Consider the following 57671-nt stretch of genomic DNA (forward strand, 5'->3'; position numbering starts at 1 on the left):
GACCAGGCGGCGATCGAAATCGCGGAAGCGATGAACGGCTACAAAATCGTGGTCGTCAAAAGCACCGTCCCGGTCGGCACGAACGAGCGCCTGGCCAAGCTGATGCGGTCGCGCACAATCATGCGCTTCGACAGTATTTCGCTGCCGGAGTTTCTGCGCGAAGGCTCGGCGATTGAGGATACGCTTAAGCCCGACCGGATCATCGTCGGAGCGGAATGCGACAGCGCCGCCGACTTGATGATCCGGCTGCACGAGCCGCTGACCGAACAGATCGTCGTGACCGATATCCGCAGCGCGGAAATGATCAAATACGCGTCGAACGCGTTTCTCGCCACGAAAATTTCTTTCATCAACGAGATTGCCAACATCTGCGAGAAGGTCGGCGCGGACGTGACGAGAGTAGCGGAGGGCATGGGCTACGACAAGCGGATCGGGCCGTCGTTCCTGAAGGCGGGCATCGGCTACGGGGGCTCCTGTTTTCCGAAGGATACGCGCGCGCTGATCCAGATCGCCGGACACGTCGATTACGAGTTCAAGCTGCTCCGCTCCGTCGTGGAGGTCAATCAGGATCAGCGATTTAACGTCATTCGCAAGCTGGAGACGATCTTCGGCAGTGAGCTGCCGGGCAAGACGATCGGCGTGTGGGGGCTGGCGTTTAAGCCGAATACCGACGACGTGCGGGATTCCCCGGCACTGGAAATTATGCGGCATCTGGTCGATCGGGGCGTGAAGGCGAAAGCATACGATCCGATCGCGACGGCCAACTTTCGGGCGATGTTCGGAAAGGAGGGGGTTCAATGGTGTGATAAGGCGGAGGAAGCGGCGCAGGGAGCGGACGCTTTGATTGTGCTGACGGAATGGGACGAGTTTGCCGGCGTCGACTTGGCGCGGCTCCAGCGGGTGCTGAAGCAGCCCATTCTGATCGACGGGCGCAACCTGTTCAAGGAGGAGCACCTCGCCGGGACGGATTTCGCCTACTATTCCGTCGGCCGTCCCAGCTTGAGCAAGGGTGTGAAGGAACGAATGCCGGTTCTTCAATTTTAGTATGCGGCGCCCGGTGGCTGCGGCGCTCGGAAGAGGCTGTGCGTGGGGCGTTACTCGAAGAAATCGTGCATCGGCGCTCGAATGGGCGTGAAATGACGGGCGTTACTCGAAGAAATCGAGTATCGGCGCTCGAATGGGCGTGAAATGGAGGACGTTACTCGAAGAAATCGTGCATCGGCGCTCGAATGGGCGTGAAATGGCGGACGTTACTCGAAGAAATCGAGTATCGGCGCTCGAATGGGCGTGAAATGGCGGACGTTACTCGAAGAAATCGAGTAATGTCTCCCGGACATCGTCGGAAGAAGTGTGTTTCACTAATCATCCCAAGCAGAGGTGAAGGAAATGAAGCTTGGCAATAAGATCACGCTGTCGGCGCTTGCGGCTGCAATGGCTGTAACCTCGATAGGCGGGGGACCGCTCGGAGACAAAGGAGGGGAGGCCAGGATCGGTTGGCTGCAAACGGCGCATGCCGAGGAGTTGCCGGGAATAGATCCGCCAGGGACGGAACCGCCAGTGGTAGAACCGCCGGGTAACGAGCCGCCTGTAGTGGAACTTCCGGAGACAGAACCTCCAGTGGTAGAGCCGCCGGGGACGGAACCTCCGGTAGTAGAACCGCCAGTGATAGAACCACCGGAAACGGAGCCCCCGGTGATAGCACCGCCGGAAGCGGAGCTGCCGGAGATAGAGCCGCCGATTGTTGTGCCGCCGTATGACGATCAGGCGGAATGGGCAAGCTTGCTCGCTTCGGGCATTCTGGATCGCGTGAACGAGCTGTTCGCGGCGCTGGCTGCCGGCGATCCGGCGGACTTCCAGGATGTGCAAAATCTGCGCATCGAGCTCGCCGGACTGAGCGAGGTCGACTACGAGCCGTTGATCGCCCCGATCTGGAGCAAAATCAGCGGCAAGCTTCCCGAAGGGGTCGACGGCGAGGCGGCGAAAGCCAATCTGCTTAGATTTGCGAAAGCGATCGCCTCCGCCCGGTACGACCCCGAGCTGTCGGAATTCAAGGCCATCCGCAGAAATCCGGAATTCATCGCTCTGGTTCGGCTGATCGAATCGGCCGGCGGCGGGGTGAACGTGACGTTCAAGGATACGGTTGAGTTCGTGCTGGGAGACGGCGGCGCGCGCAAAGGCATCGAGGGCGCGCTCGTCGACATGCTCTCCGGTTTGTCGCCGGTGGAATTGGCGATGGTGCTGGCCAGTCAGGAAAAATTGACGGACGTCCTGATCCGGGCAACCGACAGCGTGCTCAGGGATACGGACAACTACAAAGTGAGCCAGTTGCTGAACAACCTTGGCATCACGGCGGGAGATATCGGGGCCGCCGTCCGGGGACTTCAGCTCAAGCTGCAGAAGGACGAGCCCGCCGTTCGCGCGCTGCTGATCGCTTATATTCGCACGGTCGCGGAAGCGAACGCGCAGATCAGCGAGGACGGCCGCGAGCATCGTTATGTTTTGACGGTACACGGAACGGAGATTCCGGCCTTCCTGCTTAGATGGGATAAGGCGTCGGGAGATCCGGAGGCAACCGTTACTCCTGAGGGCGTCGTTACGATTCCCGAAGGCGTCGAAAGCGCATCGGCGGTCATTCGAGCCAGTCTCGTTAACCCTCTTAACGGGGTAGCGAAAGTGGTTTTCGAACAGCAGATTACGCTGACGGCCAAAGAGACGGAAGGCGACCGCTTCCCGGTCGAAGCGTTCATCGCCCGAATGAGTCTCATTCGCGACGCGCTGCTTGCGGGAGATCCATCGGACGCGCGCGCCGTGCGCAACCTGCGCGACGAGCTCGCCGGTCTGAACGCAGCCGCTAACCAACGGCTAATCGATCCGCTCTGGCGGAGCATCGCGCCTCGTCTGCCGGCGGATGTCGATCAGGCTGCGCTGCGTCTTCAGCTCTTCGAAGCGGTGAGAGCCGTCGGCGCGATTCATTACGATGCCCAGGCTTCGGAGCTGCAAGCCGTACTCGCCGATCCGGAACATCGGGCGGCGCTGCAGACGCTCGCCGAGGCGGCGGGGATCAAGCGGCTGACGATGGACGATTACTTGATTTTCTGGTTCGGAGACGGAGAAAGCCGCGGAGGCGTCGAAGGAGAAATCCGCGCCATCGTGGCCGGAATGAGACCGTCGGAGCTGGGACGGCTGCTCGATAGTTCCGAAAGGCAGGCAGCGGTTCGCAATCAAGCAATCGCGGCGGTTCTGTCCAGAACCGAAGCCTATCCGTTAAGCACGGCGCTGTCCAATCTGGGCGTCCGGCCGGGAGATATCGGCTCCGTCATCGCCAACTTCCAGGGCAAGCTCCGCTACGATGAACTTGCCGCCACAGCGTGGAACGTTGCCACGATTCACGCCGAAGCTGTGCCAGTGGTGGAGGTTACGGCGAACGGTCGCCAGCATCAATACGGATTAACGTTCCTTGGCGTCGAGATTCCGTCCTCCGTCCTGAGATGGAGCAAGGTGTCCGGAAGCAGGGATGTCAGCGTGTCTTCCAACGGCAAAGTCACGATTCCGAAGAAGATCGCGGAGGCTACCGCGGTCATTCAAGCGGTATGGACCGATCGCAGCTTCCGCAGCGGGAAAGTTTTGTTCCGGCAGGAAGTGACGCTGGTGAACGAGGATTACGCGGAGTCCGTCGACGACATCGTCAAGGATTTGAAAGAGAAGCTGAACGACGCAGGCAGAAGGCTTGAAGCCGCGACGGGCGACGAGGAGAAGGTTCAGCTTCTGGTGGAAGTGATCCAGCTTAACAAGGATACCGTCACCCGCATTCAGGATGCGGAGGCTCCGAAACGGGAGAAGGACAAAGCGATCGCAGAAACGAAGAAGCTGACGCTGCGGATGACGACCCGCATCATTCAAAGTTTGTTGGACTTGTAAGCTAGGGCGTGTATGCAAACCCGCTCAGGGGCATCTATCACCGCCTTTTCGCCCCCTGCTGCGTCACTTTTGCTTGACGTACCCCCGGTACGCCTTCACAAAAGTTCCTTGCATGGAACGAAAATTCGGCAACATCTGCTATCCTCGGAGTATGCATACACGCCCTAGCACAGAGGCTGTCCCATTACGGGACAGCCCCTGTTTTCGGAATAGGGGAGGGATGGAAAAATGGGCAAGAAACGCGTGCGACGAAGAAGAAGGCGCGAATTTCCGAAGCCGGACGCCGCAATCGTCACGTTATCCTCGCTGGTAGTTCTTCTTCTGATTTTATGGGGCGGGCTGCATATGCGGGAAGCTTCCCAGAGCAAGCTTGCGGCAGCCGCCGCTGCTGAGGGGCAGGGAGAACCGGAATCGCAGACGGCGTGGCAGGAAGCTCTCGAATCGTCGTCGGAGCAGGAGAATGTCGAATCGCTGCCGCCGGAGACGGATGATACGTATCCGGCCGAGACGGAGAACTCGCATTTGCCCGAGGGCGACGAGCAGGCCTCAGCGCCGGACTCCAAGGGCGGCTCCGACGAGCAGCTTGGCCGAGACGAGACTGCGAAGGCGGGACGGGAGAGCGGCGCCAAGTCGAATCAAGAGACGGCTGCGAAGCCGGGAACGCCCGGCCGATCCGCAACCGGTTCCGACAAAGCCGGAATTCCGACCGAACCCGCATCGGGCAGCGCCAAAGCTTCCGATTCCTCAGAGCGCGCGCCTGCCGAATCCGAACCGCCGGCCTCGGCCTCCGCGCAGTCGCCCTCAGACGCATCCGAGTCCGCCGCCCGTCCAGATACGAAGGAGACGAACGTCGCAGGGACGAAGGAATCCGCGCAGCCCAATGAAGCTCCGACGATTCCGGCGGAAAGCGGCAAGCGCGATTACGATCAAGAAATCAAGACGATCCAAGCACAGTGCACGAGGGACATGAAAGCGGCATTAAGCGAGGCGGAATCCGGCTTGCAGCAAGTGGATAAGAGGGATCCTTTCGCGATTCAGGCGTGGCAGTCGAGCCTGACGAAAAATATGGCGGCCGCGGAATCCGATTGCGACGGTCAGTTCAACGAACTGATCCAAGACGCGGAGAACGATTCCGTATCGCCGGAAGCCATTGAAGAGTGGAGGAAATCTTTTAACGCCGCCAAAGAAGAGCTTAAGGCGGAGTCGAACGCCAAGGCGGCGCAATTACTCGGAGGGTGAATCGGTTTTGTTCGCCAGGGCGCGGTCGCGAAGCATTCGTTCGAGCAGGCTGCGAATGAGATCGAGATCGCTTTTCTCCAGTGGAACTCCGTCCCAATGAAGCTGTTCTACATTTAAATACTCTTTCGCGTTGTGGTTGAGCTCCGCAGGCGGGTCCGGATAATCGGTAAGGCCCAGGAGATAATCCGCGGACGTGCGCAGCACTCTCGACATCGTCTGTATGGATTCGATGGTGGGCTGCCGGTATCCGGATTCGTATCCCGCGTAAGTGCTCTTGGCGACTCCGACGCAATCGGCCACTTCCTGCATGGTCATTTTTCTCTTTTTCCGCAATTGCTTCAGTCGCTTCGGAAACATGCCCAGCCCCCCTTCCCAAGTCCCCGTTTCTTGTCGTATAGCGAAGGTTCACAAAGGACTTCGTTGTACTCTTCTCGGTTGCACCCATAATTATAGCATGTTTACCATATGCTTTCATCCGCTAGATTCCCTCCGGATCGAGGCGCCCGCGGCAGGCCGGCAGGCCGTCTGCCCGATTCGTATCCCTCATGCCTCTCGTTAACGGTTCCCGCAAGTTCCACCAATGCCCCCGATATGATAGTATGAAAACAAAAAGAAGCCCTCAGAGGGTGAAGTTACGATTGAGAGGTCGACCCATGCTGCCCAGATATTCAACCGTCAGACAATTCGGATCGGACGAGATCGTCATCAAGAAGTCCCGTTTCATCGGTTATGCCAAGCCGGCGGAGACCGAAGAGGAAGCGGTCGCTTTCATAGAAGAAATCAAGAAGAAGCACTGGGACGCCACGCACAATTGCTCGGCCTACCTGATCGGCGAGCGCGACCAGTTCCAGAAGGCGCTGGACGACGGAGAGCCGAGCGGAACGGCGGGCAAGCCGATTCTGGAAGTGATCAAAAACCGCGGCATGAAAAACGTCGTCGTCGTTGTGACCCGCTATTTCGGAGGCATTATGCTGGGAGCGGGCGGTTTGGTGAGGGCGTATACGGACGGGGCCGTCGTCGGCATCGACGCGGCGGACCCGATCGTCAAAGTGCTGCATCGGGAAGTCGTCGTCGACGTAGACTATACTTGGTACGGCAAGCTGGAGAACGAGCTGAGGGGCCGCGGCTTCAGGGTGGGCGAAGTTTCCTTTACGGATCGCGTAACGGTGCCTTGTTACCCCGAAGCCGGAGAGGCGGCGGAACGTTTTCAAGCCTGGATGACGGACCTGACGCAGGGGCAAGCCGTGATCGAAGCCGGGGAAGAACTGTACTTCGTCGAAGGGGAGTAGCTTCGCTACCCTTCGATCGTCTTCACGTAGAAGGTACGCTGGCGCGGTCCGTCGAATTCGCAGAAGTAGATGCCCTGCCAGCGTCCGAGCAGCAGATTTCCTCCTGTCACGATCACGGTCTGAGACGTTCCGGTCGTGATTGCTTTCAGATGGGAGGCCGTATTTCCTTCTGCATGGCGGTACTTCGGATGCTCCCACGGATACACCTCGTCGAGGCGCATCAGCACCTCCCGCTTGACGTCGGGATCGGCGTTCTCGTTAATGGCGATGCCGGCCGTCGTATGGGGGCAGTAGATATGAACGATTCCTTCCGCAATGCCGGCTCTAGCGACGGCTGAGGCCACCTGTCTCGTAATATCGATCATCTCGTCGCGCCGCGAAGTGGACAACGTTTCTTTGATCAACATAAACAATCCTCCCTTTTCCTCCAATTATACCATCCCAACAATGCAGTCCGGCAGCCGCTCTCTCACTTATAAGCGATTCGAATAGAAGGCATCAGATATTCTAATGAAATGGGCGATCATAACTGCGAATTTCGATTGACGGGAGAAGCCGTTATCTGGTAAAGTATCAATACCTACTAATTTAATAGGAATTATCTTATATACAGCTCTCAAAAGCTCGGGAGGTACACGTCAACGTGAGTTCCATGCTGCAGGGTCGCTGGTGGAGCTGGGGATTTCGCAGCACCGTCATGCTTTATTTCATTGTGCTCATTATTTTTCCGATTATCGGGATTTACGGGCAGTCTTTCTCGTCGGGATGGGCGGCGTTCGCCGATAACATTACGGAACCGCTCGCTTGGAAAGCCGTGCTGCTCACGGTCAAGCTGGCGCTGATCGCCACCGTCATCAACATGTTCATCGGAACGATGTCGGCGTGGGTGCTTATCCGCTACCGGTTTCCGGGACGCCGGCTCCTGAACAGCCTGGTGGATCTGCCCTTCGCTTTGCCGACGGCGGTGGCGGGATTGATGATCCTGCTGCTGCTCGGTCCTCGCAGCTCTGTCGGAGGACTGGCCGAGAAGCTTGGCTTTACGATTCTGTTCCATCAGCCGGCCATCGTGATCGCGATGGTATTCGTCACCTTCCCGTTCGTCATTCGCGCGGTTCAGCCTCTGCTCGAAGAGATGGACTCTTCGGAGGAGGAAGCGGCGTACACGCTCGGGGCGACGAAGGCGGCAACGTTCTGGAAGGTTATTCTTCCAAGCATGCTTCCCGGCATTCTGAGCGGAGCGATGCTGGCGTTCTCCAGAGGGCTTGCGGAGTTCGGGGCCGTCGTGCTCGTCGCCGGGAACATTCCGGGCAAGACGCTTATCGCTTCGGTATATATTTTCGGCGAGATCGAGAGCGACAACGCGATCGGGGCAACTGCGGTCAGCGTGCTGCTGCTGACGTTCTCCTTCCTGATTCTGTGGACGGTTAATTACGTCCAGATGAGGAGGAAGAACGGATGAGAAGGCTGTGGATCGGATTAACCGTCGCCGTGTTCAGCGTGCTGCTCATCATTCCCGTCATCCGGATCGCCATGGGCGCTTTCGACGAGGGCTGGGGCGGGTTCGCCAGAGGATTGGCCAGACCCGAGACGCTGCACGCGCTGTACATGACCGGACTGATCGTCGTCATCGTCACGATCGTCAATACGCTGTTCGGCGTTATGCTCTCCTTGTATCTGGTTCGGGCCACATGGCTTGGCAATAAAGTCAAACAATTGCTCAACAGCATTGTCGATCTGCCTTTCGCGGTGTCGCCGGTTATCGGCGGTTTGATGATCGTGCTGCTGCTCGGTCCCGAGACGGCGCTGGGCGCGCTGTTCAACAAGGCCGGGATCGACATCGTCTACGCCCTCCCCGGGATGATCATCGCGACGTTGTTCGTGACGTTCCCGCTTGTCGTGCGCGAAGTGATGCCGGTGCTGCAGGAAATCGGCAGCGCGCAGGAGGAAGCGGCGGCGACGCTCGGAGCAAGCGCCTGGACGACGTTCTGGCGCGTCACTTGGCCGTCGATCCGCTGGTGCGTCGTCTACGGCGTCGTGCTGACGGTCGCCAGAGCCATGGGAGAATTCGGAGCCGTGCTCGTCGTGTCGGGGAACATTCTGTTCAAGACGCAGACGGCGACCACGCTCGTGTATCAGGATGTCGAGAACTTTAATCTTACCGCGGCGAACTCCATCGCCTTGGTGCTGGCGGCAGGCTCCGTCACGCTGCTTCTGCTGATGGAATGGGCCAAATCGAGAAGGGAAGTGCATTAAGATGCATATCGAGGTTCGCGGATTAAACAAAAAATTCGGCGATTTCCAAGCGGTGGCGGATGTTGACTTCGAGATCGAGAAGGGCCAATTGATCGGTCTGCTCGGACCCAGCGGCGGCGGCAAAACTTCGATTCTGCGCATGCTCGCCGGTCTGGAGACGGTAGACGACGGCGATATTGTGTTCCATGGCAAGCGGGTGAACGACCTTCCTCCCCAAGAGAGAGGAATCGGCTTCGTCTTCCAGAACTATGCGCTGTTCAAGCATATGACGGTGGCGGAAAACATCGCGTTCGGCCTGGAAGTGAAAAAGTGGTCGAAACAGAAGATCAAGGAACGGGTGGCCGAGCTTGTCGACCTGACCGGACTGTCGGGCTTCGAGAAGCGTTATCCGCACCAGCTGTCCGGAGGCCAGCGTCAGCGCGTCGCTTTCGCCAGAGCGCTCGCTCCCGAGCCGCAGTTGCTGCTGCTCGACGAGCCGTTCGCCGCGATCGACGCGAAGATTCGCCACGAGCTGCGGTCCTGGCTGCGCGAGATGATCGATCGTCTCGGCATTACGTCGATCTTCGTCACGCACGATCAGGATGAAGCGATCGAAGTGGCGGATCAAATTATGATCATTAACAAAGGGCGCCTGGAGCAGAAGGGCACGCCTTGGGAAATCTATAAAAATCCGGAGTCCCCGTTCGTGGCGAGCTTTATCGGCGAGTCGACGATCATCGAAGACGTCTCGGCGCTGCGCGGCTTCGGCGGTTCGGGCGAGCTGCCCGGCACGAAGGCGCTCATCCGTCCGGAATACGTCGAGATCGGCAAGGAGCACGATTTCGAGCTGTTGTCGGCGACGGAGACGGGACGCGTTCGCCACATCCATTTCCGCGGAAGCGAATGGCTGGTGGAGGTCCAGATCGGAGCGGCGAAGCTCGTTACTTACCGTTCCTTGGAGAAAGAGATTTTGCAGCCGGGCGACGAGGTCCGGGTGCTGATTCACCGGGCTTATCTGTTCAACGATACGAACAGCTGGGTCATGGAGAACAAATTGAAAGAAGATCCTATGCCGGTTCACATTTAAGGCCGGACGGATGACGGATGGGAGCCTACGAAGGCACCGGGAGGTCGCGATGAAGAGGGAAAACCGTACGCGCGCAATCGGGCGTACCGCTTTGTATGGCGCACTTATTTTATCTATGCTGGCGTTTGTCCTGTCGGCTTGCGGAGCCGGTCGCGAAGAGCCGGGTTCTTCGAACGTTCCCGACGGAACGGGAGACGTCACGCTCGTGCTCGGCGCTTATTCGGTCGCGAAGGACGCGCTTCAGGAGATTATCCCGGCTTTCAAAGCCCATTGGAAGGAAACTACGGGACAGACAGTCGCTTTCCAGGAGTCGTACGAAGCTTCGGGCACGCAGACCCGTTCGATCATCGGAGGCTTCGATGCGGACGTGACGCTGCTCGCGCTCGAAGGGGACGTCGATAAGCTGGTGAGCGCCGGACTCGTGTCTCCGGAGTGGAAGAGCGATTCCACGAAGGGAATGATTACGCGCTCGATCGTCGTGCTCGGCACGAGGGCGGGCAATCCGCTCGGCATTCGGGATTTCGACGATTTGACGAAGCCGGGTGTGAAGGTGCTGTATCCGAATCCGAAAACGTCCGGAGGCGCTCAGTGGGACATCAACGCGATCTACGGGGCGGGACTCAAGAAGGCGGAACTGGAGACGGGGACGAAGGACGCGGCGGCAGCCAAGCAATTCCTGGTGGACGTTCACCGCAATATCGAATCGATGGACAAGAGCGGGCGAGCCTCGATGGCCGCCTTCGAATACGGGGTCGGAGACGTTATCATTACCTATGAGAACGAGCTGTTGGCACGGATCGCCAAAGGCGTGGAGTACGATATCGTCGTGCCGCCGAGCACGATTCTGATCGAGAATCCCGCCGCAGTCGTCGACCGCAATGCCGATCGCCACGGAGTGAGGAAAGTCGCCGACGCTTTCATCGAATTCCTCTATTCGGACGAAGCCCAGAAGCTGTTCGCCAAGCACGGCTTCAGGCCTGTGAACGAGGCGCTGGCCGCACAGATGGAGGACCGCTATCCGCAGCCGCCGGAGCTGTTCACGATCGATTACCTGGGCGGATGGGGCGAAGTCAGGAACACGCTGTACTCCAAGCGGGGGATCTGGTATCAGGTACTGGCCGGACAATGAGCGGACGGGTTGGTAAAAAACAGTTTTAGCGGGAAGGCTATACACCGTTGGGCTGTTTTTTTTGTTATAATTGTAGATTAGAACAGGAATTGCGCAGCCAATAGGGAGGACTATCATTTGCAGAAACCAACCACCATACGCACTATGCTCATGATTCTTTATTTTCAGCTCGTCATGCTGATATTAGGCATCGGGTCCACGGTTGTGAATTGGGATCAAGTGGATACGTCAAATCAGAACGCTCTGTCCTTTATGATTCAATACTACGGAATTACCCTTCTCACAGTTATCGGGATGATCTTCATGGTCAACAGAAAAAGAATGATTGTCACTCTGTTGCTTACCATGCTGCTGCTGTTGTCCTCCGTCCTCAGCTTCTTGCTGGGCAATCCTACGCAGATTCTGCTGACATTTGTCATTATTGTCTTGTTCCTGCTCAGGTCTACCCGGCAATATTTCCGCGGAACTTACGTGGCTCCGCCTTCGGCCAGGAACCGTACAACCGCCGCTGCGGCGCCGACCGATGGAGAAGAAGTCGAGAAAGCCGCATTGGCCGAGCCCGATGAAGCTCCCGCCGAGCCTCTCGTCAAGCTGAAGAAGGAACCGGAAGTGCATGTTCGCGAAGCGACTCCGGAGGATGCGGATACGGTATACTCCTTGATGAGGATGGCGTTCGAAGAATACCGCACGGCGATTCCGCCTTCAAGCGCCCTTGACGAAACGGAAGAATCGGTGCTGGAGGCGCTGCGCAGCGGCAGCGAATCGGCGGCGATCCTGTACGAGGAAGATACGGCTGTGGCGATGGTACGCTACAAGTATGACGGCGACGCCATCTATTTCTTCCGCCTGTCGGTAGCTCCTCATCGCCGCAGAAGAGGATACGCAAGGCAGTTGGTGAAATGGATCGAGACGCACGGCATCGCCAAAGGCAAGAAGATCAGCCGCTGCAAGGTGCGCCAATCGGTGCAGAACAATCTTGTGCTTTATCAAAATATGGGCTACGAGGTCGTCGACCAAGAGCTTGTCGTTCGCCCTGCGGGCACGGTTAAGGCATTTACGTTGGAGAAGAAGCTTTGGGAATAGAAGAAAGAGAATAGCGGGCTCGCCGGTCTTCGGACCGTGCGGGCTTTTGTTCCTATTCCTAACTTTGGAGGGCATATGCGGAATGTCGGGATATTCGCTCACGTCGACGCGGGTAAAACGACGACGACGGAGCAGATGCTGTATCGGAGCGGACGAATTCGCTCCTTGGGCAGCGTAGACGACGGGACGGCGCAGACGGATTGGCTGGAAGTCGAACGGACGAGAGGGATCTCAGTTCGTTCCGCCGTTACGAGATTCGAATGGAAGGGCGTTCGGATCAACTTGGTAGATACGCCCGGGCACGTCGACTTCCTGTCCGAGGTGGAGAGGTCGTTGCGGGTCATGGACGGGGCCGTTCTGATCGTATCGTCCGTAGAAGGCGTGCAGGCTCAGACAGAGGTTATCTGGCAGGCGCTTCGGGATTTGGGGATTCCTACGCTGCTGTATATGAACAAGCTGGATCGCACAGGAGCGGAACCCGAGCGTGTGCTGGGAGAGATTCACCGGCTGCTGTCCGCGAACGCGGTTCCGGTGCAGAGCTGCGGCGATGTCGAGGGAGCCTTCTCCGGACCGATCGAGCTGCTGCAAGTCGGAGAAGAGGCCAGAGCTGCTTGGTCGGAGCAGGCGCGCGCTGACCGAGAAAGATTGGCGGAGAAGATCGCGGAGCGGGACGATGCGCTGCTGGAAAGGTATTTCGAGCGGGGAAGCCTGGACGATTCCGAGCTGATTCCGGCGTTGCAGGACGGGGTTCGGCGCTGCGAGCTGTTTCCCGTCCTGTACGGGGCATCCAATCGCGGCATTGGCGTTGACGCGCTTATGGACGCGATCGTCGGACTGCTGCCCCCTCCGGAGGGCAATGAAGAGAAGCCGTTGTCCGGCGTCGTGTTTAAGCTGGACAAGGACCCGACGATGGGAAGGCTCGCCTACGTTCGCTTGTACGGGGGCGTCCTGCGCAACCGGGATACGGTACGCAATCATTCTTTGAATATCGAAGAGAAAGTGACGCAGATTCGCAAAATGGACGGGCAGCGCAGCGAGGACGTCGGTATTCTGAAGGCCGGGGATATTGCCGTTGTCTGCGGATGGAGCCGGGTGAGAATCGGCGATATTATCGGCGTGAGCGAAGGCGTGCCGGGGGTGCGGCGGTTGGCCGAACCTCTGCTAACCGTGCAGGCGCATTGGCGCAGCGAAGCGGAGTATCCCGCCGTCGTTGCCGCGTTGCAGGAACTGGCAGACGAAGATCCGTACCTCGACGTGCAGTGGCTGCAGGAAGACCGCGAGCTTCACCTGCGCGTCATGGGGCCGATTCAGGTTGAAGTGCTGGGGCAGATGCTGTTAAGCCGGTACGGGCTTGAAGTTAATTTCGGAGAGCCTTCGGTCATCTACAAGGAGACGCCGGCGCAGAAGGGAGAAGGCTTCGTCGCGTATACGATGCCGAAACCATGCTGGGCGATTCTCCGCTTCGTCATCGAGCCGGGAGAGCGGGGAAGCGGACTGGAGTACCGGTCGATCGTCCGTCCGGAGAGGCTGCTGGACAGCTATCAGAACGAGGTGGCCAGACGCGTGCCGGAGGCGCTTGAGCAAGGCTTGAAAGGCTGGCCGGTTACCGATTTGAAGGTGACGCTGATCGAGGGAGAGCACCATGTCTGGCATACGCATCCGCTCGACTTCGTCGTGGCGACGCCGATGGGCATAATGGACGGACTGGTGAATACGGGGACGATTCTGCTGGAGCCGATGCTGCGCTTCCGGCTGTCGACGCCGGAGGAGTTCGGCGGCAAGCTGATGAGCGAGCTGTCCGTCATGCGCGGGGAGTTCGACATGCCGGTCGTTCGCCAAGGCCGCATGGAGCTGGAAGGGAGGCTTCCTGTCGCCACTTCTCTGGATTTTCCGGCCCGTCTGGGGTCGATGACCAAAGGAAGAGGGACGCTGACGACCTACTTCGACGGCTATCAGGAATGTCCTCGCGACGTGAACGCGGAGAGGAGTAGACGCGGCGTTAATCCGCTTGACACGTCCAAGTATATTTTGGCGACCCGCAACGCTCTGTCGATCGGGTGATTCGGGCGACTAAGAGAAAAAGGCTGTTCCGAGCAGCAAGGCCGTAAAGATTGACGGCTTCGCTGCTCGGAACAGCCTTTTCGTTTTATGCGTTCAGTACGAATTTCTCGATAACATGCTTGACGCCGTCCTCGTTGTTGGACAGCGTGACGTAATCGGCGACTGCCTTGAGCGCCGGGACCGCGTTGGACATCGCGACGCCGAGACCGGCCGCTTCGACCATCTCGTGGTCGTTCATCGCGTCGCCCATGGCGATCGTCTCTTCGATCGGAATGCCGTAATGGGCGGCGAGGAAGCGCAGCGCATGCCCTTTGGTGCCTTCCGGGTGCAGGAACTCCAAGTAGTTCGGCTTGGACTTGGTCAGATGCACCTGCGACCCGAAACGGGCTTTCAACTCAGGCAGCAGCGCGTCCAGCTTCGCGGGCTCGTCGATGATGAGCAGCTTCGTCTGCTTCGGATGTTCGATAATGCGCTTAAAGTCCGTTTCTACAAAATAAGGGATCTTGGATTGCTTGACGTAGCCTTTGACCTTGTCGTTGTCTTCGGGTACGTACAGCTTGTCGTCGATGTAGCTCTGCAGGTGCAGGCCGTTGGCGAGGCAGTATTCGTACAGTTCGCTCGCGACTTCTACCGGAATGGAGCGCTCGTAGAGCACCTCTTCGTCCAGCAGATTTTTGATCAGCGAGCCTTGGTAGGTGATGATAGGAACGTTCAGTCCGACTTGGCGGGCGATTTTCTGCGCGGAATCGAACATGCGTCCCGTCGCGATGGTAATATGGACTCCCCGGGCGATCGCGTCGTTCATCGCTTGGCGCGTTCCTTCCGTCACCGTCAATTCGTCCGTTAACAGCGTGTCGTCAAGATCCATGGCTATGAGGCGGTATGGCATCTTTCTCTCCCTCTCTGTCTCGTTGGTATCGTCCCATTGTAACCCAAATCGGCTTAATCGAAAAGTCGATAGGCATGGTATAATGATGGGGACTATCGGAGATGAGAGGGGATTCGGCAATGAAACGTTTGCGTTGGGGAATACTCGGCTGCGCCGCGATCGCGGACCGCGCTGTCATACCGGCCATTCTGGCGTCGGAGACAGGGGAGCTCGTCGGCATTGCCAGCAGAAACGAGGAGAAAGCAAAGGCGAAGGCGGAGGAGTTCGGCATTCCGAAGCACTACGGAAGCTACGAGGCGCTGCTGGCGGACCCGGAGATCGATGCCGTGTACATCCCGCTTCCGAACCATCTTCACAAGGAGTGGACGATCGCGGCGGCGAAAGCCGGCAAACATATTCTGTGCGAGAAGCCTCTTGCGATGAATGCGGCGGAAGCGCAGGAGATGGTCGACGCGTGCAAGGAAGCGGGCGTGCATCTGGCCGAAGCCTTCATGTATCGGCACCATCCGCGTATCGCCAGGGTGAAGGAGATTATCGCCAGCGGGGAGATCGGCGCTCTGAGGGCGATTCGAGGAGTATTTACATACAATGGAGCCGCGAATAAAACGGATATTAGGCAAGTGAAGGAATGGGGAGGCGGCGGTCTGTACGACGTCGGCGTATATCCGCTCAGCGCGGCCCGTTGGATTGCGGGAGCCGAGCCGGAAGCGGCGACGGTTCACGCGCTGTTCTCGCCGGAGCACGACGATGTGGATATGATGGCCTCCGGTCTGGTAGAGTTCGAAGGCGGAGTGGCGCTGACGTTCGACTGCGGCATGTGGGCGACGTTCCGCAACGAGCTGGAGATCGTCGGCACGGAGGGCACGATCGTGCTGAAGCCGTCGTTCCTGCCGAACAAGGAGAACGACGTGATCGTCGTGCAAGCCGGCGGGGAAACCCGAACGGAAGGCCCTTACGGCGTGGACGCTTACGTGGCGCAATCCGATCAGTTCGCCCGCGTCGTCTGGGGAGAGGAAGCTCCTCTGTATCCGGCCCAGGACGCCGTCGCCAATATGAAGCTGATCGACGCTTGCCTGGAGTCCGCACGCACTCGCCGCCGGGTTGAACTGTAACGGGTTAGAAAGCAAACGGCCGCTACGCAAAGCTCCCCCTTCCGATCCTGGGATCGGGAGGGGGAGCTTGTGGTGTGCCGCGACGGCTCGTTACTCGGAAACAGGCGGAGTATAGGTGACTGTGTAGGTTGTTTTCGTCAGCTTTCCGTATTTGTTGCTGACGACGATGTTGAACGTATTTACGCCGGGAGTCAGCTTAACGTTCGTCATGCTGGAGCTGATCAACTGGTCGTTAACGTAAACTATCGGGCTCCGGTCGTTCTCGTCGCTGACGGTCCAGGTCAACGTAATCGTCTGGGAGGTCGTGGACTCCGGCGCGTATCCCAGGGTGAACTGAGGTGCCGCCGGATCGAAAGTGACATTAAAGCTTTGCTCCGAAGACTCGCTGTTGGAATTGACCGCTTTGATGTGGATCGAATTCGGCCCAGGGGTAAGCTTGATCGATGTGCTGTTGCCGGAGATCAACTGGTTGTTGACGTACACCTGTACCCGATTATAGTTCGGGTCGGTTACCGTCCAGTTCAGCGTCAGCGATTCCTTGCCCGTCGTTTCCGGGATTGGAGCGACCGTCAAGACCGGTCCGCTGTTTTCCATCCGAACCTCGAACGTTTTCTCCGTTATTTTGCCATGTTTGTTCATCGCTTTGACGGTAATGGTATTCGGTCCCGGTCTGAGCGATAATGTCATGCTGGTACTGCCGCCGGCAGCCTCTCCGTTGACGAATACTTTCGGCGAGTAGTCGTTTTTGTCGCTGACCGTCCAACTGATCTTGAGCGTGTCCCGGTTGGTCGTCTGGGGGACGTTATGCACTTCCAATACGGGGCCGCCCCCTTGGAAAACGACGGTTTTGACGACTTTAGCCCATTGACCGTAGCTGTTTTCTGCCACGACGATAACTTCATTGCTGCCATCCTTTAAGGAGATCCTGGCGGAGGTTGCGGAATAGTGCTGGAGCTCGCCGTTGACGGATACTTTCGGATTGGGATCGTTCTCGTCTTTGACTTTCCATCTCACTTCGATTTCCTGCTTGTCGGTGATTTCCGGAATGCCGCTGACCTCCAAGGCAGGGGCGCCTTTCGCGAAAGTCACCTTCTTCGTTACGGACTGGGTTTTGCCGCCCGGTATTCTCGCTGACACCGTGTAGGTGTAAGTTCCCTCTTCCTTCAGACGGAAACCGACGCGGAATTGCCCCTGAACGACTTCGGCCTGCTCGTTGTTGATGAACACCTGGGCTCCCTTGGTCACATCTCCCGTTATATAGAACGTCGGAGTGGAGACCGTCTCGGGCGCTTCGACGTTCAGAATAAGCGATTGATCGGCGTCGGCCGCCGCTCCCTTGATCGCCCGGTACAGCAGCGTCGTAGCTTCTGCGCGTGTAACGGGCTTGTCCGGAGCCAAGGAATTTTCTCCGTAGCCGGTAATCAGCTTCTTCTCGACAGCCAAGGCAAAGTAAGTTTTCATATTCGGAGAAACGCTTGCGGTGTCGTCGTACCACATCAGAATATTCTCGTTTTCCAGATCGTCGGGCTGATAACCGAGCGTCTTCACCAACGCTACCGCCACATCTTCGCGCGTGGCCGATCCAGTCGGATCGAAGAAGGCTTTGCCCGATGGCGGGTAATAGCCCGTCAAGTATTCCTTGGCGGCCTCGATGGCCACGAACGACCAGCGCGACGAGGAGACATCGACGAACGAAGGTTTCTGGTCCTCGGAGGGCAGTTCCAGATAGAACGCCCGGGTGATCAGTGTCGCGAATTCCTCGCGTGTCACTTCCTTGTTCGGTTTAAAGGTTTTGTCGGAATAACCCGCGACGATTCCCAACCGAGCCATGCTGTTGATTTCTTCCTTGGCCCAGTGCGTGCCGCTTACGTCCTGGAAGTCGGACGAGCTGTCCGCATAGGCCATGAACGGATATGCAAGTACGATGGCAAGCAAGAGACCTGAAGCGGCCCACAGCTTTTTGATCATAGTTCTACTCTCCTAATCGAAAATAAGAATAAAACTACTATAGCAGATGGCGTTTGGAGAAGACTGTCGAAGTTTGTCGAGGTGTGCGAGTTAGCGTTTGGCGTTCTGTTGAGGTCCGGGTTTTACAGCGCGGCTGGATCGCATTCATCAACGGACTTGCACAACAAATGGAACGGTAGTGAGTTTACCCTCGTACTGAAATTGGCCCCAAATCTTATAGATCCCCGCCTCGGGAAATACAGTGTGAAACATAACATTGCTTCCCGAGCTCATCTCTTCCGCAGCGTGCACGTGAACATACACGTCAGCCGAGCTATTCAGAATAACGCTATGCCCGGAAGCTCCCAGGTAGGTTTCGAGCCTTCCAACCGGCTGTAGAGTTTCGGCATCGGAGACTTGGAATAGGAGCATAACCATTTCTCCGGCAATGATGTTATCAAGGCCCGGGCTGGCGGTTAGAGAAATATGGAGATCGTCCATTCTTTGGCTGTATGAGTCATCGGGGAGCGTTTCTGCCTTTGGAGGCATTTCTCCAGCTACTGTGATCCATTGTCTATGGACGGTCATGTCCTGATGTTCAGGTATAAATTCGCTAATTAGAAGATACGGACCGGCATGGGGGAATGAAATTCGGACGGTAAAGACACCTTCCCCCACATATTCCGGATGGACATGCATGAACGTACCAAGATCCTTGCTTACCACGATCAGATGCATTAACTTTGTTCGATCTTCAACAAACTTCTGTACAGGTATGCCGGAAGAATCGATTACTAACAGTCTGATGTCGACCTCCCCTTGTTCGAAGGACTTTCCAGCGGATTCAGCTGCAATAACCCGATAACCTCTATCGGTTATATTTGTCATTTGATCCTGCTGGATCATGGCCAGCAGACCTCGTACAGGAGGACTCTTATCCACATTGTCCCACTTGGTTGCGGAGCAACCCGTCATCAGGGCCAAACCGAGTATGAACGCCGCCATCTTTAGAGTGTTTTTGAGAAAAATGTTCATTGGCTGCCTCGAGTAGGCGAGATAGCGAGGATGCTTAATGCGAGGGACAAAAGGGAAGCTTGAACAATGGAGCCCACCCATAATTCCGGAGCCCATCCAATCCCGCCTGACAATGCCATACTGAGAAAATAACTGCCCCACAGCGCCACGGGTACAGCTATCGCCAAAATTCGATAACCTCCCGTCGTGTTCCCTCCAAGTCGCAATTTTACATAGATTAAATCTGCAGCCAGTCCGCCTATAAGAGGGACGAGAATAGCCAAATACTGCTGGAATCCGTCCAGTACGCCCATAAGTACGCTTATAAAGGTAAAGAGAAAAGTAAATGAGCCAAAAGGAACCTGCCATCGCTTGAGCAGCAGGAATACCGGGAACATGAACAGCAAGGTGTTTAACAGAATGTAGGATAGACCGCGAATCTCCAAATCTTCGATGACCCGTATACCGAAGAATGGATCGGTTCGGCTTTTATACCAATCGATGACGGCCGGGGTCGCCAAGTTATAGCGAAACATCCATACATACATCAGGAAAAAACTAACGACCCCTACGGTCAGGGCAGCAGAGAGAAGAATCGGGAAAAAGTGGCGCCAACCGGGTTGATCGGGAGAGAGTGCCCAGCCATACCGAAAGGGGCTGCTAATAATCAATAGCGTTCCCAGCATTAGCACGAGATGGGACGGGCTAAGGAGAGCGTCCAAATCTTGCTCTATGCCAAAGATCAGGTGCCAGGTCATATCGGCAATTCCGCCAAAAAGAAAAACCGCAACGCCTATCAAGCCAAGTCCGTATCCTGTCGGGATTGCTTGATGCCAGGTTCCCCCATTCCGTCTCTTGTTCACATAGATCAGTCCGACGATCCATAATGCCGAAGCCAAAAATCCGCTGTAAAGAATGGCGTGCCATGGTGTGAAAAAAGTTTCGGGAACCCGATGATTGTGCGCATATCCATCAACGAAAATGCCGACCACCAACCATGTACCCATAAGCATGGTAAGCATATGAACGCTAGTCTTAACCTTCATCGAGTCCAATACTGACCCCTCCCTGGCAACGACACCTAACATCTGGTGAGCAATAATCGACTTATCTCACTGGATATTCGTTAAGTCGTCGAGTAGATTTGTATGGAGTGTATTGGCTGCGAGTTTACAAAAGGTTCGTAATAAGATTAGTCTTCTGCGGCGCAGGATCTGCGAGACGGCTTTGTTCTATTTTTCCACCGTGTCCAGCACGTCCTTAAGGATGGCCAGATTCGCATTGTAAGCGGAATTAATCCAATGTCCGGAGGCCACCTGGTAGACGCGATTTTGTTTGACGGCCGACAGATTGTTCCATAGAGGAAGCGAAGCGAGCAGTTCCCGCACCTGTTCGTCCGTCTGTCCTTCCGGCGTAATGACGAACAGCTTATCTGCGTCCAGTTCGGCCAATTTCTCTAAGCTTAATTGCGCGAAATTGTCCGGAACCGTCGTAGCGAGAGAATGCGGCCTCAGGCCAACTGCTCGAGAGGAAGGAAATGCGGGGTGACGATAATCAGATCGGGATCGTGGCCGAGAACGGCTTCCGGGGATAATCCGTTCATGAGATCGAGCTTCGGCAGATCCTTGAGCCAAGGCTCCAGATGGTCCTGCACGGTAGTACCCGCCGCGTATTTGGCTACGCTCCCGCGAAGGGAGCGACTTTAAGCAGATGGTGGAGGACAAGCTTAATCCGCCGTTTCAATCCACGCTCCCGCGAAGGGAGCGACTGTCAAAGACCGCGCCGTTCGCGCTTTTACGGATGTTTCAATCCACGCTCCCGCGAAGGGAGCGACCTCGAAAACAAGCTGCAAGAGGCCAAGGACACCGGTTTCAATCCACGCTCCCGCGAAGGGAGCGACAGCGAGCCTATTGAGCCCTTGCGTGGCAAGGGATTTGAGGCTCAAAAGTGCGAATCGGTATTTTTAGAGTAGAAAAGCAGGCTCAAAAATGACGTGAAAAGCCGGGAGCCCTTGTGCAGCAAGAGGTGCGAATCTCCCGGGAAAATCATGTGAGCTTGGGGTTCGCACCACATAGTTTCAGTATAATTCAGTGAGCGGTATTTTTCCAAAGCATAAAAGCTATCTATTCGTCATTCTTGAACAATTAACCCCACTATTGGTTTGCGATATGGCTTGAGTTATACTAATTGTAATGAAAAAAAGGCGGTGTGCAGAGTGAAGCGGATGCCAATCGGAGTGGATGATTTTAAAGCGATTCATGAGCGTAATTTGTACTATGTAGATAAGTCGATGCTCATCAAGGACATCCTCGATGATGGCGCCGAGGTTAATCTGATCGCACGCCCCCGAAGGTTCGGAAAAACGCTAAACCTATCCATGTTGCGCTATTTTTTTGAGAAAACGGAAGAGAACCATGGAGCGCTTTTTCAGGACTTGGAGATCTGGTATCAAGGAGAACGCTATCAGCGAGAGCAAGGTAAGTATCCGGTTATTGCACTAACGTTGAAAAGTTTAAAAATGAATACATGGAAAAGTAATTATTCCCGACTATGTACATTGTTGGCTACAGAGATAGAGCGTCATGGTTACTTGTATGAAAAGAACGACCTGTCCAGTAACGATAAGTATATCGTTTCTAGAATTCTGGATAGAACTGCAGATGAGTCGGAATATGGGGGCAGTATCGAGCTATTGTCGCGTTTGCTTCATGCGTATCACGGAGAAAAGGTTATTATTCTCGTGGATGAGTACGATACGCTACTGAACGAAGCATATATTCACGGTTTCTATGATGAGGCGGCTGCTTTTTTGCGATTGTTATTAGGCGAAGCCTTCAAGAACAATGTTCATCTGCGTAAAGGTGTTATGACGGGGATTTTTCGCGTTGCAAAAGAGAGTATATTCAGTGGATTAAACAATCTCAAGGTAAGTACGATTATTCAAGACGATTACAGGGAGTACTTCGGTTTCACGGAATTGGAAGTTCAGAAAATACTTGAAGATTTCGGCTTAAGAGAGCAGGTTGCTGAGGTTACGAAGTGGTATAACGGGTACCGTTTCGGGGAGGAAGTTCCTCTAACGATTTACAATCCATGGTCCATCGTGCAGTATTCGGATCAGCGCAAGCTGGTTTCGTACTGGGTGAACACAAGTGATAACTTGATCGTACGTAAGCTTGTGACTGAAGGCAGCGGGGAGATACAACAACAAGTCGCAGACCTGCTGAAACGACAGGCAATCGGTCCGGTTCGAATTGACGATACGATAGTGTACCGAGAAGTAGATCGCTCACCGGATACGATATGGTCTTTTTTACTCATGAGCGGGTACCTAAAGACCGTTACATTGGAAAGGCATACGGAAGGGATGCTTCGAGGGCTGTTCGGAACGCTGACGATTCCCAATGAAGAAGTGTATGATTTTTTTGCGGAGATGCTGTCGAGTTGGTTTTCGGATACAGTAAAGGGCGGCTCTACGACCAAGCTGCTGCAGGCACTGACAGACGGTGATATCGCCACTTTTAGCGGCATGCTTCAAGAGACCGTTTTGCATACGTTTAGCTATCATGATGTAAGCGACGATCGTTCGGAGAGCTTCTACCATGCATTTGTTTTAGGGATTCTGGTATATCTTGATAAGGAGTACGAGGTGATTTCTAATCGTGAGAGCGGCTATGGAAGACATGACGTAATGATCGTGCCTCGCGAGCGTAAAAAGGGACGGAAGGGGATTATTCTCGAGTTTAAGAGGGCGGATGCAATACGGGAAGAGTCGTTAGACGAAGCGCTTGACGCCGCTTTGCTTCAAATCGATGAGAAGCGATATGAGGCAGAGCTTCACGCTCGCGGCATTCAGGGTATCGTTAAGCTCGGTATTGCTTTTAAAGGTAAGCGGGTAAAAGTTAAGGGCAGGGAGCAGGGGGAAAAGTAATTTCCAAGTAAAAACTTCAGGGAGAGAAAGATCGATAACGATTTGCAACAGTTTGTTCCGAAATTAAGTTAAATCTGCGCTTCCGCTGAGGAGAAAAAAGGGCGTCTCATGCGTTTCTCATGCGGCGTCCTTTTTTTTCTTTATTGTACTTTTCTTATGTAGGGCACAACTTGCGGGATTTCCTGTGAGCAATGCACGTTTTGTAGAATCTAGCTCCCGCGAAGGGAGCGACCTCCAAGATACGGTGTCATTGTCAGAGCGCTGTTCAATCCACGCCCCTGCAAAAGGAGCGACATTGAGATCTCGCTGCTGATAACGGAGATTTTTGTTTCAATCCATGCTCCCGCGAAGTGAGCGACGGGACGGCCGCGAAAAAACCTTGATCCTGTCTCAGTTTCAATCCACGCTCCCGCGAAGGAGCGACCAATCGGAGTGGTCGTGCCTGGGCGCATTAAAGTTTCAATCCACACTCCCACGAAGGAGCGACTTACCTTGCGCGTTTCTTAATCGGGATTAGCTCGTTTCAATCCACGCTCCCGCGAAGGAGCGACACTCTCCCGCTTAATTATTGCAAACATATTCATCGTTTCAATCCATGCTCCCGCGAAGGAGCGACTAACGAATTCTATGGACTGCTGCTCGATATTGCTGTTTCAATCCACGCTCCCGCGAAGGAGCGACGACGTTATGGAGCGTATCCGGTCCGGTATGCTTGGTTTCAATCCACGCTCCCGCGAAGGAGCGACCGGCTATCAGGTCCGGTTACAGCGCAAGGACAGCGTTTCAATCCACGCTCCCGCGAAGGAGCGACGTCGGTGAGTCCGGATGATTCAGTTTCACAAGAGTTTCAATCCACGCTCCCGCGAAGGAGCGACGAGACGCAAATGGCAGATTTCAAAAGCAAACTGGTTTCAATCCACGCTCCCGCGAAGGAGCGACTTTCTGCCCCAGGAACAATATCCCATTGAAGAGTTTCAATCCACGCTCCCGCGAAGGAGCGACTCCGGCTTCCGAGGATGTCACAAGAGCATTAGCTGTTTCAATCCACGCTCCCGTGAAGGGAGCGACTGCTGAAGCGCGGACAGATATCGAGATCGCTCAAGTTTCAATCCACGCTCCCGCGAAAGGAGCGACAAGTTTCGTCCGGTCCAGCCAGATCCGAGCGCTGTTTCAATCCACGCTCCCGCGAAAGGAGCGACTCCGCCGATTACGATGTCGGCCAGAGCGGCCCGTTTCAATCCACGCTCCCGAGAAGGAGCGACAGCGAGCCTGTTGAGCCCTTGCCCGGCAAGGGATTAGAGGCCCAAAAGTGCGAATCGGTATTTTTAGAGTAGAAAAGCAGGCTCAAAAATGGCATGAAAAGCCGACAACCCTTGTGCAGCAAGAGGTGCGAATCTCCCGGGAAAATCATGTGAGCTTGGGGTTCGCACCAATAAAACTATTTTACCACGTAGACGCTATGCTCGCTTGGTGACGTTATTGCGGCGGCGAAAAAAGTCAACCGCTCCAAGACTCAAACGGTCCGGAGGACAGACGCCGGAGAGGCGGTGGACAGGCGTTCGACGAAACGGGTGTCGACGCGGATTTTCATCCGGGCGTCGGAGCCGTGCTCGGCCGGATCCGTCAGCAGGTCGACGGCGAGCCTGGCCATCTTTTCCTTCTCGACATGGATGGTCGTCAGCTCAGGCGTGACGATGACGGATTCGTTGATGTTGTCGAAGCCGATGACGGAAATGTCCTCCGGGACGCGATAGCCGAGCTCGGCCAGCGTCTTCATGGCGCTGATGGCGATATAGTCGCACTCGCAGAAGAGAGCCGTAGGCAGCCGGCCCTCCGACCGAATGCAAGCTTCGAGCTGCTGGCGCATCGATTCTTGTGAAGAAAGCAGCGTCGGCGCGACCGCGAACGTTCGGCTCGGCGCGACCTCCAAACCTCTCTCCCGAAGCGCGGCAAGGAACCCCGATTTACGCTCCTCGAAGTTGTGAATCCGCACGTTGGAAGCGACATAGCCGATGTCCTTGTGGCCCAGCTCGCACAAGTGCGCTCCCGCTTGGTAAGCTCCCATTGCATTGTTGATTTCGACGAAGTGAATCGGCAGCGTATCGTAGCAAGTGTCCAGAACCACGAGCTGAGGGAGACGATCCGCGGCGGCTGCGATCTGCTCTTTCCCTAGATTGGTCCCCAGCAAAATAACCCCGTTGCTGCGATGTTCCTCGGCAATGGCACGAACGTTATGCTCGAACTGCTCCATATCCACGGATGAGAACATAACGGAATACCCTTTGGAACGGCAGCGTTCTTCGACGAAATGAATCAATTCGCGGAAAAAAGGCTGCTGGTAGTACTCCTCAAGCACGATTCCCAGATTGGTGATGACCAGAAACAAAATCGATTTGGAGGTTTTATCGGACGGGGCCGTCGAGTTTCTCGGTTTGACGTTGTACCCCATTTCCCGGGCAATGCGCAATATTCTTTCCCTCGTCTCGCTGCCGATGCCGGGCTTGCCGCTGAGCGCCAAAGAGACGGCCGATTTCGAAACTTGCGCGATTTTCGCGATATCTTCCATTTTCATCGGAATTTCTCCGTTCTATTTCGGATATTAAGCTGAAGATGTCGAAGCTGTTGAGTTGAGTTTAGTTTACTACTGTTTTCTCGTTTTGTACAACATTCAAACTAAACAATCACAATAATCCAGTTAAAATGACTAAACTAACACTAAATTTTAGTTGACTCCCTAATATCGCGGTGATAGGATGGGGGTGTGAGTTAGTGGGATTACCGTTTTTCTAATGCTTGTTTAGTCGATGGACTGATTTTGTTTAGTTAAATTTAGTGTATACGCGAGTCCGTTGAGGCAGGTAGATTCGATAAGCCGATTTCACAAGGGAGAGAGCAACATGAAAAAGCTGAAGCTGGGGTATGCTCCGACGCGGAGGTTCACGTTCAGCGCGGAAGACGCTTTTAAGTACAAGGTGCAGATCCGCGAAAAGATGGACTCCTTCGGAATGGACATCGATATCGTCGATTTGGAGGGGCTCAATTCGGAGGGGCTGCTGTACGACGACCGGATCGGGGCGGAGGCAATCGCGGAGCATCTGCTCAAGGAGAAGGTTGACGCGGTTTTTTTTCCTCATTGCAACTTCGGGACGGAGGATACGGTAGCCCGGGTTGCCAAGGCGCTCGGCAAGCCGGTGCTGCTGTGGGGGCCGCGGGATGAAGCGCCGCTGGAGGACGGAATGCGCCTTCGCGATACGCAGTGCGGCCTGTTCGCGACGGGCAAGGTGCTGCGCCGCTTCCGGACGCCGTTCACATACGTGACGAACAGTCGATTGGACGATCCGGTGTTCGAGCGCGGCTTCAAAAATTTCGTGGCGGCGGCCAACGTGGTGCGTCATTTCCGCAGCTTGAGAATTTTGCAGATCGGGCCGCGGCCGACTTCCTTCTGGACGATGATGTGCAACGAAGGCGAGCTGCTGGAGCGGTTCGGTATCGAGCTGCACCCGATTACGCTGGTGGATATTACGAACGCGGCGAAGAAGGCCGAGAAGTCCGGAGGTTCCGAGCTGACGGAGGCGATCCAATACATTCGCGACAAGCTGGATATCTCTGAGGTGACGGACGACGACGTCAAGCGGGTGGCCGCGCTTAAAGTCGCGATGAAGAAGCTGGCGGTCGACTCCGGCAGCACCGCGATCGCGATTCAATGCTGGTCCGCTCTGCAGGACGCGATCGGCATTATGCCGTGCCTAGCCAACGCGATTTTGACCGATGAGCAAATTCCGGTCACTTGCGAGACCGACATCCACGGTGCGATCACGTCGGTGATGGTGCAGGCGGCCGCGATGAACGAGGCTCCGACCTTTTTCGCCGATATTACGGTCCGCCACCCGGAGAACGACAACGGAGAGCTGCTGTTCCATTGCGGCAATTTTCCCGTGTCGCTCAGTGTGGAGAACAAGCCGAAAATGCGCAAGCACTTTTTGTTCGACGATCATGCCCCGGGCACCCACGAAGGAGAAATCCGCGGCGGCAGCATGACGATTGCCCGTTTCGACGGCGATAACGGCGAGTATCAGTTGTTCCTCGGCAAGGCGAAAGGCATCACGGGTCCGTATACGCGCGGTTCTTACGTCTGGGTGGAGGTTAACGATTGGCCGCTGTGGGAGGAAAAGCTGGTGAAAGGCCCGTACGTGCACCATTCCGTCGGCATACACGCCAACGTCATCCCGGCGCTTTACGAGGCCTGCCAATACATTCCCGGCCTTACGCCGGACCCGGTCGATCCGACGGAGGATCAAATCCGCGCTTGGCTGAGAGGGAGCGTGTAACTATGGCAAGCATACTGGAACTGAAGCGCAAATCGCTGCAAATCCGCAAAGAGCTGATGACGATGATCCATGCGGCGAAAGGCGGGCACACCGGAGGCTCGCTCAGCAATACCGACATTTTGACCGCCCTTTATTATGAAGTAATGAAGCACGATCCGAATCGTCCGAAGCTTCCGGAGCGGGACCGTTTTGTGGCGAGCAAAGGGCACTGCGTCGAATCTCTCTGGTGCATTTTGGCCGACCTCGGCTATTTTCCGAAAGAGGAGCTGTCCACGTTCAGCCAGTTCGGCACGAGATTGATCGGACATCCGAACAACAAGGTGCCTGGCGTCGAGATGAACACGGGAGCGCTCGGTCACGGTCTGGCGGTGTCTGTCGGAATGGCGCTGGCTGCCAAGCGGGACGGCAATCCGTACCGCGTCTATTGCCTGATGGGCGACGGGGAGCAGGCCGAAGGCTCGGTCTGGGAGGCGGCGATGGCGGGTGCTCACTACAAGCTGGACAATCTCGTCGGCATCATCGACCGCAATCGGTTGCAGATCAGCGGGAGCACGGAGGACGTTATGGCGTTGGAGCCGTTGGACCGAAAATGGGAAGCGTTCGGCTGGCATGTCGTCACCGTGGACGGCCACGATTACGGCGAGCTGCTGAAGGCGTTCAACTCCGTGCCGGAGGTATCCGGCAAGCCAACGCTGCTGCTGGCCAACACCATCAAGGGCAAGGGCGTTTCTTTTGCGGAAAACAAACCGGAATGGCACCATCACGTTCCCAACGACGAGCAGCTGAAGCAGGCGCATGAGGAGCTCGACGCCGAGCTGGCCGCGCTTGCAGATGAACAGGAAAGGAGCGGGACTCATGCCTAATACGATTCCGAACCGCCAGGCGATGTGCGAAACGCTGCTGGAACTGGCGGAAAACAGCCGCGACATCATGGTGCTGGCAAGCGACTCGCGGGGCTCGGCGGCAATGGCGCCGTTCGCGAAGCGGTTTCCCGAGCAATTCGTGGAGACGGGCATCGCGGAGCAAAACATCGTCGGCATCGCGGCGGGCTTGGCGCACAGCGGTAAAACGCCGTTCGTGACTTCGCCAGCCTGTTTCCTGAGCATGCGGAGCATCGAGCAGATCAAGGTGGACGTCGCTTACTCTAATACGAACGTCAAGCTGATCGGCATTAGCGGCGGCATCTCGTACGGAGCGCTCGGCATGTCGCATCACTCGGTTCAGGATATTGCCGTAACGCGGGCGATTCCCGGTCTGGCCGTCGTGCTGCCGGCGGATCGCCATGAGACGAAGAAAATGACCCGCGCCATCGCCGAATACGAAGGCGGCGTATACGTGCGCATCGGACGGAATCCGGTCGAGGACGTATACGAGGAGGACGACGATCGCGAGTTCGTGCTCGGCCAAGCCGTTCGCCTGAAGGACGGCAGCGATCTGACGCTGATCGCCGCGGGAGAAACGGTGCGCATCGCTCTGGATGCCGCGAAGCTGCTGGAGCAAAGCGGAATTCAGGCGCGGGTGTTGAACATGCACACGATCAAGCCTCTGGACACCGAAGCGATCGTCGCCGCCGCCGAAGAGACGGGCGCGATCGTCACGCTCGAGGAGCACAGCGTATACGGCGGCCTCGGCGCCGCGGTCGCCGAAGTGACGTCCCAGCATTGTCCGGTTCCGCTCAAGATTCTCGGCATTCCCGACGAGCCCGCGATCGCCGGCAAGACGGCCGAGGTGTTTCGCCATTACGGCCTGTCCGCGGAGAATGTCAAGGAGCTTGCCGAGCGATTGGCGAGCGTGAAGATGCGATGAGCTATCTGCTTACCGTAGATCAGAGCACGGCCGGCACGAAAGCGGTGCTGATCGACCGGGAAGGGCGCATCCGGCATCGCTGCTCGCTCGCGCATCGGCAGATCTATCCGCGGGACGGCTGGGTGGAACATGATCCGCTTGAACTGTATGATAACGTTAAAGGCGCCATTCGCGGAGTCATGGAGAACGCCGGCATCGGCCCGGAAGCCGTCGCGGCGCTGACGATTACGAATCAGCGCGAGACGGCGCTGATCTGGGACCGCGAGACCGGCCTGCCGATCGCCAATGCGATCGTCTGGCAGTGCCGGCGCTCCGCCGATTGGTGCGAGCGAATGAAGCGGGAAGGGCTGGAGCCGCTGGTCGCGGCGAAGACCGGCCTGCCGCTGGACCCTTATTTCTCGGCAGGAAAATGGAGCTGGCTGCTGGAGCATGCGTCGGCCGGCATTCCGATCGAGCGACTGGCCGCAGGTACGGTCGACAGCTGGCTGATCTGGAAGCTGACGGGCGGTCAAGTACATGCAACCGATTACACGAACGCGAGCCGGACGCAGCTGTTCAACATCCATACGCTGAGATGGGATGAAGAGCTTGCGGACGCCTTCGGCATTCCGCTGTCGCTGCTGCCGGAAGTGAGGGACAGCGACGCCGCATACGGCATGACGGCCGAGCCGGAGCTGTTTCCGTCTCCGAAGCCGATCGTCGGCGTCATCGGAGATTCGCAGGCCGCGCTGTTCGGTCAGCAGTGCACGCGGCCGGGTATGGCCAAAGGGACTTACGGCACCGGAACGTCTGTGCTGATGCATACCGGAGACGAGCCGATCAAGGCGGGACACGGGCTGGTGACGGCGGTGGCCTGGGGAATCGGCGGCCGGGTGGAATACGCGCTGGAGGGCGTAATTCGCTCGACCGGGGACTGTCTGAATTGGGTACGCAACGAACTCGGCTTGTTCCGGGATTACGCCGAGTTGGAAGCGGCTGCAGAGGAAGTCGGCGATACGGGAGGAGTCTACCTGGTACCGGCTTTCGTCGGTCTCGGCGCTCCGCATTGGAATGCCCGAGCCCGAGCGGCCATTATCGGCCTCAATCGTTCGTCGGACCGGCGCCATCTGCTGCGCGCCGCGCTTGAGAGCATTGCCTATCAGGTGGCGGACGCGGTGCGTTTGCTGTCGGCGGAGACCGGTTTGCCGCTGCGAGAGCTGCGCGTCGACGGAGGGGCTACCGCCAACGAGCTGCTGATGCGTTTCCAGGCAGACCTGTTGGATGCGGAAGTCGTTCGTTCCGACGCGGCCGAACTGTCCGCGCTCGGTTCCGCCTACATGGGAGGGCTGGCGCTCGGATGGTGGGACCGGGACGAGTTGTTTTCATTTTATCGCAAAAATAAAAGCTATTCGCCGAGCATGGACCCAGAGACGCGCGAGCGTCTGAACCGGGGCTGGCAAGCGGCGGTGACGGCTGTGCTTGCGGCCGAGCAAGCTTCGCGGGCAGACTGAAGCTCTGTCGGGCGGGCTGGGGCTGCGGCAGATCGCGTTCTGAGGACCGAATGCGGTCCGTCATCAAATCATCTAGAAGATATGGAGGAATCACCGATGTCGTTGCGAGTCGTCCAATTAAAAACGGAATACGTCGAAAATCCGCTTGGACTAGACGAGAAGAAGCCGAGGCTCTTCTGGCGTCTGGAGTCGGAGGAGCGGGGAGCTTCGCAGAGCGCGTATCGCGTGCTGGTGGCTTCCTCGAAGGAAGCGCTGGATCGCGAAGAGGGAGATCGGTGGGATTCCGGCAAGGTGGAATCGGACCGCTCGATTCATATTGTTTACGAAGGAAAGCCGCTCGTCTCCGAAGGACGTTATTATTGGAAGGTTCAGGTTTGGGACGGGCAGGGCCGGCCGTCGGCATGGAGCGAGACGGCGTTCTGGACGATGGGGCTGCTCGATCGCGGCGAATGGAAGGCAGGGTGGATCGGCCGCAAAACGGAGCCTAACGTGGGCATGCAGCCGTCTCCGTTCGTGCGCAAGTCGTTCGCCGTCGACGGCCAAGTGGCGAGAGCGACCGTCTACGCCACGGCGCTGGGACTGTACGAGCTTCGGGTAAACGGCGAGAAGGTCGGCGATTTGTTCGCGCCGGGCTTTACCGATTACGACAAGCGGGTGCAGGTGCAGACCTACGACGTGACGCCTCTTCTGACCGAAGGGGATAACGCGGTCGGAGCCGTACTCGGAGACGGCTGGTACTGCGGAACCGTCGGCTTCCTGGGCAGCAAGGTGTACGGGGAGCGGCCTTTTTTCCTGCTGCAGCTTCATATTGAGTTGGCCGACGGCACCAAGCGCATCGTCGCGACGGATTCGTCCTGGCGCACGACCCGGGGGCCGCTTCTGTATTCCGACATGATCAAGGGCGAAGCGTATGACGCGCGGCTGGAGCTGGACGGCTGGGATCGGCCCGGCTACGACGATTCGGGCTGGGAGCAGCCGGATGTCCGTCCGGGCTACAACGGTCTGCTGACCGCCTCGCTTGAGCCCCCGGTGCGCATCACCCAGACGATGAGGCCGATTTCCGTGCGCCGCACGGAAGCGGGAACCTACATTTACGATATGGGACAAAATATGGTCGGCTGGACGGAAGTGAAGGTTCGCGGTGCGCGGGGACGGAAGATTACGCTGAGCCATGCCGAAATGCTCAACCCGGACGGCTCGCTGTATTTGGATAACCTGAGGGTCGCCGTACAGCAGGATCATTATATATTGAAGGGCGAAGGCCTGGAAAGCTACGAGCCGCGCTTTACGTTCCATGGCTTCCGCTATGTCGAGCTGATCGGGTATCCCGGCGAGGCGGATCTCGATACGATCGTCGGCAAGGTCGTTCATTCCGATACGCCGCGCAACGGGCGGCTGGAGACGGACGACGAGATGGTCAACAAGCTGTATTCGAACATCGTATGGGGCCAGAGGGGCAACTTCCTGTCCGTCCCGACGGATTGCCCGCAGCGGGACGAGCGCCTCGGCTGGACCGGGGATGCTCAGATTTTTGCCCGAACGGCTTCCTACAACATGGACGTATCCCGTTTCTTCACCAAGTTTATGTGGGACATGATCGATGCGCAGCAGCCGTCGGGCGCCTTCACGGACGTGGCCCCGGACGCCGGATGGATTCGTCACAAAATGTGGAATACCCGGCTCAACTGGTTCGCGCCGGACAATGCGGGCTGGGGAGACGCGGGCGTCGTCATTCCTTGGACGCTGTACCTGATGTACGGGGATACCCGCATTCTGGAAACCCATTATGACGCGATGACGCGCTGGGTCGAATATTTGAAGGCCAACACGGACGGACTGGTCCGCCCGAACTACGCCAACTACGGCGACTGGCTGTCGATCGACGCCGATACGCCGAACGAGGTGCTGGCGACCGCTTACTTCGCCTACAGTACGAAGCTGCTGTCGCGCATTGCCGGAGTACTGGGCAACGCAGACGACGAATCCCGCTACGGGAAGCTGTTCGCCGATATCGCTGCCGCATTCCGCCGCGCCTTCGTCAATGAAGAGGGACGCATTCACGGTGAGACGCAAACCGTCTACGTGCTGGCTTTGCAGTTCGGTCTTCTGGAAGGCGAGCTTCGCGACAAGGCGATCGCCCATCTCACGGCCAACATCCGCGAACGGGGCGACCGACTGTCGACCGGCTTCCTCGGCGTCGGGTACCTGCTTCCCGCGCTGACCGACAGCGGACGGCTCGACGTCGCGTATACGCTTCTTACGCAGGAGGCTTTCCCGTCCTGGATGTATTCGATCAAGCACGGGGCGACGACGATTTGGGAGCGCTGGGACGGCTGGACCGAGCACAACGGCTTCCAGACGCCGTCGATGAACTCGTTTAACCACTACTCGCTCGGCTCCGTCGGCGAGTGGATGTTCCGCTGTATGGCGGGCATCGAGGCCGATCCCGGCCAACCGGGCTTCCGCCATACGATCGTACGTCCGCAGCCGGGAGGAAAAATCAACGAGGCGAAGGCCGAGTATGAGTCTCTGCACGGCCTTGTAACAACCGAGTGGAAACGATCGCCTGACGGAAGCTTCCGGCTTTCTGTGCGCATTCCGGCGAACACCACGGCGACGGTAATTGTTCCGGGCGGCGGGTTCCGCGTAGACGGCCAGTCCGTCGATGAAGCGGCATCCGCGCAAGGCTGGAAGCTGGCCGACCGTACGGCAGGCGCCGCCGCGTTCGAAGTCGGTTCGGGCGAATACCTGTTCGAGAGCGTCCTTGAAAATATCTGATAAAAGGGAAGGGGAAATGAAGGTGAACGCTATTTTCGAACAGTTTCCTTATCGGGTTCCGGCGAACAAACGCGTGCGCGTCATCGTCAACACCGATGCGGCGAACGAGGCGGACGACCAGTATGCAATCGTGCAGGCGCTGCTGACGCCGAAGCTGAACATTCGCGGCTTCGTCGCAACGCATTTCGGTACGCACCGCACGGACAAGTCGATGGAGCAGTCCTTCGACGAAATTAAGCGGATTCTCGAGCTGATGGACATGAGCGGGGATTACCCCGTTTACCGGGGCTCCGTGGGGCGGTTGGACCCCGATGCCCCGATCGTCAGCGAAGGCGCGCAATTCATCATCGACGAAGCGATGCGCGACGACGCGCAGGAGCCGCTGTTCGCAATCTTCCTCGGCGCGATTACCGACCTTGCCGCGGCCTACAAGGCCAAGCCCGAAATCGCCGGAAGGCTGACCGCCATCTGGATCGGCGCCGGCGCTTATCCGCACGGCGGAGAGGAGTTCAATCTGGGCAACGACATCGCCGCGGCGGACCTCGTGTTCGGGTCCGACATTCCCCTCTGGCAGGTTCCGAGGGACGTCTACAAAATGCCGCGCGTCTCGCTCGCGGAACTTGCGGTCAAGGTGAGGCCGTGGGGGGAAATCGGAGAGTATCTGTTCCGGCAGCTGGAGGAATTCAACGTGCTGCCGATTCATTCGCTGAGCTGGCCTCCCGGGGAGTCGTGGAATTTGGGCGATTCTCCGGCGGTATCCCTGCTGATCGACGATCAGAACTTCGATTACGAGCTTCGGCCCGCGCCGGAAATCGGAGAGGATATGAGCTACGCCCATTCCGGGACGCGCAGGCCGATTCGAGTGTACACAAGCGTCGACTCCCGGTTTATTCTGGAGGATCTGTACGCGAAGCTTCAGCTTTTTCACGAGTTGAAAGGTTCCGGTAGGGGCAAATAGGAATAACGAATGGGGCTGTTCCAAAAGTAAAAGAGACGTACCGAACAATTATCGATAGGTGAATGGTAATGGGCATCTATCTCCCTCCGATGCTATACGATCCTGAAATGGGAACAGTAAACCCGTTAAGAGGTAATTTCAGGACCGTATGAGGCAGTCTCCAGGAGATAGATGCCCTTCTTTTTCATCGATAATCTCGTACGTCCCTACTTATGGGACAGCCCCGTTCGCGTGAAGGGGCTGTGCCGTAAAGATCGAGCCCAGGCCAATAAGCTCGCCCGGCGCGCCTATCACTCGCCTCCAGGCCCGGCCCCGGCCGGTAAGCTCGCTCGGCGAGCTTATCACGCGCCTTCGAGCCTGGCCCCGGCTGGTAAGCTCGCCCGGCGAGCATATCACACGTCCCCGGGCTAAGCCCAGGCGAATAAGCGTGCCGGGCGAGCATATCACACGCCTCCAGACCCAGCCCAGGGCAATAAGCTCGCCCGGCACGCCTATCACACGCCTTCAGGCCCCGGGCCCAGCACCCCACGCCGCGTTCATTTCTGATATTCGCGGGGAGTCATGCCGGTCGCCTGCTTGAAGATGCGGCTGAAATAAAACGGATCGGCATAGCCGACCTGCTCGCCGACCGTTTTGACCGGCAAGTCCTTGCGCTGCTTGAGCAGGCGCTTCGCTTCGTTGATCCGCAGCGTGGCGATGTATTTCGAAGGCGCTTCGCCGGCGTGCTTCAAGAAAATCTTGCTTAAATACGCGGAGGAGAAGTTGAACTGCTTCGCGAGCTGCTCCAGGCTGATCTCCTCGTGAAAATTTTCCCGCAAATACTGCTGAACGCGCTGTACCGTTTTCTCGATATCGTTGGCTTCGACGATGGGCTCCTTCGACAGCTGCGCCCGAACGTCGTCCAGTACGTCCGCGAGGTCCTGCTGCTTGACCGGCTTCAGCAGATAGTGCTTGACGTTGAACTTCATCGCCTGCCGGGCATATTCGAAATCGGCGTACCCGCTGGCGATAATGACCGCGGTGCGCGGATAATATTTATGCACTTCTTCGATCAGCTTCAGCCCGTCCATCACAGGCATGCGAATGTCCGTGATAAGCAGCTGGGGCTGCATTCGTCTGACCAGCTCCAACGCTTCCTCGCCGTGCGTGGCTTCTCCGATGACGGAGAAGCTTTGCCCGCTTTGCTCGATTTTGCGGATCAGGCCGCTGCGGATCAGATCCTCGTCCTCGGCGATCACCGTCGAATATTTAATGTCACGCATGCCGAATCACTCCTTGTGCAGCAGCCCTCCGATGCGCACGGACGCGCCGCCCTCCGGAAGGTTACGAACTTCGAAAATTTTGCGCTCGCCGTAAATCAGATTCAATCTTAAATAAATGTTGAGCAGGCCCATGCCGTTCAGCTCCAGCGTCGGGAGGCTGCTTTCCTTCTCCAGCAGGGCCATCTTGTCATGAAGCTGGGCCAGCTTGTCCGGCTCGAAGCCGCCGCCATAGTCCCTCACTTCGATTTGCCAGCTGGCGTCGTCCAAGGCGCCGACGATGTCGATCCGCCAGGGCGGAGCGTGGGAGGTGCCGAATTTAATGCTGTTTTCGACCAGCGGCTGCACGGCCAGCTTGGGCACCATCTGCGTCAGCAGCTCCTCCGGCACGTCAACTCGGTAAGTCAGCCGCTCGCCGAAGCGGATCTTATTGATTTCCAAATAATTGATCGTGTTCGTCAACTCGTCCCCCAGCGGCACCTGCCGCTCCTTGGAGGTAATGTACCGCAGGAAGTCCGACATATGCTCGATCGTCGCGATCAGCGGCTCGTTCATCCGCTGTTCGGCCATTTCCTGAAGATTGGCCAGCGTATTGTACAGGAAGTGCGGATTCATCTGCGACTGCAAGGCGTTGAGCTGCGCTTGCAGGCTCTGGGCCTCGGCCAGCAGCAGGTGGTCCAGCGACTGCTTCAACCGCTCGCTCATGCTCTGGAACGCGTCGTGCAGCTCGTCCAACTCGATGAAACCGCTTTTCATTTTCTGCTGGGCGATAATGTTGGACCCGATATGCTCGAACGAGAAGTTGCGCACCGCGCGCCGAATCCGGTAGATCGGAAACGTGATCTTGTTGGCCGCATAGAAGCTGAGGCCGATGCCGAGCGCAAGAAGCACGAAGGCGGTTCCGAACAGCAAAAACGTAAATTTCCTGAGCGGCTGGAACAGGTCGCTTTCCGACGTCGTCAGAATCGTATACCAGCCCGTCGATTCGGAATAGTGCAGCGACAACAGCTGCTTCTCCCCGGTGACGGGATCGGTGAAAGGAAAGCTGCTGTACAGGTCCGCGCTCTTGTCCATAGGGGCGACCAGGCTGCGGAACGCTTCGTTCCGCTTGCCGTCGTGCTCGAACGGGTAGATGACCCCGCCGTCCCGATTAAGCACGTAAATATGGCCGTTGTACGGATTGTTGCTTTCGAAATCGGCAGCGCTTGCAAAAATGCGGTGCGCGTACTGCTTCACTTCAATGGCCCCGATCGGCACATTGTATTCGTCGTACAGCAGCCGGTAGAGCGAGATGGAGTACTTTCCGACTGCGGAAGAATAATACTTGGACAGCTGCAAATCCAGGTTCGGATCGGAGACGAGCTTGCCGGGCTGCCGCTGCAGCAATTGCTCGATAAACGGCTTGTCCTCCGGGGCGTAGGCTTGTTCCCGGTTGTCGAAGCCGGTTCCGTAGTAACGGCCGTTAAAAGAGTACAGGTAAATTTGCTCGACCAGCCGGGAAGGTCCGATAATGGCGGTCAGTGCGTCCGTCAGCACCTTGGCGTCGTCGTTCTGCCGAATGCGCTGCTGCTGTACGGCGGAATTCGCGCCGGTATCGGGCGCCGGGGTCGTTTGGACCGTCTCGTTGCCGTCCGGCGCTCTGACTTCGGACATGTAACTGGCGAAGCGCTCTTTAACCAGATTGGAGTACATGACGTTCAGGGAAACCCGATTAAGCTGCTCGATCTGCTGAACGAGCTGGTCGCGGATCGAGACGCCGAAGCTTTCCAGCGTGCTCATGGCCTGTCCCCTCAGCTGATTGGTCGTCCAGGAATAGAAGAAGAGAACGAACGTCGCGAATACGATCAGGATAATGGAGGAATACGTCAGGAACAAAGCTGTTTTCATACTTTTGAACATGCTCTCGTACTCCTTGTTGCTAAACTGAACTAAACGTAGTTAAATTATACCTCAACATCTTTCGAATGTAAGCGGTTAAATTTAGACAAGTTTAGGACCGATTATTCTATGGAGGAAAAAAATCAGCCCACTATACTTAAAGTATCATCCATGGATGAACTAGCCGTAAACGAACAGGGGGACTATTCGAATGAAAAAGTGGACGATGACTTTACTTTCCGTATTCGTCGCGATGACGGCCGTGCTGGCCGGATGCGGCGGCAACAACGACAAGGGCGGCAGCGCATCGCCGTCGGCCTCGAGCGGAGCTTCCGAGCAAGGCGGAAGCAAGAAGAACGTGACGCTGACCTACATGGCGAGCCAGGGCTGGATCAAAGATTCCGAGATGGAGCTGGCGAAGAAGTTCGAAGAGGAGACGGGCATTAAAATCGATTTTCAGATCGTGCCTTCCGACCAATATTTCAACGTGCTGAAGACGAAGCTGAACGCGGGCGAAGGCCCGGACATTTTCGGAGGACAGAGCGGCTACAGCGAAATCACGATGAACTACAACGTCGAGAAGAACGCCGTCGACCTGAGCGACCAGGAATGGGTGAAGCGCGAAGATCCGCTGTCCATAGAGCAGCTTACCGCCAACGGCAAAGTGTATGCGCTTACGATCTGGGACACTTACAGCAGCTTCGTGGTCGGATATAACAAGAAGCTGTTCAACGAGCTGGGCCTGGAAATCCCGAAAACGTACGAGGAGTTTAAGAACGCGGCGCTGAAAATCCAGCAGTCCGGCGTTACGCCGATCTACGAGCCGATCGCCGACGGCTGGCACCATGTGCTGTGGTTCTCCGAGCCCGGACCGAACTACGATAAGCTCGAGCCGAATTTGTACGACGATCTGAACGAGAACAAGAAGAAATTCGTCGACAGCCAGGTCATGCTCGATTCCTTGACGCAGCTGAAGGAAATGTACGATCTGGATTTCTTCGGGGACAACACGCTTTCCGATACCGGCTCCGACACGGTAGCCAAGCTGGGCAGCGGCGAATTCGGCATGAGCCTTGTGGCGCAGAGCGTCGCGACGGAGATCGCGGAGGAATACGAGGAATTCGAAATCGAGGACATCGGCTTCTTCCCGATTCCGCTGACGGATAATCAAATCTACTATATCAATCCGGGCGGACCGAGCAAATTCATCTATTCCGGCTCGAAGTACATCGAGGAAGCGAAGCAGTACTTCAACTTCTTGACGAAGCAGGAAAATCTGCAGTTCATGCTGGACAACGATCCGACGATTTCCAACCTGAACTTCCCGGATCTGAAGAACAAATATACCGCAGAACAGCAGAAGCTGTTTGACAGCTATCCGGAGCGCGGAACGGACATTCAGAACTACGTCAACTATGTGAACCCGCAATGGATGGACATCGGCAAGGACATCGTCGCAATGCTGTCCGGCGTCATTCAGCCGATCGACGTGCTCAGAAGCATCGATCAGCGCCGTGCGGAGATGGCCAAGGTGGCGCAGGATCCGAACTGGAAATAAGTCGCCTGTCCGGCGGGAATCGGGGTTGGCAATGGTCGCGAACGCGATCGTTGCCAACTTCATTCTAAAGGGAAATGAGGGAAATTGCGATGAATCGCGCCATATATCCGTTTTACTTCGGCATTGCGACGTTGGTCGTCTATTCGATATTTTTCGTCGTACCGGGCCTTATGGGCATCTACTACTCGTTCACAGACTGGAACAGCTACTCGGACGAGATTCGTTTCATCGGCTTCGACAATCTGGCGAAAATCTTCTCCGGAGAAGCGAAGTATCTCAGCTACATCGAAAATACGCTCGTGTTCACGGTCAGCACGGTCGTGCTCAAGACGGCGCTCGGCTTGCTCTTCGCGATTATGCTGAATGACGGCATCCGGGCGAAGGGACTTCACCGCGTCATGCTGTTCATGCCCTCCATCGTCCCGATGCTCGTCGTCGGCCTGATCTTCAAGTCGATTTTGAATCCTGCCAGCGGACTGCTGAACGAATCGCTGCGGGCGATCGGGCTCGATTTTATGGCGCAGAAATGGCTGACCGACCTGAATTGGGCTTTCAAGTCGATCATCGCCGTGGATATTTGGAAGGGCGTCGGCTACATCATGATCATTTTGCTGGCCGGCTTGCAATCGATCGACAAAACCTATTACGAGGCCGCCGCGATTGACGGGGCGAACTTCTGGCAGAAGCTGACGCGCATTACGATTCCTCTTATCGTGCCGGCGCTCGTGGTCACGACGGTGCTGAACCTGCTGCACGGCCTCAAGGTGTTCGAAGCGGTGTACGTATTGACGAACGGCGGTCCGGGATACGCGACGGACGTCATGTATACGGCAATTTTCAAAGAGTTTTCCACGGGTAATTACGGTATGGGCACGGCGCTGTCTTCCGTCCTGTTCGTCGTGATGACGGTGCTCGGCTACTTTGTCGTACGGCTGATGTCGAGGGAGGGGGACGAACGATGATGAACAAAGTTCTGCTGCCGACGCTGCGCAATGCGTTCGCCTGGATACTGAGCGCGACGATGTTTATTCCGCTGCTGCTCGTCGCCGTCAACTCCTTGAAGACGAAAGCCGAAGCGAACGGAATGAACATGTCGCTGCCGAAGTCGTTCCAGTGGTCGAACTACTCGATCGTTATCGAGGAAGGAAAGCTGATCCAATCGTTCTTCAACAGCCTGCTGTACGCGACCGGCGCGACGATCGGAAGCATTCTTCTCGCTTCGCTGGCCGCCTACGTCTTCTCTCGCAACCGGACCAGGCTGAACAAGGCGATGTACTTCTATCTGATCATGGGAATCGCGATGCCGACCAACTTCGTCACCTTGATGAAGGTGATGCAGTGGACGCATCTGGTCAATACGCAGACCGGCATCATTCTGATGCTGGCGGCGTCCAGCATTCCGTTCAGCGTGTTTCTGATCTACGGCTTCGTCGGCAGCGTTCCCCGCGAGTTGGACGAAGCGGGCATCGTCGACGGCTGCTCGCCGATCCGCCTGTTCCTGTCGGTCGTTATTCCGCTGCTGACGCCGGTGCTGGTAACGGTGGCGATCCTGAACTTCATGGGCTCGTGGAGCGACTTTATTCATCCGCTGTACTTTCTGAACAACTCGGACAAATGGCCGATGACGTTGGCCGTGTACAATTTCTTCGGGCGCTTCCAGGTCAATTGGAACCTCGTGTCGGCGGACATCGTGCTCACGACGCTTCCGGTCATCGTCATTTATTTGCTTGGCCAGAAATTCATTATTTCCGGCATGACGGCCGGTTCGGTCAAAGGGTAAAGAAGGTGAGCAAGCTGCTATCGCAACAGGAAACGGAGCGCGAGGACGGTTCTTGGCAGGTGGTCTGGAGGCAAGCCCGGCAGCCGATGACGCTGGAGGGCCGCGGCGATGCCGTGGAGCTGCTCTGCCTGACCGCGGGCAGAGCGTACGCGGAGCGCGGAGGCTGGAAGCAGGCGCTGCATGCCGGCGACTTTCTGCTCGGCGGGCTGCTCGGCGAACCGACGTCGGTCGTGCCGGCAGCCGCAGTCGGCAGCCGATTGCTGCACGTCCGGCTGCCCGTGGAGCTGCTGCTCGGTCTGCCGCAGGGAGGCAAGCTGCTGGCGATGCTGTATGCGGCGTGCGGCGGCGACGTCATCGGTTCGCGGGCTTCGTGGGCGCAGGCGATGCGGACGGCCGCGGAAGCGCTGGCGGACAAGCCGGAGGGCGGCGATGAATTCGGGGATGCGGGGCGGCATTTGCTTCGATATGCGAAGCTGGTCGAACTGCTGGGCTATCTGTACGAAGGCTTGAGCAGGGAGCGGACGCTGCCCGGTCAACGGGAAGGCGAATTGCGGGGAGTGGACGAAAAGCTGCTGGAAGCGGTCGCCTACATGATCGAGCATGCGACGGGAGATCTCGACATGCCGGCGGTCATTCGCGGAAGCGGGCTGGGCAAGACGCAGTTTTACGAGGAGTTTCGCCTGCTGACCGGCACGAGCCCGAAGCCGTTTATTCACCGTCTGCGCCTTCGCATGGCGACCCGTCTGCTGCGCGCCTCGAATCTGAGCGTCACTTCCATCGCCTACGAATGCGGCTATCGGTCGCTGAACTATTTTCATAAACATTTCAAGGAGCAATACGCGGTTACGCCGCGCGAATTTCGCAATCGGTACAGGTTGAACCAAAGCGCCTCGTAGCGCATCAGGGGTTCAAACCGTCATAGACAGAAAGAGGAGGAGAGATGACCATGATGGCTAACGACAACGCCCAAGCGGGCGAGGCAGCGGCTCGGCAGGCCGTCTCGGCGGCGCACGATCCGCGCAGCGAGTGGTTCACGGAGGCGCGATTCGGACTGTACATTCACTGGGGGCTGTACGCCCTGGGAGCGCGCCACGAATGGATGCGGTCCCGAGAATTTCTGAGCAACGAGGAGTATGAGAAATATTTCCGGCATTTCGACCCCGATCTGTACGATCCGGCGAAATGGGCCAAGCTGGCGGGCGATGCCGGGATGAAATATATGGTGGTGACGACCAAGCATCACGAGGGCTTCTGCCTGTGGGATTCCAAGCTGACCGATTACAAGGCGACCAATACGCCCTGCGGCAAGGATTTGCTGCGTCCGATGCTGGAGGCGTTCCGCGCGGAGGGCATTCGCACCGGGCTGTACTATTCGCTGCTGGATTGGCATCATCCCGACTATACGGTGGACGTCAAGCATCCGATGCGCTATGACAAGGAATACGCGGCGCGGGACGCGCAGCGGAACTGGCAGAACTATGTGGCCTATATGCACGGCCAGACGAGGGAGCTGCTGACGGAGTACGGGGATATCGACGTGCTGTTCCTGGATTTCTCCATTCCGTCCGAGGAAGGCTTCCCGGGAAAAGGGAAAGAAGAGTGGCAGAGCGAGCGATATGTAGAAATGGTGCGGTCGCTGCAGCCGAATACGCTGATTAACGACCGGCTCGGCGTGCCGGGTGACATTACGACGCCGGAGCAGTATCAGCCGCGGGAGTGGATCAAGGTCGACGGCAAGCCGGTGCTGTGGGAAGCCTGCCATACGTTCAGCGGCTCGTGGGGGTATTACCGGGACGAGGAATCCTGGAAGAGCACGGAGCAAATTCTGCGAATGCTGATCGATACGGTGAGCAAGGGCGGCAATTTCCTGCTGAACGTCGGTCCCAACGCGCGCGGCGAGCTGGACGAGCGGGCGGTCGAGCGGCTGGAGGAGATCGGCGTCTGGATGAGAAAGCATGCGCGCTCCATTCACGGCTGCACCGCTGCTCCTTCCGAGCTGCCGGCCTGCCCGGAGGATTGCCGGTTCACGTACAATCCGAAGACGAATCGGCTGTACCTGCATCTGTTCGCATGGCCCTTCAAGCAGATTCATCTGCCGTATTTCTCGGGACGGGTCGAATACGCGCAGCTGCTGGACGACGCTTCGGAAATTCGCATGGTGGAAGGCGAGAAGAAGCTGACGATGGAGGCGGGCGCATTCGACGAGGGCCGTCCGGCCAATATGCTGACGCTGCAGCTTCCGGTCAAGAAGCCGAAGGCGACGATTCCGGTCATCGAGCTGTTTTTGAGAAGCTAGTGCGCGAACGAAAGAGAGGGAGGAGATCACCATGAGTAAAAAATACCGGATGGGCGTCATCGGCCTCGGAGAAGGCCGCAGCATCATGTCGGCCGCGCTGCAAAGCGAGCGATGGGAGCTGGCGCAAGTATGCGATTTGAATGAGGAGCTGTGCCGCCAGCGGGCGCAGGAATTCGATTTTCATCATTGGACGACCTCTTACGAGGAGATGCTGGCCAACGACGACATCGACGTCATCGCGATCTATACGCCGGATCAGCTTCATGGCAAGCATATTATGCAGGCCGTCGAGGCCGGCAAGCACGCGATCTGCACGAAGCCGGTGCTGCCTTCGCTGGACGACGCGGCGAAGCTGCTCGCCTTCATGAAGCGGACGGACCGCAAGCTGTTTATCGGGCAGAGCACGCGGTATTTCGAGCCGATGCTTCATCAGCGCCGGGATTTCGAAGCCGGCCGTCACGGCGAGCTGTCAGTCGTGGAGGCGCATTACATTACGGACGGGCGCTGGTTTCTGGACAAAGGCTGGAGCAGGCAGAAGGGCTTCAGTTGGTTCCACGGCTTCATGATTCACGCGGTCGACCTCGTGCGCTGGTATCTTCCCGACGTGTCGGAGGTGTCCGGCTTCGCGCGGACGAGCGCCAATACGAAGGCGTTCGGGCTGGAGGCTTGGGATTCGCTGCGCTTCGTCGCCCGCAACGAGGCGGGTCAGATCGCTTCGATGGCCGGGGATTACGCGCTGCCTACGCTCGGGCAGCACGCCCAATCGCAGATCGGCTGCGTCCTTCGCGGCACGCAGGGGACGACTCGGGCGGAATATTCGAACTTGACCTATTATACGAATTTTACCGGAGAAGAGCCGAAGGTGCATACTTTCGACGACAAGGAGCCCTACTATTTCCGCTTCGAGAATAAGAGCCACCATGCCGGAGAGTATCAGAACTATATCGAATACTTCGCGGACTGTCTCGATCGGGGCGAGGAGCCGCTGCCGGATGCGCGGGAAGCCGTTCATACGCTGGCGTTCATGGAGGCGATGACCCGAAGCGTTCAGCGCGGAGGACAGCCGGTCAAGCTGGCCGAGGTGATCGCGGAGTACGGACTGTAGAAGCAACGGGGAACGGGAGGCGTCATCGGGATGAAGTTGAGATATAACAAGCCTGCCGAAGCGTGGACGGAAGCATTGCCGGTCGGCAACGGCCGGCTCGGCGGCATGGTGTTCGGCGGAATCGAGCAGGAGCGCGTCAGTCTGAACGAGGATACGCTGTGGTCGGGCTATCCGCGCGACTGGAACAATCCGCGGGCGTTGCAGGTTCTCCCCGAAGTGCGGCGGGCCGTGCTGGAGGAGTGTTACGAGGAGGCCGAGCGGCTCAGCAAGGCGGGCATGATGGGGCCATATACGCAGGCTTACATGCCGCTGGGCGATTGGCATATTCGCTTCTATCACGGCCATTTCGCCGACGGCTACAGGCGTTCTCTGGATTTGGAGGACGCTTGCGCGACGGTCTCCTACGAGATCGGCGGCGTCCGCTATACCCGGGAGCTGTTCGCCTCGCACCCCGATCAGGCGCTGGTGTACCGCATTGCCGTGAATCAGCCGGGCAAGCTCGCCTTGAAGGCGTGGCTGGACAGTCCGCTGCGCTCGACGACGGCCTGGCGGGACGGCGGGGAGGACGAGGCTTTCTTCGCGGTACGGGGAGACTGTCCGTATGAGGTAAGCCCGAACTATGTGCACGATCCCGAGCCGGTCAAGTACGAGGCGGAAGCGAACAGCCGCACGATCTCGTTCGAGGGCCGGCTGGCCTGCCGCGCGGATGCCGGCGCAAAGCTGAGGGTCGACCATACGGGCATCCATATCGAGCAGGCGACGGAGGTCGTGTTTTATTTTGCGGCGGGGACGAGCTTTGCCGGCTTCGATCGGATGCCGGATCGCGAAGCTTATCCTCCGGGCGGACTGGCGGAGCGGCAGCTGCGGGAAGCGGCGGCGAGGCCGTTCACGGAGCTGAAACGGCGGCATGAGGACGATTATCGGCCGCGGTTTCGGCGCGTTCGCTTCCGCCTCGGTTCCGGCCTGCCCGAAGAGGAGCGGGCGACGGACGAGCGGCTGCGGCAGCACGGGGCGCAGGACTCGGGGCTGATCGCGCTGCTCGTGCAATACGGCAGATACCTGCTGCTCGCATCCTCGCGCCCAGGCACGCAGCCGGCCAATTTGCAAGGGATTTGGAATCGGCACATTCGGCCGATCTGGAGCTGCAACTATACGCTGAACATCAATTTGCAAATGAATTACTGGCTGGCGGAAACGGCCAACCTGAGCGAATGCCATGAACCGCTGCTCCGGTTCGTCGAGGATCTGTCCGTCACCGGGGAGGAAACGGCTCGCGTTCATTACGGCTGCAGAGGCTGGACGGCGCACCACAATTCGGATGTGTGGCGGCAGTCCGCGCCTCCCGGCAACTACGGCGACGGCAATCCGTTGTGGGCGAATTGGCCGATGGGCGGCGTATGGCTGTGCCGGCATCTGTGGGAGCATTATTTGTTCACGAGGGACGAATCGTTCTTGCGGCATAAGGCGTATCCGGTGCTCAGGAAGGCGGCGCTGTTCTGCCTTGATTGGGTGCAGCCTAACGGAGCCGGAGAGTATATGACCAATCCGTCTACTTCGCCGGAGCACCGCTTCCGGCTGCCGGACGGCAGAACGCCCGCGCTTACCGTTTCTTCCGCGATGGACATCAGCCTTATCCGCGAGTTGCTGGGTTTCTGCATCGAGGGGGCCGGGTTGCTGGGGCTGGAAGAGCCGCTTTTGCCGGAGCTGCGGGAGGTTCTGGAGAAGCTGCCCGAGACGAAGATCGGCAGCCGCGGGCAAGTTCAGGAATGGTATTACGATTTTGCGGACGAGGACGAAGAACACCGCCACGTGTCTCATCTGTATGATCTGTTTCCCGGTTCCGCATGGGGAGAGAACCGGCAGGCCCATCTGTACGAGGCGGCAAGACGAACGCTGGAGCTGCGGGGAGACGGCGGCACGGGCTGGAGCATCGGCTGGAAAATCGCCCTGTGGGCGCGCCTTCGCGACGGCAACCGCGCATTCGACATCGTGCGCCGTCTGCTGGTCGAAGTCGAGGACGACGGCGTCATGGACTTCCACCGGGGCGGCTTGTACGCGAACCTGTTCGTTGCTCATCCGCCGTTCCAGATCGACGGCAACTTCGGCGCCGCGGCAGGCATCTTCGAAATGCTGCTGCAATCGCACGAAGACCGGCTTGATCTGCTGCCGGCCTTGCCCGATGCTTGGCCGGAGGGAGAGATCGTCGGTCTGAAGGCGCGCGGCGGATTTACCGTCGACATGCAGTGGGAGCGGGGCCGGCTGAAGCGGGCGCTCGTTGCCTCGCCGGCGGATCAGCCGCTGCGCATCGCATATCGGCACCCCGTTCAGGTGCTGTGCGCCGAAACCGGCGAGCCGCTTACCGGGGAAGCCGCTTCGGAGCACACGATTGCCGCGCGACAAGACCGGATCTACGAGATCCGGCCGGTAGATTGAAGGGGGGGCAGGGCAGCGACGAACCGCCGCCGATCGGATAGCTCGCTCTAAGCCTGCCCAGTCGGGTTATAGCGCCGAACCCCCGCCGATCACCCGCTGTAAGCCGACTCAGTCGGGTTACAGCATCAACAAACTGCCGATTACCTGTTCTAAGCCTGCCCAGTCGGGTTACAGCGCCGAACCGCCGCCGCTCGCCTGCTGTAGCGATCGCCCGCTGTAGGCCGACGTAGTCGGGTTGCAGCATCAACAAACTGCCGATTACCTGTTCTAAGCCTGCTCAGTCGGGTTACAGCGCCGAACCCCCGCCGCTCGCCTGCTGTAGGCCGACTCAGTCGGGTTGCAGCACCAACAAACTGCCGATTACCTGCTCTAGGCCTGCCCAGTCGGGTTACAGCGCCGAACCCCCGCCGCTCGCTGTAGGCCGACTCAGTCGGGTTGCAGCATCAACAAACTGCCGATCACCTGCTCTAAGCTTGCGCAGTCGGGTTACAGCGCCGAACCCCGTCGCTCGCCCGCTGTAGGCCGACGTAGTCGGGTTGCAGCATCAACAAACTGCCGATTACCTGCTCTAGGCCTGCCCAGTCGGGTTACAGCGCCGAACCCCACCGATCGCCCGCTGTAGGCCGACTCAGTCGGGTTGCAGCATCAACAAACTGCCGATTACCTGCTCTAAGCCTGCCCAGTCGGGTTACAGCGCCGAACCCCCGCCGATCGCCGCTGTAGGCCGACGTAGTCGGGTTGCAGCATCAACAAACTGCCGATTACCTGTTCTAAGCCTGCCCAGTCGGGTTACAGCGCCGAACCCCCGCCGATCGCCGCTGTAGGCCGACTCAGTCGGGTTGCAGCATCAACAAACTGCCGATCACCTGCTCTAAGCCTGCCCAGTCGGGTTATAGCGCCGAACCCCGCTGGTCGCCCGCTGTAGGTCGACTCAGTCGGGTTGCAGCATCAACAAACTGCCGATTACCTGCTCTAGGCCTGCCCAGTCGGGTTACAGCGCCGAACCCCGCCGATTGCCCGCTGTTGGCCGACGTAGTCGGGTTGCAGCACCAACAAACTGCCGATTACCTGCTCTAGGCCTGCCCAGTCGGGTTGCAGCATCAACAAACTGCCGATCATCTGCTCTAAGCCTGCCCAGTCGGGTTATAGCGCCGACCCTCCGCCGATCGCCCGCTGTAGGCCGACGTAGTCGGGTTGCAGCACCAACAAACTGCCGATCACCTGTTCTAAGCCTGCCCAGTCGGGTTATAGCGCCGAACCCCCGCCGATCGCCGCTGTAGGCCGACTCAGTCGGGTGATCGGCGCTTTTTGGTTTCGTCACTTCGGAATTGCTTGGCTAGTATAGGAGCAATTCTTTTCGCGTGTTTATTCGATCTCGATGTGGAGCGAGAAGCCTTTCTCGTCGGCGGGCGAGATGCGGACGGCATACTCGCCGAAACTCTGCCGCCACAGCTTGTCGGAGCCGAGATACGGCGCGGCATGCTCTCGCGCGGCTTCGCCGAGCAAGCTGTCCACCGGCAGCCAGCTGCCTCCTCCGCCGAAGCGCCGCGGCATGCGCAGTTCTTCCGGCAGCAGCCATTCGCAGGCGATAACGGCGGAGCCTTGTTCGGCGAGCTTCACGCATGCCGCCAGCGTTCCATCGCTAATGTAGCTGCCGGCGAGCACAATCAGCCGCGGCGAGCCGATTGCCTCCGCCGTGGCATACGCGTCGAACGCCAGCACGCCGTTCGCCGGCTGGAACAGCGGATGAATCGGCTCGCCGTATCGTTCGGCGGGAACGCCTTCCCGCAGCGGATATTGCGCGGATGGCTCGTCGAACTGCAGCGCATGGCGCGGGAAGCTGTAGCCCGGAATATGCAGGCAGCTCCCGTGAACAGGGACGGCCCCGTGCGTGACCAGACGCCAAGCGTGAAAGATAGACTGGCTGCGCTCGGGCATCGGAAGCTCCCGGATGCCGAACGGACGCTCGTTCTGTCCGTAATTGCCGTCGTCCGAATGAATGATCGCGATATTCGCGCGCGCTTGCCGATGATCGTAAGGCAGCGGATGCGCGGGCACATAGTCCCGGACGAACCGCAGCCACTCTTCGCCGAATTCGGTCGCCTCCAGTCGGCACCCTTCGCCTGTGCGAAGCAGTCCGTCGATATTTTCCGCAAACAAATGCGAAGGTCCCATATGGTAGCCCAGACGCAAGGCGGAGGCGAACTCGGCCGGCGAATGTCCGGGAAAGCCGGAGAGGCGGGTCAGCCAAGGCCCCGTGTCCGGCCCCCACAGATCGGCGCAGATCCAGAGTGCTTTGCCGTACTGCTTCGCAGCTCCAAGAGCCGTTCCGAGCTGCAGCGGATGGAACGATTCCTTCATGATTTTCGGAGCCGGCGTCATGCCGGCTCTCGCCTGGGCATGGAACAGCACGGGAAACACCTGCTCCGACAGCACCGGCCACGCCGCTCCCAGCGCTTCGCTTAACGGCGCCAACTCGGCCCGTACTCTCTCCACGAACCGTCCGTGCGCTTCGTGCATGCTGTCCGCCTGCAGATTGCCCCAGTGCGGGAACCATTCGCCCTTGCGATATTGCGCCGCATTGATCTGCAGGTGCTCCGGTTCGTCGTACAACAGAGCTTCAAGCATTCCGCTGCCGACCAACGTCTGCACGACCTCGACCGGGACGTCGTAGCGGTTGGTCCCTTCGCGCCACGGGCCGTTGATATTGCCGTATTCGTTGCCGACGACGAGCCGAATGCCGAATTTTCGGCAGTCCTCGATGAGAGCGGGAAGCTCCTGCAAGTCCGGAAACAGGTGGTGGACGTAAAACTCCGCTCCCAGTTCCTTCAGCGCCGCCATGTACGTTTCCGGTTCGACGTCGGGCTCCTGCGGCGGAATCATTTTGCCGGTTCCGGTCCGCATGATGCGCTCGGAGCCGGCGCGATTCCACGGATCGTTCCAGCCGAGCACCGGTCCTTGAATGCCAAGCCTGGGCCGATAGGTCATCGAAATTCTCCTCCTTGTGAACCTCACGATAAGGAGATCGTAGCACAGCGCTTGGGGGGATTCCTGCTCAATCAGGCGGCATTTTAGGAAGGATTGTCCGATAAACGGTCCCGAACGACGGAGGCCTGAACACCCGAACACCCGAACACCCGAACACCCGAACACCCGAACACTGGCCCCCGCACGCCGCGCGCCGGGGAACACGCACTGGTGATCCCGTTCCGATCGGTTTATAATTTGTAAAACATGAACGAGCAGCGTCGCAGAAGGGGGAGAAAAGAAGATGAAAGCAGGAGGAAATCCGACGGTCGCCAGAGTTCGCGACTTTTTCTCCCGAATTCGCACAGTCCTGCTTTTCAGCTATTTCGTCATCATTTTGCTGTCCATTCTTATCGTCGGCACCGTTTCCTTCACCATTTCCTCGTCTACGATCAAAGGCAGAGTCGAGTCGGCCAACGTGCAGATCGTCCGGCAGATCGCCAACAACATGGACAACGATTTTCGCAGCAAGCGCAATTTGCTGCTTGCTCCGTACTACGACCAGGAGTATATCGACGGCATCAACGCCTATCCGGAGATGAGCGAGCAGAACCAGTTTCTGTTCCGGCAGAAGCTGGAGAACCTGTATCTGAAGAGCTTCAACGCCACGCCGATCCGCGGCTTTATCCGCTTTCAAATCTATTACCGCAACGGGGAGTTGCTCGCCGCCTCCAACGACTACAAACCGTGGACACCCGTTCAGGTGCGCAATTCGGAATGGTTTCTGCGTACGGTGGCCAAGGACGGAGAGGTATTCTTCAACGGTCCCAGCTCGGGCGACGGCACGACCGACGCGGCCGCAACGGCGTATTCCTCGTCGATTCTGATCCGCGACTTCTCCAATCCGGAGCGCTTCATCGTCGTACGCGTCGAATACGGGGACGATCTGTTCCGCGCGATCGGTCGCAGCGACGACCTGTCCGCCGACAGCCGGATTCTCGTGCTGGACGGGCACGACGGTCTTGTCTACGATTCCCGGCCGGACGCTCCCGTTCCCGGAACGCGGCTGCTGAACCGGCTGGACGGCTCCGAGGGCAAGTTCTGGACGGAAGGGGAGGACGACGAGCAGTTCGTCTCGTACATCGTCTCCGAATCGACTGGCTGGAAAGCGGCCATCTTCACGCCGCGCCGGGACATTCTGGGCCCGATCGACAACATCAAAACGATCGTCATCGCCACGGCCGTCGTCGCCTTCGCGCTGACCTTTATCATCTCCGTCCTGTTCGGCCGCCGGATTACGCAGCCGATCCAGACGCTCTACAAGCACGTCAACCGCATCAAGCGCGGGGATTTCTCGGAACGGGTCGAGATCAAGCGGGCCGACGAGATCGGTCTGATCGCCGCCAACTTCAATGCGATGCAGGACGAGCTGCGCAATCTGATCGAGAACAGATACGTCAACCAGATCAAGCTGCGGGAAGTGGAGCTGGCGATGCTGTATTCGCAGATCAACCCGCATTTCCTGTACAACACGCTGGACATCATCAAGGCGATGGCCGACTATCACCGAGCTTCGGAAATCGGGGACATCGCCCAGGCGCTCGCCGATATGTTCCGCTACAACACGCGCAATCGCGACGAGGTCGTCACGCTGCAGGAGGAGCTGGACCAGATCGAGGCGTACATGAAAATCCAAAGCATCCGCTTCGACGACAAAATCGCTTACGAGGCGGACGTGGACGAGAGCTTGTACAATTACCCTGTGTTGAAAATGACACTGCAGCCGCTCGTCGAAAACGCGGTCTTCCACGGTCTGGAGCGCAAGCGGGGCAAAGGAACGATAAGAGTGGCGGCGGCGAAGGAGGAGGGGCGTTTCGTGCTGATCGTGGCCGACGACGGCGTCGGCATGTCGGAGCAGCGGCTCGCCGACCTGCGGACGAAGCTGAAGCAGTCGCTGCACCGGGAGGAAGCCGTATCCGTCGCCGAGGGCGGCATCGGCGTCCGCAACGTCTACGCCCGCTACGCCATCCAGTTCGGGGATCGGCTCGGCTTCGAGGTGGACAGCCGCAAGGGAGCCGGAACGAGAATCAGGCTGTCTCTGCCCTTCGACGAACACGCGGGAGGGCTTCCGGACCCTTCCGGACGATGAAGTCGGATTATTCAACAAAACGGGTCGATTTTATGAATGGGGTTACAGAAAACGCTTCCCTTATAATGAAAGCGTAATCAGAAGGAACATACCTTAAGGGAGGTTCACCCACGATATGAAAAAGATGAAAGCGGTATCTGCGGCAGTGGCCATCGGTCTGCTGGGCGCATCCCTCGCGGCTTGCGGCGGCGGCAACGGAAACGACAAAGGCGCTTCTCCTTCGGCTTCCGCCGGCGGAGCGTCCGAAAGCCCGAAAAACAACAATCCGGTCACGCTGACGTTCGTCATCTCGAACACTGAGGATACGACGGCGTTCAACAAAGTATTCGAGGCTTACGAGCAGCAGACCGGCAACAAAGTGGAGCTTCAGGCGCTGCCGGGCGGCGATTACGACAATCTGATCAAGACGCGCTTCTCCACCGGCGATTTTCCCGACCTGTTCCTCATGCAGCCGGGCACGAAGCAATACGTCAAGCTGAGAGCAGCGGAGACGCTGCACGAATGGTCCGGCGAGTCAGGCATCTGGGACAACGTATTCGATTCGATCAAGCAAGCCCAGGTGGAAAACGATAAAATCTTCGGCGTTCCGTACGGCTCCACCGGCATGATGGGCGTGTTCTACAACAAGGAAGTGTTCAAGCAAGCGGGCGTGGACGTGCCGGCCAATTACGCCGACCTGGTCGAGATCGCCAAGAAAATCAAGGCGGCCGGCTTCACGCCGTTCTACGAAGGCGTTAAAGACGCTTGGCCTCCGCAAGTGTTCTACTACACCGGCTGGGTGACGCAGGTCGATCCGGCGATCGGCGACGAAGGCGTCGCCAAGCTGAACCGCAACGAGCTGAAGTTCGCCGACATTCCCGAGCTGAGAGATCTGTTCGCGAAGCAGAAGGAATTGAAGGAGCTGGACCTGTACCAGAAGAACGTCATGGCCGGCACGTACGACGAAATGCAAAACGAGATGGGCGACGGCAAAGTGGCGATGGCCTTCATGCTGGACGGCATCGTCTCGCAGATGGAGCAGAAATTCGGCAAAGACTGGGTAACGAACAACCTCGGGTTCTTCCCGTTCCCGTCCGCGACCGATCAGGGCATCGCCATGATCACCCCTCCGAACCAGCTGATGGTGCCGGAAAAAGCGAAAAACAGGGACGCCGCGATCGAACTGGTGAAATTCATGCTGCAGCCGGACAACGTCAATTTGTTTTACGCGAACAAGCCGGGCATTCCGATTTTCGAAGGCGCGACAAGCGAGCTGTATCCGGTACAGGAAGACGTCAAAGCGTACATCGACGCCGGCAAGTCCCGTGTCAACATCCAGAACCGTCTGACTGCTTCGTTCGTGGACTTCTCCAAGACGCTGCAAAACTTCTTCCTTAAAGGCGATATCGACGAGGCGATCGAAGAATTCGGCGCCAACTATCAGAAAGACGGCAAGGCCAAGCTGCTGGAAGGCTTCTGATTCCGGGCCGGCCCCGCTCATAGACAAAAATAGATAAGGAGCCGTCTTCGCCGGAGGACCGCGGGTTTTCCGACGGAGACGGCTCCGCTCACCTTGGGAGGAGGAGGGGAATATGGAAAGGCGCAAATACCCGCTTTATTTTTCCTATCCCGCCGTTGTCGTTTTTCTGCTGTTTTTTATCGCCCCGACTCTGATCGGAGTGTATTACAGCTTTACGAACTGGAACATTAACGCCGATTCGGTCAAGTTCATTGGCTTCGACAATTACGCGGCTCTTTTCCAGGAACCTAGACTGGGAAAGGCGCTCAGCAATACATTGATTTTCGCGGCTGCCGTCACCGTTTTGCAGAACGTCATCGGATTCGCGCTCGCGCTCGTCATGAACGAGTCGATCCGGATGAGGAACTTTTTTCGCACGGTGTTCTTCATGCCTTACGTCATCGCCCCTATCATTATCGGCTACGTGTTCCGAGCGATCTATCATCCGGAGCACGGCATCGTCAACAAGCTTCTGGAAGGCGTCGGTCTCGGCTTCATGGCCCAGGACTGGCTCAACGATCCGAAGTGGGCGTTGTTCTCGATTATCATTACGGACCTGTGGAAGGTCTCTGGCTTTGCGATGGTCATCTATCTCGCCGGGCTGCAGTTCATTCCGAAGGATCTGCTGGAAAGCGCGGCGATCGACGGAGCCAACTACTGGCACCGCCTCAAAAATATCATCCTGCCGCTTATCGCCTCGTCGACGACGGTCAACATTTTGCTGTCGCTTATCGGCTCGATGAAGGTGTTCGAGATGGTCATGGTGCTGACGGACGGCGGTCCGGGCTACACGACCGAAGTGTTCTACACGTATATCCGCAGCACGTTCAGCATGGGAGAAATGGGCTATTCCACGGCGATCAACCTGGTGCTGTTCGCGCTTGTCACTCTCGTCGGCCTGCCGGTGCTCGCGGCGCTTAAGAAGCGGGAGGTGGAGATGTGATGAGGCGGGGAGGCAAACAACTCGCGCTGTATCTCGTCGTCCTGCTCGGAGCGCTCGTCATTCTCGTTCCGTTCTATATGATACTCGTCAACTCGTTCAAGGGCATTCGCGAATCGGCGCTGTTCGGCATGGGGCTGCCGTCGGAATGGCTGTTCGCCAACTATGAGAAGGTGTTCGAGCAAGGGAATATTGTGCGCGGGTTCAAAAACAGCTTCCTGCTCGCGGGGCTGACCGTGCTGTGCGTCAACCTGTTCGCCTCGATGGCCGCCTTCGTCATCCAGCGCCGGGACGACCGGCTGATGCGGAGCCTGTACCTGACGTTCATTATCGGGCTGATCGTGCCGGTATCTATCGTGCCGACGATTCGGCTGATGGACATTCTGGGCATCAAGGGAACGTATTTCAGCATGATCATGTACTACACGGCCGTGCTGCTGCCGTTCTCGGTGTTCCTGCTGGTCGGCTTCATGAAGCAGATTCCGCGCGAGCTGGACGAGGCGGCGATGATCGAGGGAGCGGGCTTCTTCCGGCTGTACTTCCGGATTATTCTGCCGCTGCTGATCACGGTGCTGGTAACGGTGTCGATCGTCGTCATCGTGTCGGTGTGGAACGACTTTTTCGGGCCGTTCTATCTGGTGACGGACAGCACCAAGTGGACGATCGTGCTGCAAATTTTCAATTTCGTATCGCTGTACAACACGAACTGGGGCGTCGTCTTCGCGTTCATGGTCATCGTCGTGCTGCCGGTGCTGCTCGTGTACTTGCTGCTGCAGCGCTACATTATCGACGGCTTGACCGCCGGTTCGGTCAAGGGCTAAGAGACGCTAAGAGAAGAGGCTGGCCGCTCGGAAAACATCGGCCCAGGAAGATCGCGGCAAAAGGAGGAGGTCCGGCATGCGCAAGGTGATGGTGGTCGACGACGAGAAGTGGGTCCGGCGCGGGCTCATCCAATCGATCCCTTGGGAGCGGTTGGGCCTCCTGCTGGCCGGCGAGGCGGCGGACGGACAGGACGCGTACGAGATGGCGCTGGAGCAGAAGCCGGACCTGCTTTTCCTGGACATGAGGATGCCCGGCCTGGACGGCAAGGAGCTGCTGGCGCGGCTGGACGCCGAGCTGCCGGAGCTGCTTACGATCGTCGTCAGCGGCTATTCGGATTTCGAATATACGAAGCAGGCGATCCGCCACCGCGCCTTCGATTATTTGCTTAAGCCGGTCAAGAAGGAGGAGCTCGCCGACGTGCTGGACAAGGCGATGGCGGAGCTCGACCGGAGGGAGGAGCAGCGGAGGATGGCCGCGGAGAGCCGGCAGGACGACGGCTGGTTCCGCGACCTGTTGCTGGAGCGCGCGGAAGCGCCGGCTTCGTGGACGGGCTTGTCGACGGCCGTCTTCGTCGCCCGAGCCGACCGATACGGGGAGGACGGGGGGGACGCGGATACGCTGCGCGTCTTGCGGGAGAAGCTCGTTCGGGAACGGACGTTTTATTTCGGCGGGGAGTGGGAGCTGGCGCTGTCTCCGGCTCCGGACGGCGGTCCGGAAACGGTCGGGGCCGTCGCCGCGCGCAATCTGGCTCCGGGAGAGCTGAACCGGCTGCTTGCCGCCGCCCAGGCCGAGTGGAAGCGAATGGACGGCGTCGGCCGCAGCATCGGTGTCAGCGAGGCAGCGCCGGCGGAGGCGAACTGCCTGCGGAAGGCTTACGCTCAAGCGCAAGCCGCGCTAGCCGGACGCAGGCTTCGTGCGCAAGAGGCGCTCTTGTTCGCGGGGGCGTGCGAAGGCGCGCCCGCGGCGGAGCCTTATCCGCAGAAGCGGGAGCAGGCGTTCCTGCTTGCGCTGCAGATGGGCAGCCGGGAAGAAGCCGGGCGGGAATTCGACCTGCTGATGGCTTCCCTCTGCGGAGAGTCGGCGACGGTGGACCGGATGCAGCGGGGAGCGATCCTGCTCGTCCACGCGCTGGAGCGCCAGCTGCGCGCCAACGATTCCAGTCTGGAGATCGTCTGCGGGAAACATCCGCTGGAGCTGACGGAAGCGCTGCGGCGCAGAGTCGATCCGGATTCCGTGCAGGCGCTGTTCGAGAACGAGATCATTCCGGCCGCGCTGGCCGCGGCGGAGAGACAAGGGGCGACGCAAGGGGAGCGGATCGTCCGCGAGGTTCTGAAGCTGATCGAGGCGCATTTCGACCAGCCGCTGTCGTTGCAGCATATCGCGGAAAGCCGGTTCGTCAACCCCGACTATTTGAGCCGCCTGTTCAAGAAAACGACCGGCCACAACTTCGTCGATTATTTGACCGATATACGCATCCGCAAGGCGATGGAGCTGATGCGGGTGCCGACTTATAAAAACTACGAGATCGCCCGGAAAGTCGGGTACGAGGACTATCGATATTTCAGCCAGATTTTCAAGAAGAAGACCGGCAAGACGATCGGGGAATTCCGCAGCGAATTCGTCTCCGGGAAAACGTGAACGAAACGATACAGGCACGAGAAGCATGGAAGAGGAGAGATGGAACATGGCAAAACGACTGATTCCCGATACGCTGATGCTGGAGGAACGGGCCGGACACGCGCTGAACGCGATGGCGGGCATGTCCGATCCGGATTTTCACGGCTATCCTTTTTTCGCCGCCAACCTGATGTCCGATCCGGCCAACATGACGCACGGGGACTGGGATTTCGGCTCGTCGCACGGACGGATGATCGACGGCATGATTTTGGCCCGACACATGTCGGGAGAGACGCTGGGCGAGGAGATCGAGGCCAAGTACCGCGAAAATCTGCTGACGTTCTTCAAGGAAGACGGACTGAGCTACCGGCAGCACAATCCGAATTTCGACTGGGAGCAGAATGCGAACCTGATCGACCAGCGGGCCGTCATTCTGTCGCTTACGACCTGGTACATGACGACCGGCGATCCGAAGGTCAAGGAAGCGGCCGACCGCCACGTGGCCGCGCTGAAGCGGATCGCGATCAAGGAGCGCGAGGTATGGTACTATCCCGCATCGGAGTACAAGGAAGGCGGCTGGCCTTCGCGCAACGCCGCGCTGCTCCGGCTTGCCCCGGATCCGGCCGCGTTCTGCGGACGGCTCATCATGCCGCTGCTCAAATATCACGAAGTGACGGGCAGCAAGGACGCTTTCGAGCTGTGCCGGTTCTTCACGGCGCTGATCGTCGAGCGAAGCGGCGTATTCAACGCGGACGGCAGCTTTAACGACGCGCTGGCGTACCGCAGCGGCCACTTCCATACCCGCCTCGGCACGCTCGACGCGATTGCGCGCTTCGGCGAGTTCACGGCCGACGCCAAGCTGATCGCCTGGGTCGAGAAGAGCTATGCGTGGGCGCTGACCAAGTGCACCGCGTTCGGGTGGACGCCGGGCGATCTGAAGGAGCAGGCGTACGAGCACGAAACTTGCTCGCTCGTCGATCTGATCGCGACCGGAATTACGCTGGCCAAGAACGGCTACACGAAATATTGGGGAACGGTGGAGCGGTTCCTGCGCAATCACTTGACGGAGTCGCAGCTG

General features: G+C 58.0%; 43 protein-coding genes and 1 CRISPR repeat array (2 of these 44 cut by a window edge). Of the genes, 31 read left to right on the forward strand and 12 right to left on the reverse strand.

Annotation, left to right across the window (positions count from 1 at the left end; translation table 11 throughout):
* From B0G52_RS13865 to B0G52_RS13875, 3 genes are all read left to right on the forward strand, one after another.
* Window positions 1-1044, forward strand: the 3' portion of a protein-coding gene (locus B0G52_RS13865; protein ID WP_094045223.1) for a UDP-glucose dehydrogenase family protein. It extends 297 nt beyond the left edge of the window; the window shows 1044 of its 1341 coding nt (coding positions 298-1341); its start codon lies off the left edge, out of view; its stop codon occupies window positions 1042-1044.
* 648 nt (window positions 1045-1692) lie between these two features.
* Window positions 1693-3918: a hypothetical protein gene (locus B0G52_RS13870; RefSeq protein WP_094045225.1), complete on the forward strand. Its 2226-nt coding sequence runs from the start codon at window positions 1693-1695 to the stop codon at window positions 3916-3918.
* A gap of 228 nt (window positions 3919-4146) precedes the next feature.
* Window positions 4147-5157 (forward strand): prolipoprotein diacylglyceryl transferase, encoded by a 1011-nt coding sequence (locus B0G52_RS13875; RefSeq protein WP_094045227.1) that lies wholly within the window; start codon window positions 4147-4149, stop codon window positions 5155-5157.
* On the opposite strand, the gene B0G52_RS13880 is transcribed toward B0G52_RS13875, so the two are convergent.
* Window positions 5143-5514 carry a helix-turn-helix domain-containing protein gene (locus tag B0G52_RS13880; protein ID WP_094045229.1) on the reverse strand — a complete coding sequence of 124 codons (372 nt, stop codon included), beginning with the start codon at window positions 5512-5514 and terminating at the stop codon, window positions 5143-5145. The two genes, B0G52_RS13875 and B0G52_RS13880, sit on opposite strands and share 15 nt — an antisense overlap.
* Window positions 5515-5810: 296 nt before the next feature.
* Between B0G52_RS13880 and B0G52_RS13885 the strand changes: the two genes are divergently transcribed.
* Complete coding sequence (locus B0G52_RS13885) at window positions 5811-6446, forward strand: YigZ family protein (protein WP_094045231.1); 636 nt, start codon at window positions 5811-5813, stop codon at window positions 6444-6446.
* Window positions 6447-6451: 5 nt separating this feature from the next.
* Here B0G52_RS13885 and B0G52_RS13890 read toward each other — a convergent pair whose 3' ends face one another.
* Entirely contained in the window at window positions 6452-6853 is a 402-nt protein-coding gene (locus B0G52_RS13890; protein WP_094045233.1) for a secondary thiamine-phosphate synthase enzyme YjbQ, read from the reverse strand.
* Between the two features lie 245 nt (window positions 6854-7098).
* Here B0G52_RS13890 and cysT point away from each other — a divergent pair, with 245 nt between their 5' ends.
* From cysT to B0G52_RS13920, 6 genes are all read left to right on the forward strand, one after another.
* The gene (cysT, locus tag B0G52_RS13895) at window positions 7099-7905 is read left to right on the forward strand and encodes a sulfate ABC transporter permease subunit CysT (protein WP_369827059.1); all 807 of its coding nucleotides are present in this window, start codon (window positions 7099-7101) and stop codon (window positions 7903-7905) included.
* Entirely contained in the window at window positions 7902-8699 is a 798-nt protein-coding gene (locus B0G52_RS13900; protein ID WP_094045237.1) for a sulfate ABC transporter permease subunit, read from the forward strand. Before cysT ends, B0G52_RS13900 begins: the two co-directional genes overlap by 4 nt.
* A 1-nt stretch (window position 8700) precedes the next feature.
* Entirely contained in the window at window positions 8701-9765 is a 1065-nt protein-coding gene (locus B0G52_RS13905) for a sulfate/molybdate ABC transporter ATP-binding protein (RefSeq protein ID WP_094045239.1), read from the forward strand.
* 49 nt (window positions 9766-9814) lie between these two features.
* A complete protein-coding gene (locus B0G52_RS13910; protein ID WP_198960647.1) occupies window positions 9815-10894 on the forward strand; it encodes a sulfate ABC transporter substrate-binding protein in 1080 nt (359 codons plus the stop codon).
* A gap of 117 nt (window positions 10895-11011) precedes the next feature.
* On the forward strand, window positions 11012-11977 hold the full coding sequence (locus B0G52_RS13915; protein ID WP_143762561.1) for a GNAT family N-acetyltransferase: 966 nt from the start codon (window positions 11012-11014) through the stop codon (window positions 11975-11977).
* A 75-nt stretch (window positions 11978-12052) separates the two neighbouring features.
* A complete protein-coding gene (locus tag B0G52_RS13920) occupies window positions 12053-14038 on the forward strand; it encodes a GTP-binding protein (protein WP_094045244.1) in 1986 nt (661 codons plus the stop codon).
* Window positions 14039-14123: 85 nt separating this feature from the next.
* On the opposite strand, the gene B0G52_RS13925 is transcribed toward B0G52_RS13920, so the two are convergent.
* Window positions 14124-14927, reverse strand: a complete 804-nt coding sequence (locus B0G52_RS13925) for a Cof-type HAD-IIB family hydrolase (RefSeq protein WP_094045246.1) — start codon at window positions 14925-14927, stop codon at window positions 14124-14126.
* A 119-nt stretch (window positions 14928-15046) separates the two neighbouring features.
* Here B0G52_RS13925 and B0G52_RS13930 point away from each other — a divergent pair, with 119 nt between their 5' ends.
* Window positions 15047-16039 (forward strand): Gfo/Idh/MocA family protein, encoded by a 993-nt coding sequence (locus tag B0G52_RS13930; RefSeq protein WP_094045248.1) that lies wholly within the window; start codon window positions 15047-15049, stop codon window positions 16037-16039.
* A 90-nt stretch (window positions 16040-16129) separates the two neighbouring features.
* On the opposite strand, the gene B0G52_RS13935 is transcribed toward B0G52_RS13930, so the two are convergent.
* From B0G52_RS13935 to B0G52_RS35585, 5 genes are all read right to left on the reverse strand, one after another.
* Window positions 16130-18007 (reverse strand): S-layer homology domain-containing protein, encoded by a 1878-nt coding sequence (locus tag B0G52_RS13935; RefSeq protein WP_094045250.1) that lies wholly within the window; start codon window positions 18005-18007, stop codon window positions 16130-16132.
* Window positions 18008-18154: 147 nt separating this feature from the next.
* Window positions 18155-19021, reverse strand: a complete 867-nt coding sequence (locus B0G52_RS13940) for a hypothetical protein (RefSeq protein WP_094045252.1) — start codon at window positions 19019-19021, stop codon at window positions 18155-18157.
* Complete coding sequence (locus B0G52_RS13945; RefSeq protein ID WP_094045254.1) at window positions 19018-20055, reverse strand: hypothetical protein; 1038 nt, start codon at window positions 20053-20055, stop codon at window positions 19018-19020. Before B0G52_RS13945 ends, B0G52_RS13940 begins: the two co-directional genes overlap by 4 nt.
* Window positions 20056-20232: 177 nt before the next feature.
* Window positions 20233-20514, reverse strand: coding sequence for an ABC transporter substrate-binding protein (locus tag B0G52_RS35580; RefSeq protein WP_483296161.1), 282 nt, complete (start codon window positions 20512-20514; stop codon window positions 20233-20235).
* Window positions 20511-20654 (reverse strand): hypothetical protein, encoded by a 144-nt coding sequence (locus tag B0G52_RS35585; protein ID WP_158223708.1) that lies wholly within the window; start codon window positions 20652-20654, stop codon window positions 20511-20513. Before B0G52_RS35585 ends, B0G52_RS35580 begins: the two co-directional genes overlap by 4 nt.
* Window positions 20655-21224: 570 nt before the next feature.
* Between B0G52_RS35585 and B0G52_RS13955 the strand changes: the two genes are divergently transcribed.
* A complete protein-coding gene (locus B0G52_RS13955) occupies window positions 21225-22931 on the forward strand; it encodes an AAA family ATPase (RefSeq protein WP_233162677.1) in 1707 nt (568 codons plus the stop codon).
* Between the two features lie 393 nt (window positions 22932-23324).
* A CRISPR array of direct repeats spans window positions 23325-23933; the repeat unit is 31 nt; unit sequence GTTTCAATCCACGCTCCCGCGAAGGAGCGAC.
* Between the two features lie 511 nt (window positions 23934-24444).
* Here the strand turns inward: B0G52_RS13955 and B0G52_RS13960 are convergent.
* On the reverse strand, window positions 24445-25503 hold the full coding sequence (locus tag B0G52_RS13960) for a LacI family DNA-binding transcriptional regulator (protein WP_094045260.1): 1059 nt from the start codon (window positions 25501-25503) through the stop codon (window positions 24445-24447).
* A gap of 325 nt (window positions 25504-25828) precedes the next feature.
* Between B0G52_RS13960 and B0G52_RS13965 the strand changes: the two genes are divergently transcribed.
* From B0G52_RS13965 to B0G52_RS13990, 6 genes are all read left to right on the forward strand, one after another.
* A complete protein-coding gene (locus tag B0G52_RS13965) occupies window positions 25829-27259 on the forward strand; it encodes an L-fucose/L-arabinose isomerase family protein (protein ID WP_094045262.1) in 1431 nt (476 codons plus the stop codon).
* Window positions 27260-27261: 2 nt separating this feature from the next.
* Entirely contained in the window at window positions 27262-28122 is an 861-nt protein-coding gene (locus B0G52_RS13970) for a transketolase (RefSeq protein ID WP_094045264.1), read from the forward strand.
* Window positions 28115-29065, forward strand: a complete 951-nt coding sequence (locus tag B0G52_RS13975; RefSeq protein ID WP_094045266.1) for a transketolase family protein — start codon at window positions 28115-28117, stop codon at window positions 29063-29065. Before B0G52_RS13970 ends, B0G52_RS13975 begins: the two co-directional genes overlap by 8 nt.
* Entirely contained in the window at window positions 29062-30555 is a 1494-nt protein-coding gene (locus B0G52_RS13980; protein ID WP_094045268.1) for an FGGY family carbohydrate kinase, read from the forward strand. The genes B0G52_RS13975 and B0G52_RS13980 overlap by 4 nt, the downstream gene beginning before the upstream one ends.
* A 96-nt stretch (window positions 30556-30651) precedes the next feature.
* Window positions 30652-33333: a glycoside hydrolase family 78 protein gene (locus tag B0G52_RS13985; RefSeq protein ID WP_094045270.1), complete on the forward strand. Its 2682-nt coding sequence runs from the start codon at window positions 30652-30654 to the stop codon at window positions 33331-33333.
* 22 nt (window positions 33334-33355) lie between these two features.
* A complete protein-coding gene (locus B0G52_RS13990; RefSeq protein WP_233162664.1) occupies window positions 33356-34291 on the forward strand; it encodes a nucleoside hydrolase in 936 nt (311 codons plus the stop codon).
* Window positions 34292-34827: 536 nt separating this feature from the next.
* Here the strand turns inward: B0G52_RS13990 and B0G52_RS13995 are convergent.
* On the reverse strand, window positions 34828-35553 hold the full coding sequence (locus B0G52_RS13995; RefSeq protein WP_094045274.1) for a response regulator transcription factor: 726 nt from the start codon (window positions 35551-35553) through the stop codon (window positions 34828-34830).
* Between the two features lie 6 nt (window positions 35554-35559).
* Window positions 35560-37449: a sensor histidine kinase gene (locus B0G52_RS14000; RefSeq protein ID WP_094045276.1), complete on the reverse strand. Its 1890-nt coding sequence runs from the start codon at window positions 37447-37449 to the stop codon at window positions 35560-35562.
* A gap of 190 nt (window positions 37450-37639) precedes the next feature.
* Here B0G52_RS14000 and B0G52_RS14005 point away from each other — a divergent pair, with 190 nt between their 5' ends.
* The 7 genes from B0G52_RS14005 (at window position 37640) to B0G52_RS14035 (ending at window position 46600) form a co-directional block, all read left to right on the forward strand.
* The gene (locus tag B0G52_RS14005) at window positions 37640-38986 is read left to right on the forward strand and encodes an ABC transporter substrate-binding protein (protein WP_094045278.1); all 1347 of its coding nucleotides are present in this window, start codon (window positions 37640-37642) and stop codon (window positions 38984-38986) included.
* 89 nt (window positions 38987-39075) lie between these two features.
* Complete coding sequence (locus tag B0G52_RS14010) at window positions 39076-39948, forward strand: carbohydrate ABC transporter permease (RefSeq protein WP_094045280.1); 873 nt, start codon at window positions 39076-39078, stop codon at window positions 39946-39948.
* A complete protein-coding gene (locus B0G52_RS14015) occupies window positions 39945-40766 on the forward strand; it encodes a carbohydrate ABC transporter permease (protein WP_094045282.1) in 822 nt (273 codons plus the stop codon). Before B0G52_RS14010 ends, B0G52_RS14015 begins: the two co-directional genes overlap by 4 nt.
* Window positions 40767-40771: 5 nt before the next feature.
* Window positions 40772-41662, forward strand: a complete 891-nt coding sequence (locus B0G52_RS14020; RefSeq protein WP_094045284.1) for an AraC family transcriptional regulator — start codon at window positions 40772-40774, stop codon at window positions 41660-41662.
* A 44-nt stretch (window positions 41663-41706) separates the two neighbouring features.
* Window positions 41707-43062 carry an alpha-L-fucosidase gene (locus tag B0G52_RS14025; RefSeq protein ID WP_094045286.1) on the forward strand — a complete coding sequence of 452 codons (1356 nt, stop codon included), beginning with the start codon at window positions 41707-41709 and terminating at the stop codon, window positions 43060-43062.
* 31 nt (window positions 43063-43093) lie between these two features.
* Window positions 43094-44167, forward strand: a complete 1074-nt coding sequence (locus B0G52_RS14030; protein WP_094045288.1) for a Gfo/Idh/MocA family protein — start codon at window positions 43094-43096, stop codon at window positions 44165-44167.
* 30 nt (window positions 44168-44197) lie between these two features.
* Complete coding sequence (locus B0G52_RS14035) at window positions 44198-46600, forward strand: glycoside hydrolase family 95 protein (protein WP_094045290.1); 2403 nt, start codon at window positions 44198-44200, stop codon at window positions 46598-46600.
* Window positions 46601-47965: 1365 nt separating this feature from the next.
* Here the strand turns inward: B0G52_RS14035 and B0G52_RS14040 are convergent.
* Window positions 47966-49588: a Rieske (2Fe-2S) protein gene (locus B0G52_RS14040; protein WP_094045292.1), complete on the reverse strand. Its 1623-nt coding sequence runs from the start codon at window positions 49586-49588 to the stop codon at window positions 47966-47968.
* 283 nt (window positions 49589-49871) lie between these two features.
* Here B0G52_RS14040 and B0G52_RS14045 point away from each other — a divergent pair, with 283 nt between their 5' ends.
* The 6 genes from B0G52_RS14045 to B0G52_RS14070 form a co-directional block, all read left to right on the forward strand.
* Window positions 49872-51716 carry a cache domain-containing sensor histidine kinase gene (locus B0G52_RS14045; protein ID WP_094045294.1) on the forward strand — a complete coding sequence of 615 codons (1845 nt, stop codon included), beginning with the start codon at window positions 49872-49874 and terminating at the stop codon, window positions 51714-51716.
* A gap of 115 nt (window positions 51717-51831) precedes the next feature.
* Window positions 51832-53175, forward strand: a complete 1344-nt coding sequence (locus B0G52_RS14050; protein WP_094045296.1) for an ABC transporter substrate-binding protein — start codon at window positions 51832-51834, stop codon at window positions 53173-53175.
* Between the two features lie 112 nt (window positions 53176-53287).
* Window positions 53288-54157, forward strand: a complete 870-nt coding sequence (locus B0G52_RS14055; RefSeq protein ID WP_094045298.1) for a carbohydrate ABC transporter permease — start codon at window positions 53288-53290, stop codon at window positions 54155-54157.
* On the forward strand, window positions 54157-54975 hold the full coding sequence (locus B0G52_RS14060; RefSeq protein WP_094045300.1) for a carbohydrate ABC transporter permease: 819 nt from the start codon (window positions 54157-54159) through the stop codon (window positions 54973-54975). Before B0G52_RS14055 ends, B0G52_RS14060 begins: the two co-directional genes overlap by 1 nt.
* Window positions 54976-55051: 76 nt before the next feature.
* A complete protein-coding gene (locus B0G52_RS36545) occupies window positions 55052-56614 on the forward strand; it encodes a response regulator transcription factor (RefSeq protein ID WP_094045302.1) in 1563 nt (520 codons plus the stop codon).
* Window positions 56615-56660: 46 nt separating this feature from the next.
* Window positions 56661-57671, forward strand: partial view of a glycoside hydrolase family protein gene (locus tag B0G52_RS14070; RefSeq protein WP_094045304.1) — the 5' portion only. The gene runs 714 nt beyond the window's last position; the window shows 1011 of its 1725 coding nt (coding positions 1-1011); the start codon lies at window positions 56661-56663; its stop codon lies off the right edge, out of view.

Origin of the sequence: Cohnella sp. SGD-V74 (genome assembly GCF_003001675.1) — a bacterium.
GTDB lineage: Bacteria > Bacillota > Bacilli > Paenibacillales > Paenibacillaceae > Cohnella.

Coding starts and splice junctions, on each gene's coding strand:
- B0G52_RS14040 (WP_094045292.1), bottom strand. CDS start 49,588: ATGACCTATCGGCCCAGGCTTGGCATTCAAGGACCGGTGCTCGGCTGG.
- B0G52_RS13885 (WP_094045231.1), top strand. CDS start 5,811: ATGCTGCCCAGATATTCAACCGTCAGACAATTCGGATCGGACGAGATC.
- B0G52_RS13910 (WP_198960647.1), top strand. CDS start 9,815: ATGAAGAGGGAAAACCGTACGCGCGCAATCGGGCGTACCGCTTTGTAT.
- B0G52_RS13905 (WP_094045239.1), top strand. CDS start 8,701: ATGCATATCGAGGTTCGCGGATTAAACAAAAAATTCGGCGATTTCCAA.
- B0G52_RS13925 (WP_094045246.1), bottom strand. CDS start 14,927: ATGCCATACCGCCTCATAGCCATGGATCTTGACGACACGCTGTTAACG.
- cysT (WP_369827059.1), top strand. CDS start 7,099: ATGCTGCAGGGTCGCTGGTGGAGCTGGGGATTTCGCAGCACCGTCATG.
- B0G52_RS36545 (WP_094045302.1), top strand. CDS start 55,052: ATGCGCAAGGTGATGGTGGTCGACGACGAGAAGTGGGTCCGGCGCGGG.
- B0G52_RS13955 (WP_233162677.1), top strand. CDS start 21,225: ATGCCAATCGGAGTGGATGATTTTAAAGCGATTCATGAGCGTAATTTG.
- B0G52_RS13930 (WP_094045248.1), top strand. CDS start 15,047: ATGAAACGTTTGCGTTGGGGAATACTCGGCTGCGCCGCGATCGCGGAC.
- B0G52_RS14045 (WP_094045294.1), top strand. CDS start 49,872: ATGAAAGCAGGAGGAAATCCGACGGTCGCCAGAGTTCGCGACTTTTTC.
- B0G52_RS14035 (WP_094045290.1), top strand. CDS start 44,198: ATGAAGTTGAGATATAACAAGCCTGCCGAAGCGTGGACGGAAGCATTG.
- B0G52_RS13890 (WP_094045233.1), bottom strand. CDS start 6,853: ATGTTGATCAAAGAAACGTTGTCCACTTCGCGGCGCGACGAGATGATC.
- B0G52_RS14015 (WP_094045282.1), top strand. CDS start 39,945: ATGATGAACAAAGTTCTGCTGCCGACGCTGCGCAATGCGTTCGCCTGG.
- B0G52_RS13985 (WP_094045270.1), top strand. CDS start 30,652: ATGTCGTTGCGAGTCGTCCAATTAAAAACGGAATACGTCGAAAATCCG.
- B0G52_RS13970 (WP_094045264.1), top strand. CDS start 27,262: ATGGCAAGCATACTGGAACTGAAGCGCAAATCGCTGCAAATCCGCAAA.
- B0G52_RS13995 (WP_094045274.1), bottom strand. CDS start 35,553: ATGCGTGACATTAAATATTCGACGGTGATCGCCGAGGACGAGGATCTG.
- B0G52_RS13980 (WP_094045268.1), top strand. CDS start 29,062: ATGAGCTATCTGCTTACCGTAGATCAGAGCACGGCCGGCACGAAAGCG.
- B0G52_RS13960 (WP_094045260.1), bottom strand. CDS start 25,503: ATGAAAATGGAAGATATCGCGAAAATCGCGCAAGTTTCGAAATCGGCC.
- B0G52_RS13975 (WP_094045266.1), top strand. CDS start 28,115: ATGCCTAATACGATTCCGAACCGCCAGGCGATGTGCGAAACGCTGCTG.
- B0G52_RS14060 (WP_094045300.1), top strand. CDS start 54,157: ATGAGGCGGGGAGGCAAACAACTCGCGCTGTATCTCGTCGTCCTGCTC.
- B0G52_RS14010 (WP_094045280.1), top strand. CDS start 39,076: ATGAATCGCGCCATATATCCGTTTTACTTCGGCATTGCGACGTTGGTC.
- B0G52_RS13920 (WP_094045244.1), top strand. CDS start 12,053: ATGCGGAATGTCGGGATATTCGCTCACGTCGACGCGGGTAAAACGACG.
- B0G52_RS13880 (WP_094045229.1), bottom strand. CDS start 5,514: ATGTTTCCGAAGCGACTGAAGCAATTGCGGAAAAAGAGAAAAATGACC.
- B0G52_RS14050 (WP_094045296.1), top strand. CDS start 51,832: ATGAAAAAGATGAAAGCGGTATCTGCGGCAGTGGCCATCGGTCTGCTG.
- B0G52_RS13935 (WP_094045250.1), bottom strand. CDS start 18,007: ATGATCAAAAAGCTGTGGGCCGCTTCAGGTCTCTTGCTTGCCATCGTA.
- B0G52_RS14030 (WP_094045288.1), top strand. CDS start 43,094: ATGAGTAAAAAATACCGGATGGGCGTCATCGGCCTCGGAGAAGGCCGC.
- B0G52_RS14005 (WP_094045278.1), top strand. CDS start 37,640: ATGAAAAAGTGGACGATGACTTTACTTTCCGTATTCGTCGCGATGACG.
- B0G52_RS13965 (WP_094045262.1), top strand. CDS start 25,829: ATGAAAAAGCTGAAGCTGGGGTATGCTCCGACGCGGAGGTTCACGTTC.
- B0G52_RS14055 (WP_094045298.1), top strand. CDS start 53,288: ATGGAAAGGCGCAAATACCCGCTTTATTTTTCCTATCCCGCCGTTGTC.
- B0G52_RS13875 (WP_094045227.1), top strand. CDS start 4,147: ATGGGCAAGAAACGCGTGCGACGAAGAAGAAGGCGCGAATTTCCGAAG.
- B0G52_RS13940 (WP_094045252.1), bottom strand. CDS start 19,021: ATGAACATTTTTCTCAAAAACACTCTAAAGATGGCGGCGTTCATACTC.
- B0G52_RS13900 (WP_094045237.1), top strand. CDS start 7,902: ATGAGAAGGCTGTGGATCGGATTAACCGTCGCCGTGTTCAGCGTGCTG.
- B0G52_RS14000 (WP_094045276.1), bottom strand. CDS start 37,449: ATGTTCAAAAGTATGAAAACAGCTTTGTTCCTGACGTATTCCTCCATT.
- B0G52_RS14025 (WP_094045286.1), top strand. CDS start 41,707: ATGACCATGATGGCTAACGACAACGCCCAAGCGGGCGAGGCAGCGGCT.